43 protein-coding genes, 2 pseudogenes and 1 riboswitch (2 of these 46 running past the window's edge) are annotated in these 57,671 nt (G+C 60.7%); of the genes and pseudogenes, 27 read left to right on the forward strand and 18 right to left on the reverse strand.

Translation table 11 applies throughout. The features are described 5' to 3' along the window. Positions 1-248: the beginning of a thiamine pyrophosphate-binding protein gene (locus ACZIRK_RS22755; protein WP_463328135.1), read on the reverse strand. It extends 1,435 nt beyond the left edge of the window; the window shows 248 of its 1,683 coding nt (coding positions 1-248); the start codon lies at positions 246-248; its stop codon lies off the left edge, out of view. 186 nt (positions 249-434) lie between these two features. Between ACZIRK_RS22755 and ACZIRK_RS22760 the strand changes: the two genes are divergently transcribed. The 6 genes from ACZIRK_RS22760 to ACZIRK_RS22785 all read left to right on the forward strand — a co-directional run bounded on the left by ACZIRK_RS22760 (position 435) and on the right by ACZIRK_RS22785 (position 7,106). Continuing rightward, the gene (locus ACZIRK_RS22760) at positions 435-1,913 is read left to right on the forward strand and encodes a xylulokinase (protein WP_130223218.1); all 1,479 of its coding nucleotides are present in this window, start codon (positions 435-437) and stop codon (positions 1,911-1,913) included. 1 nt (position 1,914) lies between these two features. After that, complete coding sequence (locus ACZIRK_RS22765; RefSeq protein ID WP_165435047.1) at positions 1,915-3,108, forward strand: CaiB/BaiF CoA transferase family protein; 1,194 nt, start codon at positions 1,915-1,917, stop codon at positions 3,106-3,108. 243 nt (positions 3,109-3,351) lie between these two features. Then, positions 3,352-4,320, forward strand: a complete 969-nt coding sequence (locus tag ACZIRK_RS22770; protein WP_130223222.1) for a sugar ABC transporter substrate-binding protein — start codon at positions 3,352-3,354, stop codon at positions 4,318-4,320. A 52-nt stretch (positions 4,321-4,372) separates the two neighbouring features. After that, positions 4,373-5,386 carry an ABC transporter permease gene (locus tag ACZIRK_RS22775; protein ID WP_130223224.1) on the forward strand — a complete coding sequence of 338 codons (1,014 nt, stop codon included), beginning with the start codon at positions 4,373-4,375 and terminating at the stop codon, positions 5,384-5,386. Continuing rightward, a complete protein-coding gene (locus ACZIRK_RS22780) occupies positions 5,383-6,291 on the forward strand; it encodes a CoA transferase subunit A (RefSeq protein ID WP_463328136.1) in 909 nt (302 codons plus the stop codon). Before ACZIRK_RS22775 ends, ACZIRK_RS22780 begins: the two co-directional genes overlap by 4 nt. After that, positions 6,288-7,106 carry a hypothetical protein gene (locus ACZIRK_RS22785; protein WP_130223228.1) on the forward strand — a complete coding sequence of 273 codons (819 nt, stop codon included), beginning with the start codon at positions 6,288-6,290 and terminating at the stop codon, positions 7,104-7,106. Before ACZIRK_RS22780 ends, ACZIRK_RS22785 begins: the two co-directional genes overlap by 4 nt. A gap of 174 nt (positions 7,107-7,280) precedes the next feature. Here ACZIRK_RS22785 and ACZIRK_RS22790 read toward each other — a convergent pair whose 3' ends face one another. The 3 genes and pseudogenes from ACZIRK_RS22790 to ACZIRK_RS22800 all read right to left on the reverse strand — a co-directional run bounded on the left by ACZIRK_RS22790 (position 7,281) and on the right by ACZIRK_RS22800 (position 11,397). Continuing rightward, positions 7,281-8,831: an AMP-binding protein gene (locus ACZIRK_RS22790; protein ID WP_463328137.1), complete on the reverse strand. Its 1,551-nt coding sequence runs from the start codon at positions 8,829-8,831 to the stop codon at positions 7,281-7,283. 32 nt (positions 8,832-8,863) lie between these two features. After that, entirely contained in the window at positions 8,864-10,180 is a 1,317-nt protein-coding gene (locus tag ACZIRK_RS22795; protein WP_349645049.1) for a thiolase family protein, read from the reverse strand. A 4-nt stretch (positions 10,181-10,184) separates the two neighbouring features. Continuing rightward, positions 10,185-11,397, reverse strand: a pseudogene (locus ACZIRK_RS22800) (ABC transporter substrate-binding protein). Between the two features lie 240 nt (positions 11,398-11,637). Here ACZIRK_RS22800 and ACZIRK_RS22805 point away from each other — a divergent pair. The 4 genes from ACZIRK_RS22805 (at position 11,638) to ACZIRK_RS22820 (ending at position 16,925) form a co-directional block, all read left to right on the forward strand. Beyond that, entirely contained in the window at positions 11,638-12,180 is a 543-nt protein-coding gene (locus tag ACZIRK_RS22805; protein WP_130223236.1) for a MarR family winged helix-turn-helix transcriptional regulator, read from the forward strand. Between the two features lie 91 nt (positions 12,181-12,271). Then, positions 12,272-12,471, forward strand: a riboswitch (cobalamin riboswitch). A gap of 124 nt (positions 12,472-12,595) precedes the next feature. Beyond that, entirely contained in the window at positions 12,596-14,869 is a 2,274-nt protein-coding gene (locus tag ACZIRK_RS22810) for a TonB-dependent receptor (protein ID WP_463328148.1), read from the forward strand. A 2-nt stretch (positions 14,870-14,871) separates the two neighbouring features. Further along, positions 14,872-16,320, forward strand: a complete 1,449-nt coding sequence (locus ACZIRK_RS22815) for a PepSY domain-containing protein (protein ID WP_130223238.1) — start codon at positions 14,872-14,874, stop codon at positions 16,318-16,320. Positions 16,321-16,454: 134 nt separating this feature from the next. Further along, positions 16,455-16,925, forward strand: a complete 471-nt coding sequence (locus ACZIRK_RS22820; RefSeq protein WP_130223240.1) for a MarR family winged helix-turn-helix transcriptional regulator — start codon at positions 16,455-16,457, stop codon at positions 16,923-16,925. Positions 16,926-17,042: 117 nt separating this feature from the next. On the opposite strand, the gene ACZIRK_RS22825 is transcribed toward ACZIRK_RS22820, so the two are convergent. Then, complete coding sequence (locus ACZIRK_RS22825; protein WP_130223242.1) at positions 17,043-18,647, reverse strand: porin; 1,605 nt, start codon at positions 18,645-18,647, stop codon at positions 17,043-17,045. Between the two features lie 607 nt (positions 18,648-19,254). Here ACZIRK_RS22825 and ACZIRK_RS22830 point away from each other — a divergent pair. From ACZIRK_RS22830 to ACZIRK_RS22875, 10 genes are all read left to right on the forward strand, one after another. Beyond that, the gene (locus tag ACZIRK_RS22830) at positions 19,255-19,401 is read left to right on the forward strand and encodes a hypothetical protein (RefSeq protein WP_165435048.1); all 147 of its coding nucleotides are present in this window, start codon (positions 19,255-19,257) and stop codon (positions 19,399-19,401) included. Positions 19,402-20,246: 845 nt separating this feature from the next. Next, positions 20,247-21,254, forward strand: a complete 1,008-nt coding sequence (locus ACZIRK_RS22835) for an AraC family transcriptional regulator (RefSeq protein WP_130223244.1) — start codon at positions 20,247-20,249, stop codon at positions 21,252-21,254. Positions 21,255-21,416: 162 nt separating this feature from the next. Further along, a complete protein-coding gene (locus ACZIRK_RS22840; protein WP_165435049.1) occupies positions 21,417-22,283 on the forward strand; it encodes an AraC family transcriptional regulator in 867 nt (288 codons plus the stop codon). A gap of 166 nt (positions 22,284-22,449) precedes the next feature. After that, positions 22,450-23,193, forward strand: a complete 744-nt coding sequence (locus ACZIRK_RS22845; RefSeq protein ID WP_130223248.1) for a S1 family peptidase — start codon at positions 22,450-22,452, stop codon at positions 23,191-23,193. A 283-nt stretch (positions 23,194-23,476) separates the two neighbouring features. After that, positions 23,477-24,421: a helix-turn-helix transcriptional regulator gene (locus ACZIRK_RS22850; protein WP_130223250.1), complete on the forward strand. Its 945-nt coding sequence runs from the start codon at positions 23,477-23,479 to the stop codon at positions 24,419-24,421. Positions 24,422-24,760: 339 nt separating this feature from the next. After that, the gene (locus tag ACZIRK_RS22855; protein ID WP_130223252.1) at positions 24,761-24,994 is read left to right on the forward strand and encodes a hypothetical protein; all 234 of its coding nucleotides are present in this window, start codon (positions 24,761-24,763) and stop codon (positions 24,992-24,994) included. 227 nt (positions 24,995-25,221) lie between these two features. Beyond that, positions 25,222-26,280 carry an HAD family hydrolase gene (locus ACZIRK_RS22860; protein ID WP_130223254.1) on the forward strand — a complete coding sequence of 353 codons (1,059 nt, stop codon included), beginning with the start codon at positions 25,222-25,224 and terminating at the stop codon, positions 26,278-26,280. 206 nt (positions 26,281-26,486) lie between these two features. Continuing rightward, entirely contained in the window at positions 26,487-28,808 is a 2,322-nt protein-coding gene (locus ACZIRK_RS22865) for a tetratricopeptide repeat protein (RefSeq protein ID WP_463328138.1), read from the forward strand. Between the two features lie 407 nt (positions 28,809-29,215). Then, complete coding sequence (locus tag ACZIRK_RS22870; RefSeq protein WP_474418528.1) at positions 29,216-30,292, forward strand: efflux RND transporter periplasmic adaptor subunit; 1,077 nt, start codon at positions 29,216-29,218, stop codon at positions 30,290-30,292. Beyond that, entirely contained in the window at positions 30,289-33,372 is a 3,084-nt protein-coding gene (locus ACZIRK_RS22875; RefSeq protein ID WP_463328139.1) for an efflux RND transporter permease subunit, read from the forward strand. Before ACZIRK_RS22870 ends, ACZIRK_RS22875 begins: the two co-directional genes overlap by 4 nt. A gap of 271 nt (positions 33,373-33,643) precedes the next feature. Here the strand turns inward: ACZIRK_RS22875 and ACZIRK_RS22880 are convergent, their stop codons facing one another. The 9 genes and pseudogenes from ACZIRK_RS22880 to ACZIRK_RS22920 form a co-directional block, all read right to left on the reverse strand. Beyond that, the gene (locus ACZIRK_RS22880) at positions 33,644-34,423 is read right to left on the reverse strand and encodes an enoyl-CoA hydratase-related protein (protein ID WP_130223260.1); all 780 of its coding nucleotides are present in this window, start codon (positions 34,421-34,423) and stop codon (positions 33,644-33,646) included. Positions 34,424-34,525: 102 nt separating this feature from the next. Then, positions 34,526-35,449, reverse strand: coding sequence for a GntR family transcriptional regulator (locus ACZIRK_RS22885; protein WP_130223262.1), 924 nt, complete (start codon positions 35,447-35,449; stop codon positions 34,526-34,528). A gap of 45 nt (positions 35,450-35,494) precedes the next feature. Continuing rightward, the gene (locus ACZIRK_RS22890) at positions 35,495-36,301 is read right to left on the reverse strand and encodes an MFS transporter (protein WP_245474520.1); all 807 of its coding nucleotides are present in this window, start codon (positions 36,299-36,301) and stop codon (positions 35,495-35,497) included. A 100-nt stretch (positions 36,302-36,401) separates the two neighbouring features. Continuing rightward, positions 36,402-36,824: pseudogene (locus tag ACZIRK_RS22895) on the reverse strand (MFS transporter); the annotation flags it as partial. A gap of 20 nt (positions 36,825-36,844) precedes the next feature. Next, positions 36,845-38,386, reverse strand: coding sequence for a tripartite tricarboxylate transporter permease (locus tag ACZIRK_RS22900; protein ID WP_130223264.1), 1,542 nt, complete (start codon positions 38,384-38,386; stop codon positions 36,845-36,847). Beyond that, positions 38,374-38,811, reverse strand: coding sequence for a tripartite tricarboxylate transporter TctB family protein (locus ACZIRK_RS22905; RefSeq protein ID WP_165435050.1), 438 nt, complete (start codon positions 38,809-38,811; stop codon positions 38,374-38,376). The genes ACZIRK_RS22900 and ACZIRK_RS22905 overlap by 13 nt, the downstream gene beginning before the upstream one ends. Positions 38,812-38,884: 73 nt before the next feature. Continuing rightward, entirely contained in the window at positions 38,885-39,835 is a 951-nt protein-coding gene (locus ACZIRK_RS22910) for a Bug family tripartite tricarboxylate transporter substrate binding protein (RefSeq protein ID WP_130223268.1), read from the reverse strand. Between the two features lie 43 nt (positions 39,836-39,878). Continuing rightward, positions 39,879-41,423 (reverse strand): hydantoinase B/oxoprolinase family protein, encoded by a 1,545-nt coding sequence (locus tag ACZIRK_RS22915; RefSeq protein ID WP_130223270.1) that lies wholly within the window; start codon positions 41,421-41,423, stop codon positions 39,879-39,881. After that, a complete protein-coding gene (locus ACZIRK_RS22920) occupies positions 41,420-43,519 on the reverse strand; it encodes a hydantoinase/oxoprolinase family protein (protein ID WP_463328140.1) in 2,100 nt (699 codons plus the stop codon). The genes ACZIRK_RS22915 and ACZIRK_RS22920 overlap by 4 nt, the downstream gene beginning before the upstream one ends. 308 nt (positions 43,520-43,827) lie before the next feature. Between ACZIRK_RS22920 and ACZIRK_RS22925 the strand changes: the two genes are divergently transcribed. The 3 genes from ACZIRK_RS22925 (at position 43,828) to ACZIRK_RS22935 (ending at position 46,522) form a co-directional block, all read left to right on the forward strand. Further along, positions 43,828-44,832, forward strand: coding sequence for an aminopeptidase (locus tag ACZIRK_RS22925; RefSeq protein WP_130223274.1), 1,005 nt, complete (start codon positions 43,828-43,830; stop codon positions 44,830-44,832). 182 nt (positions 44,833-45,014) lie between these two features. Beyond that, positions 45,015-46,145: an aminotransferase class I/II-fold pyridoxal phosphate-dependent enzyme gene (locus ACZIRK_RS22930; RefSeq protein WP_474418529.1), complete on the forward strand. Its 1,131-nt coding sequence runs from the start codon at positions 45,015-45,017 to the stop codon at positions 46,143-46,145. Further along, the gene (locus ACZIRK_RS22935; RefSeq protein ID WP_130223278.1) at positions 46,142-46,522 is read left to right on the forward strand and encodes a RidA family protein; all 381 of its coding nucleotides are present in this window, start codon (positions 46,142-46,144) and stop codon (positions 46,520-46,522) included. The genes ACZIRK_RS22930 and ACZIRK_RS22935 overlap by 4 nt, the downstream gene beginning before the upstream one ends. Positions 46,523-46,739: 217 nt before the next feature. Here ACZIRK_RS22935 and ACZIRK_RS22940 read toward each other — a convergent pair whose 3' ends face one another. After that, a complete protein-coding gene (locus ACZIRK_RS22940) occupies positions 46,740-47,687 on the reverse strand; it encodes an AraC family transcriptional regulator (RefSeq protein WP_130223280.1) in 948 nt (315 codons plus the stop codon). A gap of 373 nt (positions 47,688-48,060) precedes the next feature. On the opposite strand from ACZIRK_RS22940, the gene ACZIRK_RS22945 reads away from it, so the two are divergent. Continuing rightward, on the forward strand, positions 48,061-50,622 hold the full coding sequence (locus ACZIRK_RS22945; RefSeq protein ID WP_463328142.1) for an ATP-binding protein: 2,562 nt from the start codon (positions 48,061-48,063) through the stop codon (positions 50,620-50,622). 43 nt (positions 50,623-50,665) lie between these two features. Here the strand turns inward: ACZIRK_RS22945 and ACZIRK_RS22950 are convergent, their stop codons facing one another. After that, entirely contained in the window at positions 50,666-51,415 is a 750-nt protein-coding gene (locus ACZIRK_RS22950; protein ID WP_463328143.1) for a GntR family transcriptional regulator, read from the reverse strand. A 141-nt stretch (positions 51,416-51,556) separates the two neighbouring features. Here ACZIRK_RS22950 and ACZIRK_RS22955 point away from each other — a divergent pair, with 141 nt between their 5' ends. The 3 genes from ACZIRK_RS22955 (at position 51,557) to ACZIRK_RS22965 (ending at position 55,784) form a co-directional block, all read left to right on the forward strand. Beyond that, entirely contained in the window at positions 51,557-52,924 is a 1,368-nt protein-coding gene (locus ACZIRK_RS22955) for a class-II fumarase/aspartase family protein (RefSeq protein ID WP_130223286.1), read from the forward strand. A 90-nt stretch (positions 52,925-53,014) separates the two neighbouring features. Beyond that, positions 53,015-54,328, forward strand: a complete 1,314-nt coding sequence (locus ACZIRK_RS22960; protein WP_130223322.1) for a cation:dicarboxylate symporter family transporter — start codon at positions 53,015-53,017, stop codon at positions 54,326-54,328. A gap of 97 nt (positions 54,329-54,425) precedes the next feature. Further along, complete coding sequence (locus tag ACZIRK_RS22965) at positions 54,426-55,784, forward strand: class II fumarate hydratase (RefSeq protein ID WP_349645050.1); 1,359 nt, start codon at positions 54,426-54,428, stop codon at positions 55,782-55,784. Positions 55,785-56,019: 235 nt separating this feature from the next. Here the strand turns inward: ACZIRK_RS22965 and ACZIRK_RS22970 are convergent, their stop codons facing one another. Continuing rightward, complete coding sequence (locus tag ACZIRK_RS22970; RefSeq protein ID WP_130223290.1) at positions 56,020-57,222, reverse strand: aspartate kinase; 1,203 nt, start codon at positions 57,220-57,222, stop codon at positions 56,020-56,022. After that, a protein-coding gene (nagA, locus tag ACZIRK_RS22975; protein ID WP_130223292.1) for an N-acetylglucosamine-6-phosphate deacetylase crosses the window boundary here: on the reverse strand, positions 57,223-57,671 show its 3' portion. The gene runs 736 nt beyond the window's last position; 449 of the gene's 1,185 nt are visible here — the last part of the coding sequence; its start codon lies off the right edge, out of view — the gene reads right to left on this strand; it ends in the stop codon at positions 57,223-57,225.

Here is a 57,671-nt window from a genome sequence, read left to right on the forward strand (position 1 = left end):
CCGGTGGTCGCGAGGCAGACGCCGGGCTTGCCGGTGAGACGGCCGTAGGCGTCGGCCATATGTGCGGCAGCGCGCTCATCGCGCGTCGTGATGAAACGGATGCCGGGCTCGTCATAGAGCGCGTCCATGATCGAGAGCGTTTGGCCGCCAGGTACGCCGAAGATGAACTCCACACCTTCGAGCTTGAGGCATTGGACGACCGCACGTGCGGCTCCGATCTTGGCTCGCGCGGGCTGTGAAGTCGTCATCTGCTGCACTCCTGACTGTCTTTGAGATCCGCGGCCGTCTTGGCCATGGCAGCGACGCGTAGCAGAAAAAAACGTTTTCGGAAATCGTTTTTTATGTCTTTATGCCAGCACGCCAAAACCGACGTACGGGACCCATGAATCTGCCCGCCTCTCCCGCCGCCATCTCCTTCACAGGATCGAGTCATAATGCGAGGTGACCTGATCCTCGCCATCGACGCCGGCACCAGCAGCACGCGGGCCACGCTGTTCGACGCGACCGGCGTGCGGCTCGCACATGCCAGCCGCCCCTTCAGCGTTGCGCTTCAGGCCTCGTTCGCCGAGGCCGATCCTGCATCGCTGTGGGCAGCGGTCGTCGAAACGGTCCGTGATCTCGGCGTCGATCGGGAGCGCATCGCCGCGATCGGCGTCACCGCCGCGATTGGCATGGTGCTCACGGACGCGCACGGGCTGCCGCTTGCTCCCATCTGCACCTGGCAGGACCGGCGCGCGACGCGTGAAGCTGTCCTCATCGAACGTCGACTTGGCGCCGCAACGGTCTATGGCATCTCCGGTCGCCGGATCGCCCCCGAGCTGACCGGGCCGCTGCTGCTCTGGTTCCGCGATCATCAGGCCGACGTCTTCGCCAAAGCGCGCCTCATGCTGACCATGAAGGACTGGCTGCTCATGCGGCTTTGCGGCGAACCCGTCTGCGATCCCGCGGGCGCTTCCTATTCGCTGCTGTTCGATGTCGGGCGGTGCGCCTGGAGCGAGGACTTGATCGCAGCGCTGGAACTGCCGCGCCACCTTTTCCCCGAGATACGCGACGGCACCGCGATCGCCGGCCGGCTGACCCGGGGCGCGGCGAATGCGCTGGGGCTGCTGGATGGAACACCGGTGGTGGTCGGCGGCCCTGACGGCACCGTCGGCGGAATGGGAGGCGGCATGGTCGAGCCCGGCATTGCCGTCAACGTCATGGGCACCACGGACGTCATCTTTGCCTGCGCCGATCAGCCATGCTTCGATCCGGATCGCCGCCTGGTCCTCAATCGCTTTCCTGTCGGAGAGGCCTGGTGCATCGGCGGTCCTATGGCCGCTACCGGCGGCGCGGTCGCGTGGCTTGCTGGCGTGCTCGGCGCCGACTTGCCGACGTTGACGGCCGAAGCCGCCGCGATCGCCGCCGGCAGCGACGGCCTGATCTTCTCACCGATGCTGGCGGGCTCGCGGACGCCGCGATGGGATGTCACCGAACGTGGCGGCTTGATGCGACTAAGTTTCGAGCACGGACGCGGGCATCTGTTCCGCGCCGCGCTCGAAGGCGTAGCGATTGAGGTCGCAGAGGTCTTCGATGCGCTCGCGACCGCGGGCATGCCGGTGCGCGAGATCCGCGCCGTCGGCGGTGGGGCCGAGTCGTCGCTGTGGCTCGAAATTCGCGCCGCCCTGCTCGGCAAGCCGCTCATCGTACCTGAAATCGCCGAGGCTTCGGCGCTCGGGGCCGCCATGCTGGCAGCCGTCGGCGTCGGACTTCATGCCGACCTTCGGGCGGCTAGCGCCGCGATGGTCCGAATCCGCGAGAAGATCGAACCGGCGCCCGATGCGATCGCCGCCTACGCTCATCTCAAGAAGCAGTATCTCGCCTACCGCCAACACCTCGACAGACTTCCGGTTCAGGAAGCAGGAGATCTTTGACATGTTCAGTGCGCTACAGGGATTGAAGGTCCTCGACGTGTCGCGCTTCATCGCCGGCCCGTTCTGCGCGATGCAGCTTGCCGATCACGGTGCTGATGTCGTCAAGGTGGAGCGCATCGACTCGGGCGAGGACACCCGCGAGAACGAGCCGAAGCTTGGCGGCGAGAGCGTCTATTTCATGACCTATAACCGCAACAAGCGCAGCTTCGCGCTCGATTTCCGCAAACCTGAGGCCCAGCAGGTGCTGCGCGAGCTCGCCGGCAAGGCCGACATCCTGATCGAAAACTTCCGTCCGGGAACGATGGAGCAGATGGGCTGCGGCTGGGAGGCGCTGCATGCGCTGAACCCGCGGCTCATCATGGTGCGCATCTCGGGCTTCGGACAGACCGGGCCTCTCTCGCAGCGCCCCTGCTTCGACGTGATCGCGCAGGCGACGAGCGGATTGATGGAGCTCACCGGCGACCCGAACGGCCCGCCGACCATGGCCGGCACTTTCGTGGTGGATTACACGACCGCGCTCTACGCCACCATCGGGGCGCTCACCGCGCTTGCCGCCCGCGAGCAGACCGGCAAGGGCCAGCTCGTCGAAGCCACGTTGCTCGAAAGCGCAGCCAGCCTGTTGATGACGGCGATCCCCGAGCAGGCCGTCTTCGGCCGCAGCATGAGCCGCCAGGGCAACCGGGACCGCTACACGTCGCCGGTCAACACCTTCAAGGGATCGGACGGCGCCTGGGTGCATATCGCCTCGGGCACCGATCCGCTGTTCCAGCGTCTGGTCAACGCAATGGGACGCGAGGACCTGCTGCAGGATCCGCGCTTCGCCACCGTCAAGGCGCGCGTGGCGAACGCATCCGCGATCGAGACCGAAGTCCAGGCCTGGGTTTTCAGACACACTGCCGACGCCGTGGTCGAGGCCATGGACCGCGCCGGGGTGCCCTGCGCCAAGGTCTCCACGATGACTGACGTGGTCGAGAACCCTCAGCTCAAGGCCCGCAACCAGATCCTGACGGTCGATCATCCGCGCGCCGGCGCATATCCGACCCACGGCATCACGGTCACGCTGCGCGAGACACCGGGCGCCGTGCGCCGACCTTCTCCGCTGGTCGGCGAACACACAAGCGAGGTGGCCGCCGAGTGGCTCGGCTGGTCCCGCGAACGCTGCGATGAATTGATCGGAAAGCGCGTGATCGGATGAGGGACTCGCGACGCCGACCTTGGACCTCGGATGCCGATCAGACGTTCGCCCCGCGACGCCCCGCCGCGCTGGCCGACCCTGCAGCCGGAACAGCGGTCTTAGCGGTTGACGTTTGCGAGAGGGCCTGATCAAGTAGGATACAGAAACGTTTTTCGGAAATCGTTTTCGGAGTAGCAGCCCTACGGCGGAAACGTTAAGGGCCGATGCCCCCGCCAAGGGCCGGCCCTTATCGGGAGGGAATCCATGTTCACCATGCGTTGGCTCAAGGCCGCCATGCTCGCGCTCGTTACGGCCGTCGGGCTTGCGGGAGCGATGCCTGCACAGGCTCAGGACAAGATTACGATCGGCGCCATCATCTACGCGCGCGACTCGCAGTACTGGCAGCAGATCGAGCGCGGCATGCGCGACGCGGCTGCGAAATACGGCGCGACGATCACGTTCGGCCTCAACCAGCGCAAGCTGCCGACCGAGGGCCAGGTGATCGAGGACTTCGTCACCCGCGGGGTCGACGTGCTGATCATGCCGCCGCTCGACAAGCAGGGTTCGGTCGCATCCGCCCGCCGGGCCAAGGACCGCAACATCATGGTCGTCGAATACGACACCCGGCTCGAGGATTCCTCGATCGCCAGCCACTCGATCGGCGTCGACAGCCACGAACTGGCCGCCGCGGTCGGCAAGGAGCTGCGCAAATATCTGGAGAGCAAGGGCGGCCAGCCCTCGATCGGCATCATCACACTGCCGCCGATCAACGCCAACATGCAGCCCCGGCGCCAGGGCTTCCTGTCCGCTCTCGAAGGCTTGAAGTACGAGACTGTCGCCGAGGTCAGCGGCGCCACCCCCGAGGAGGGCGCCAACGGCCTGGAGAACATCCTGCGTCGCAAGCCCGACACCACGGCCATCTGGGCCTCCAACGCCGGCACGCTCGCCGGAGCGGCAGCCGCAGCGCGCCGGGCCAACACGCAGACCAAGCTGTACGGTATCGACATGAGCCAGGATCTCGCCCAGATGCTGCTCGATCCGTCGAGCGCGGTGGAGGCGATCGCCGACCAGCAGCCTTACCGCATCGGCTATCTGACCGTCGAAACCGCGGTGAAGGCCAAGCGCGGCGAAAATCAGCCGCGCTACGTCAACGTGCCGGTGAAGCTCTACACCAAGAGCGATCAGCAACCCGTGAAAGAATATCTGGACCTCGTGCGCTCCTTGTCCAACTGAGGCGAGGCACGGAGCTCCTTAGAAGCCCCTCACAATCTTCCTGCGAGAACCCATGTCCATGAACAGCACGCTCGCCCAACCTCGCGAAGGCATCAGTCCGGCGCGACTAAAGGCGGCCCTGGCCTCCTGGCGCGCCGAGATCGGCGTCGGCATCGCGTTGGCGGCACTCATCATCTACTTCTCGGCGACGGCTTCGAATTTCCTGACCGTCGCCAACTTCGCAACGCTCCTCACGCAGACTTCGGTCGTCGCGATGATCGCGGTCGGGATGACGATGGTGATCATCGCAGGTGAGATCGACCTGTCAGTGGGAGCAACCGTTGGCCTTGCCGGAACCGTGATGTCGCTCCTGGTCGTGAAGCTCGGCTGGTCGCTCGTCACCGCAAGCGCGCTCGCAGTCGGCATCGCGGTCCTCATCGGCGCCTTCATCGGCGCGCTGCGCGTGATCTGGGCGATCCCGTCCTTCATCACGACGCTGGGGCTGCTGTCGGCGCTGCGCGGCGTCGCGTTCTACATTAGCGACGGCCTCACCATCGGGCCGATGCCGAAGGCGCTCGATGGTCTATGGTATGGCTCCGTTCTCGGCCTGCCTACACCGGTCGTTCTCATGGCCGGCACGATCGGACTTGGCTGGCTGCTGCTCTCGCAACTGCGCTTCGGGCGGCACCTCTATGCCGTCGGCGGCAACCCGATCACGGCCTCGCGCTACGGCGTGCCCGTGCGCGCCATCCGCATTGCCGTGTTCATCATCGTCCAGGTGCTCGCGGCGATCGGCGGCATCATGCTCGTGTCGCGGCTGAACTCGGGCAGCGCCACCGTCGGCGAGCACATCGAACTCGACGTGATCGCCGCGGTCATCGTCGGCGGAACCAGCCTGAACGGCGGATATGGTCGCCTCGTCGGCACCGTGCTCGGCGTCATGTTCGTCGCCGTGCTGCGCAATGGCATGGTCCTCGCCGGTATCGACCCCATCGTGTTCCTGATCGCCCAGGGCCTCGTCATCATCCTCGCCGTCTGGTGGAGCATGCTCCGCCGGCAGCGCACACGTGCGGACGGATTTGCATGAGCAAAGCTCCCCTTGCCTCGAAGTTGATCACCCTGCCGGAAGCCGCCGGACGCGTTGGCGACGGTTGCCGGCTCGCTCTCGGCGGCTTCGCCGTCTATCAGAAACCAATGGCCTTCGTGCGCGAGCTGGTCCGCCAGGGCCGGCGCGACCTGACGATCATCGGATCTGCCCACTCCTTCGATGTCGACATGCTGGCAGGCGCCGGCTGCTTGAAGAGGGTCGAAACATCCTATGTGGGGCTGGAGAAGCACGGCCTGGCACGCAATTATCGGCGCGCCGTGGAAGGCGGACGCCTCAAGGTCGTCGACTATCCCGAGATGGCGTGTTGGGACCGCTTCCGCGCCAACCAGGATGGCTTCGACTTCTGGCCGGCCAAGTTTCTGGGCGGCAACGATGTCGTCACCTACAACGACGAGATCAAGGAATTCCCCTGCCCCATCACCGGCCGCAGGCTGCACGCTTTCCCGGCGGCAAATCCCGATGTGGTGGTGATCCACGCTATCGCGGCCGACGAGCAGGGCAACATCGTAACGCCGGCGCGGCGGCTGCTGCCGCAGAGCGGCGACGTGCTGATGGCCCGCTCGTGCGAGCATGTCATCGTCACCGCAGAAAAGATCGTCGCAAAATCCTTCATCAAGCGGCACGCCCGTTTCGTCGAGCTGCCCTCCTATCGGATCAGCGCCGTGGTCGAGGTGCCGTGGGGATCGCATCCGACGCCGACGCTGGGGCGATATCTGGCCGATGATACCCATCTCGATGCCTATGTGGCGGCCTCTGCAAACGACGGCACCTTCGCCGCCTACCTTGATGATTGGGTCCGCCGGCCGGTGGACCACTTCGCTTATCTGGACAAGCTCGGCGCCGCCCAGCTTTCTCGCCTCGCCGACCTCGGGAGCCTTGCATGACCGCGCCCGCCACCCTCAACGAAACGCTCGCCGTCGCACTGGCCCGCAGCTTTGCCGATGCCGAGGTCGGCTTCACCGGTCTCCTCACGGGGGCCGCGGCGGCCCTGTTCGGGACCGGCATCCCGCTTGCGGCCATGGAGCTCGCCAAGCGCATGCACGCACCGAACCTGACCATCCTGCTCGCTGGCTGCTATCATAACCCGGACTTCAGCGAGATCGACCGGCTGCCCGACTCCGAGCACAGCGCGATGCTGCGCGACCTGCCCTGCGAGTCCCAGATGGTCGACTATCCCGGCCAGTTCGTGCTCAAACGCGGCGACGTGAGCTTCGGATTCAGCAGTGCGGTACAGGTGGACCGCGTCGGCAACATCAACAGTGTTTGCGTCGGTCCGCACGACCGGCCCAAGGTTCGCCTCGTCGGCCCGATCCTGCAGCCCGAGCATATGACGCTGTTCCGGCGGGAATATGTGATGATGCCGCACCATGACCGGCGCAACTTCGTCGAGAAGGTCGATTACGTCTCCGGCGTCGGCTATCCGGGAGGGATCGAAGGACGCAGGAAGCTCGGCCTCGACTGGGGCGGCCCCTGCATGGTCGTCACCCCCAAATGTCTGTTCGACTTCGACCGCGAGGCCGGGCGCATGAAGGTCCGCTCAATCCACCGCGGCGTCAGCCGGCAGGAGCTGCAGGACGCCACCGGATTCGACCTCGGCGACCTTTCATCGGTGCCCGAAACCGAGGCGCCGACGGCCGAAGAGCTGCACAACCTCCGCCGCGACGTGGATCCGCGCGGTGTCCTGATGCCCACCCTCTGAGGGATACAGCCGAACGCGATCAGACACCGCATCGACGGAATCGATCGGGAAGGATGTAATCGATTCAGAGCGTTTTCGAGCGAAGTGGACACCGGTTCGCGTGAAGAAAACGCGTCAAAACAAGAATTTAGAGCTTCGGTTCTGATCCAATCAGAACCGAAATGCTCTAGGTCGTCAGGGCGCCGGCGTTGGCTGTAGACTTTCCCGCAGCGCCTTCTTGTCCGGCTTGCCGAGTGACGTCAGCGGAATGTCCTGACGAAAGTGAATCGCCTTCGGCGCACAGACCGGTCCTTTCGCCTGCCGAACCCAGGCGATCAGGTCGGCCTCCGATGCGGTCATATTTTCGCGCAAGACCACGACGGCGGTAACGGCTTCACCCCACACGGGGTCGGGTAGCCCAATGATGGCTGCAGCGGAAACGGCCTCGTGTGCAGTAAGGACGTCCTCGACCTCCGAAGGATAAACGTTGAAGCCACCGGTGATGATCATGTCCTTCGATCGACCGACGATGTAGAAGAAGCCGTCGTCGTCGCAGCGCGCCAAATCGCCGGTATGCAGCCAGCCGTCGCGAAAGGCATGGGCAGTCTCCTCCGGCCGATTCCAATAGCCCTCCATCACTAACGGTCCGCGGACACAGATCTCACCCAACTCTCCTGCACCGACCTGCCCTCCCTCCTCGTTTAAAAGCGCGACCTGGCTATTGCCGATTGGGACCCCGCATGAGGTCAGCCGTCGATTGTCGATGGAAAGATGATCATCTCTTCGCAAGACTGTCACGGAATTGGGGGCCTCGGATTGCCCATAGAGTTGCATGAAGATCGGGCCAAAACGCTCAATCGCTTCGCGCAGGCGGACGGGTGTCATCGGTGCGGCCCCGTAGATCACAAGTTCGAGGCCGATGTCCCGGACGTCATGAGACGCCGCGTGGTCCAGCAGTTTGTAAATCATGGTCGGCACGAGGAAGGTGGCGGAAACGCCATACGACCGTACGACCTCGAAGAATCCTTCCGGCGAGAAACCGTTGGCCATCACGACGGTGCCGCTCAAGACCAGGACGGGCAACAGGCAGCCACCCGCGCCATGACTGATGGGCGTCGTCGCGAGGAAGACCGGCGCTCGCGGCCACTCCCACTCCGCCAATTCCGCCATCGTCATGGCGACGTGCGTGCGATGACTGTGCATCACTCCTTTCGGCCGCCCCGTCGTACCGCCGGTATAGATCAGCCAGCAGAGATCGCTCGGCCTCGCATTCGAGACCAAGTCGCGCGCGGGAAACGATCCGGCTTCGGCAAGCACGTCGACCGCGGTTTCGCTGGGCCCCAGTGCCATCGCCTCGACGCAGCGAACCCGCGAGACGATCGCACGTGCACGGTCGGCGAATGTCGCGGGGTCGAAGAAGAAGGCCTTTGCGCCGCTGTCCTCGAGCATGAAAATCTGATCTTCCGCGGAAGCAAGCGGATGGAGGTTAGTCAGACGTGCTCCCGAGAGATAACACGCCGCACCGATCAGAAATGCTTCCATGCTATTGCGAGACAGACAGGCGACACCGTCGCCGCGGCGGACTCCGTGCCGTTCGAAGACCTGCAACATGCGCGAGAGCAGCGCTCCGAAGTCACGATAGGTCGTTCGCTTGCCATCGGAGATGAACGCCGTTCGATCGCCGCCGCGCCTGATCGCCCTGATGAGAATGTAACCCATCGTGGACGATGCGTGAAGTTGATCCATCGATTACCTTTCCGCCATCTGCCGGGCCATGACTAGGATGCTCGCTCGTAGACGATGACGGCGGCGAGCGCCTCTTCGAGTCCGATCACGCCGCCACCGTTCTCCTGGAGGGCAATACGTGCATTCGGGACTTGTCGGGCCCCCGCCTCGCCACGCAACTGGGCCACCAATTCGAAGCACATGGACAGGCCGGTGGCGCCTATTGGATGACCTTTGGAGACCAACCCGCCGGATGTGTTAATGGGTAGCGCGCCGCCGATCTTCGTCGCGCCGCTGGCTACGAATTGTCCTCCCTCGCCGACGTCGCAAAAGCGCAACATCTCGCTCTGATAGATCTCGCAGAAGGAGGTGGCATCATGTACCTCGGCAACATCGACGTCGCTGGGTTTGATGCCCGCCATCGCGTAGGCGCGATCGGCCGCCGCTCGCGAAAGGCTTGGTTCGTCCGGGAGGCGATACTTGCCGCCAGTCACGGCCAGCCCTCGGATCAGAACGGCACGGCGCTGCACCTCCGCGGGCTGGGCGCGAAGGAACGTTTCCGAGCAAAGCAAAGCCGCAGCGGCACCGTCTCCGATCGGCGCACACATCGATCGTGTCAGCGGGTCCGAGACCATCCTGTCGCCAAGGACCTGTTGTGGAGTCATTTCGAAGCGATATTGCGCATTTGGATTGAGCGCGCCGTTGCAGTGGTTCTTTGCTGCACCGATTGCGATCTGCTCGGCGGTGGTTCCGTAGAGCTGCATATGCAGCCTGGCCTGCATCGCGTAGGTGTCCATCGCTACCGTGCGGTCAGGAGATCGCTGGAATGGCTTTCCCACTTCGCGACCGATCTGCGCGTAATGTTCCTCCCACTCCTGCGGATCGAAACTGTCCAATCCGCGCTCGAACTCCGCGAGCATGGCGGCCTGATTATCTGGATCGTAGAGTTTCTCAACCCCAAGGGCGAGGGTGAGATCGGCATCGCCGGCGCGAATCTCCTTAAAAGCTGCGGCTAACGCCAGGCTGGCGGTGGCACAGCCGCCTTCCACGTTCACGATCGGCGCCCGTTCCGGAAACCAGCCCTCGCGGACGAGCGGAATGAAGCACACGTTGCCGCGCGCAGAGGCTTGTCCCCAGTAATGCATGAGACAATTGCCGAACCAGGCGGCTTCGATGGGCGGGCATTCCTCAAGCTTCGCGTCCGACAGCGCCCCGAAATAGGCGTCTCGCGTGAGCTGTTTGAAGGACTTGTCCGGCCATCGCCCAAACGGGGTCGCATAAGCCCCGAGAACATACACATTGTTGGTCAAACGATCGCTCCTCATGATGAAGGTTGTTCGCGTGCCACTGCGTGCTGGCGCGCTGCGCATTCGACTAGCCGCGTTTCGCGACCAGGGGGCAGGTGCTTTGGTCCAGGGGACGGAATGCCTTGTCGCCGGGAGTAGCCGAGAGTATCTTGAAGAGATCCCACTCTCCCTTCGATTCTTGCGGCTTCTTGACCTGGAGCAGCAGAATGTCATGCAACATGATGCCATCGGCACGAACGCGCCCATCGGGCACCATCGGATCCCTGACCGGAAGTTCGCGAATCTTGTTTTGCGATCGCCTCGCGATCGTCACTGCCTGCCGCTGCGACGCTCTTGAGATAATGCAGCGCGGCCGAATAGACACCCATTTGGACCGAGGTCGGCATGCGGCCTTGACGCTTTTGGAAACGTTCCGCCCAGGCGCGGGTTTCCGGCGTGCGATCCCAATAGTAGCCGTCGGAAACGATCAGCCCTTGCGCCTCTTTCAGACCCACGGCGTGAGCGTCGGTGAGGTAGAACAGTCCGGTCGCCAATCTCTGGCTTTGCGTGATTCCGAACTCGTTTGCCTGTTTGACAGAGTTGATGGTGTCGGAACCGGCGTTCAACAGGGCGACCACATCGGCCTTCGAAGCTTGCGCCTGCAATAGAAAGGACGAGAAGTCCGCCGTGTTCAGCGGCGTCTTGACGGATCCCACCACGGTGCCGCCGCTGGCTTTGATCGCCGCCGTCAGGTCTGCTGAAAGCGCCTCGCCCCAGGCATAATCCACCGGAAGGAAGAACCAGGACTTCCCCCCGCTTTCGGTAACTGCGCGGCCCATGGCGTTGGCGAGTGCGTAGCTGTCGTAGACCCACATAAATCCGTACGGCGAGCACGCCTCGGCGGTGAACTTTGAAGTGCCGCCCCCGGCGGCGATCAGAATTCCGGACTTGTTTCTGACGATGTCCTGAATAGCGAGCAGGATTCCGGAGTTCGGAACGTCGAGGATAAGGTCGACTTGCTCGACGTCGAGCCATTTGCGGGCAATGGATGTCGCTACGTCGACCTTTTGCAGGTGATCGGCCGAGATCAATTTCACCGGTTTGCCGAGCACGCTTCCGCCGAAATCTTCGATCGCCATCTGCGCTGCTACGACCGAACCTTTTCCCGAGCCGTCGGCGTAGGGTCCGCTCTGATCGTTGAGCACCCCTATGGTGATGCCGTTTGGCCCTGCATTTGCGGGCGGCGCCGCCAGCACTGCAACAAGAACCGCAATCGAAGCCGTCCAAAATTTCCAGTTCACAATTTCCTCCCATCCTAACAGCTCTGTTGTTTTTGCTCGAAGCTGTCGTGCGTTCCTGCCCCAAGTGGCGACAGAACGACTGTCTCCAGCCTAAGGCCGGTCACGGCACTGAAACCTGCGACCGGATGGCGACAGATACCCCAATAATTTATATAGTACAAGTTTATTGTGATATTTGGCGTTGCGGGACGTCTGGCTGGGACCTAGATTGTCGGTTAAGGAGGTGGCGGATTCACAGGGATGGTCGGTTTGGTGAAGCAGCAGAATTCCTCTCACGCCTCTAAGGCGCAGTCAGAAGTCCCAGCCGATCTTCGCAAAAAGACTCTGAAGGCGTTTTTGCTGCATTTCTTCGCCAACGTGATTCTTGCCGCAGACGCCGAAGCCGCACTGGAGCCCTACGGTCTCACCCGCCTGCACAATCGTGTGTTGGTTCTGACCGCGATGAATCCGGGAGCGACGGTCAGTGATCTCTTGCGTGCGATGCGTGTGTCGCACCAGAATTTGAATCCGACCATGCGGCAACTCGTCAAGGACGGCCTGCTGATCGCGAAGATTGGCGAAGAGGACCGAAGGCAGAAACGACTCTACCCTACGGCCAAAGGCCGCAAACTTGTTCAGACAGTGCTCCGCCGGCAATTCGCGCGCCTGGAGGCCGCTTTGGCCGATTGCGGCCCTGATGCGACGAATGCGTTCCTCGCCGTGCACGAGAAGCTTGTAGACAAGGACGATCTGAGATGGGCAGAGCGGCTTGCGGAAGATCCCTCTGGACTCGCAGATGTTTGATACCAAGGACGGCTTGGCCGGCCGGCCCGACGTGGCTTCTCCGCTCCGTCCAGAGCCTGCAATGAGAGGATTGACTTCGGCTCAGACAACCTCCTAGATCACGACTGACGGTTCCCCTTACGGGGATCAAAAGGGAACGCGGTGCGGGGACTTCTCCTCTATGCCGCGGCTGCCCCCGCAACTGTGAGCGGCGAATCTTTCGTCATGCGCCACTGGGAGCCTCGGTCCTGGGAAGGCGACGAAGGGTTGGGACCCGCAAGCCAGGAGACCTGCCGTCAGCCGTGGTCACACGCAAAAATGTCGGTCGGGGAGTACAGACATTGTTTTCGTCCGGCGTGCCATAGGCACGTTCGAGCGAGACCTCGTTTGCGGTGACGTGCCACTGACGTCATACCGAGGTCTGCTCGTGCTCTCTATCGTTCCTATCGTAAGGCAGCGTGATGCTGCGCGGCTCGCTTTCAGATACTTCCTGCCGGTTCTCCTGCTCGAATCTTCTTCGGCAAAGGCCCAGCAGCCTGAGACGTCCCATGTCTTGCCTCCGGTGAGCGTTATCCAGCCGCAAAAGCCTGCGGCAAAGCGTCTCAATCATCAGCGTTCAACTTCCGCAGCGCGACCTGCGCAATCTCAGTCGAGCCGGAGCCCGGCGGCGCGAAGCACCACGCCCTCCGCAACATCCGACAGGCCATCTCCGACGCTAAACCTGAACAAGCTGAACGCGAGTGGCAGCCGCCTCAACCTCACTCCGCTGCAGACGCCCGCCAGCGTCGAAACGATTACGTCGCAGACCATCGCAGAACGCGGCCAGCATAATGTCACGGACGCGGTCACCCAGAACGCAGTGGGCTTTACCGCGAGCCCGGCGCCCGGCAATGGCGGCCTCTCGTTCAGCACGCGCGGCTTCACCGGAAGCAATTCGGTGATGACGCTGTACGATGGCACTCGCCTCTATGTTGGCGCAGGAACCGTGACCTTTCCATTCGATACGTGGTCGGCGGATCGCATCGAGGTCATGCGCGGGCCAGCCTCCGTTCTGTACGGGGAAGGCGCAATTGGTGGGATCATCAATGTGATCCCCAAGAAACCGGTCACGACGCCCTACAACGATGCCGAGATATCGCTCGACACCAATACGACGCGACGCATTGCGGTGGATAGCGGCGGCCCGATCAATCCGAACGTATCCTATCGCGTCAATGCCATCGGCAACATCTCGAACGGCTGGGTTGATCGCGACGAGACGTCGAATGTTGCGGTCTCCGCCGCGGTGCGGGTCCAGGCCGCCGAAAACCTCGCTTTCACACTCTCGAACGACTACAGCAATCGAAGCCCCTCGCGCTATTTCGGCACACCGCTGATCAACGGCGGGATCGACGACACGTTGCGGTTCAAGAACTACAACGTGCTCGACAGCGCGATCCGCTATCAGGATAACTGGAGCCAGTTCAAGACCGAGTGGGACGTGACGGAAGGAGTCAAGGTCCAGAACACACTCTACTATCTGACCAGCCGTCGGCATTGGCGTGATGTCGAGAACTATAGTTGGAATCCTGCAACACGGTTGATCGACCGAACCAGCTACATCGAGATATTCCACGACCAGGCTCAGGTCGGTAACCGGATGGACGCAACGTTTCGTGGTCATCTGCTGGGCTTCGCCAACGAGTTCGTTGCGGGCTTCGACGTCAACCGGATCGATTTTACCCACACCAACAATTCGCCCTATGGCGGCGCATCTTCGGTTGATCCCTATGCCGGCGACATGGGGTCTTTTGCGACCTCCACGACGCGAACCACGCCCGGCTACAATGCGATCGTCAATCAATATGCGTTGTTTGCCGAGGACCGGCTGTCGCTGACCGATCAGTTGTCCGTTGTAAGCGGTATCAGGTTCGACCGGCCGGATGTCGACCGCACCGATTACAGGACACCAACGAATAATTTCGATATCTCGCTGTCGGGCACGAGCTGGCGAACCGGCGTGGTCTACACGCCCGTCTCGAACCTCGCCTTTTACGGACAGTATGCGACAGCCGTCGATCCCGTCACCAATCTCATCTCGCTGTCGGCCACGCAGAAAACCTTCCAGCTTGCCACGGGCAAGCAAACCGAGGTTGGGGTCAAGCAATCATTCTGGGGCGGCCGTGGTGAATGGACGCTGGCAGGTTACGAAATCGTCAAGAACAACCTGCTGGTCCCGGATCCCAACAATCCCGCCGGCCTGGCGCTGCAAGTCGGCCAGCAATCGTCGCGCGGGATCGAAGCATCGATCGGCCTGGCACTGAATGATGGTTGGCGCGTCGATGCCAATCTCGCGGTGCTGCGGGCCCGGTACGACAACTTCAGCCAGGTGGTGGGCGGCAAACTCGTCAGCTACGCCGGCAACGTTCCGACGAATGTGCCGCAGCAGGTATCGAACGTGTGGCTGACCTGGGACTTCGCGCCGAACTGGTCCGTCTACGGCGGCGTGCAGATCGTAGGGCAAACATTCTCCGATAACGCCAATACCCAGCTTCGCCCCGCCTACACCGTGGTCAACGGCGGACTGCGCTGGAAGCCTGACGGGCAAACCACGGTGGCGCTTCGCCTCTACAATCTCTTCGACACTGTCTACGCCACGTCCGCCCCTTCCGGGCAATGGCTGCTCGGCATGCCGCGCACGGCAGAAGTGTCCGTCAACGTGAAGTTCTGATCATGCGCCGCGCGTTGATCCGGAAAGGACGGCGGTGGCTTTACATCACCCATCGCTGGATCGGCATCGCGACCTGCCTGCTGTTTGCGATGTGGTTCGTCTCGGGCATCGTCATGATGTACGTGGCGTTCCCGCAGTTGACCGATCGCGAGCGCTGGGCGGCGCTGCCACCGATCGCCTGGGACCGCGTGCTCGTGGCGCCCGATCGGGCCATGGCCATCGCCGGTGTTGCGAACTATCCGCGCGATCTTCGCCTCGTCATGCTGAACGATATCCCCGTCTATCGGCTGCTGGACTGGAATGGCGCACGCAAGACCATATCGGCAACGGACGGTCATTCGATCGAGGACATCACGACCGAGCAGGCGCTGGCGATCGCCCGCCATCATCCGAATGCCGTGCATCCAAGGCTGATTGGCACAATCGAACGCGATCAATGGAGTGTCACGGCGCGCTATGATCCCTTGCGGCCGCTCCTCCTGGTGTCGCTCGGAGATGAAGCCGGAACCGAGCTCTATGTCTCGGCGAAGACCGGTGAACTGGCGCTCGACACCACGCGACGTGAGCGGATCTGGAATTGGCTAGGCTCGATCCCACACTGGATCTATCCCACGGTCCTCCGCCAGGATGGCGCAACTTGGCGGCAAGCGGTGCTCTGGATATCAGGCATCTGCCTCGTGGTGGCGGTTACCGGTTTCTGGATCGGCATTCTACGGCTGCGATTGCGCCAGCGTTATGCCCGGGGCAGCATCACGCCTTATCGGGGATGGATGGCCTGGCATCACATCGCCGGATTGATCGGCGGCATCTTCGTCCTGACATGGACATTCAGCGGTTGGCTGTCGCTTAATCCGAGCGAGTATTTTGCAGGCCGAGGCCCGAGCCGGGAGATGGCGGTCCGATATGCTGGGCATGATGCGCCGCGGATTGTCGCAGCCTTCCAATCGATGCCTCCGCTCGGAGCGGTCGAAGCTCGCTTTGTCTGGCTCGGCGGCCATCCGCTGATGGTGCTCACCGACCGCGACGGCGATCAGACTGTTGCCGATCCGGCAAGCGGCGCCACGAAGGTGCTTTCCGACGACGAGATTTTCTCAGCGGCGAATAGCTTGTTGCCAAACGCCGCGATGACCGCGCGCCTCCGCCTCCAGCAGTTCGATGATTATTGGTATTCGCATCACAATGAGCGGCTTCTGCCGGTGTTGCGCGTGGGCTTCGACGACGCGGCTGAGAGCTGGTTCTACATTGATCCGCGCAATGGCGATATTCTCGGCCGCGTCGACAACAGCCGCCGGGCGTATCGCTGGCTGTTCAATGCGCTGCACAGTCTCGATTTTCCGCCGCTGCTGCGCCATCGCCCAGCATGGGACATCGCTGTGTTGCTGCTGTCGCTCATTGGAATGATCATATCGACGAGTGGCATCGTCATAGGCTGGCGGCGACTGCGATCCTAGGGACAATGTCCGGCGCGCGGTGACAGCCAAGAGATCAGGACAAAGGCCGCAGCAGCCAAGCCGAATCTCCTTTACAAAACCTGAGCGCGAGATCAGTATCTCTACACGCGGAGATTTCACGTCGGCAGGTTTCCATGAGAAACTACGAAGCGAGCCGCAGGTTCATTTCGGAAGTCACCGCAATGGTCAGTCGTCTGGAGGCCATTCGCCACTACTGGGCGCGGCATCTCGGCATAACCGATGCTCAGTGGATCATTATTGTTGCCTTGGCCGAGTTAGACGGACGCGAGGGTGTATCCGTCGAGGCCATAGCGAAGACGCTGCAGGTGAATACATCTTTTGTCGTGAGGCAATTGAAACTGTTGGAGAGAGCGGGTCTGCTTCAACGTGAGTCCCCCTCCTCGAACACTCAGCTAGCAACTCTCTCTTTGACAGAAGCTGCCTACGCGCATCTGGCGATGCTGTCGTCTGAACAAGATGCGCTGCATGAGTTCATTCTGGCTGAGTTTGGACGCCCTGAACTCGACAGGGTGATCGACAGGCTCGCCAGTTTGAACCATCAGCTTGAAAAGGCCGCGGACGAAAAGGCCCCGCTATCTTCGTAGCGCAGTCTATCCGAGGCCGCGTCCTCACTGCACCGCATAGCAAAACTTGTCGCGCAAACAGAAACCCCCGGCAATCGCTTGCCGGGGGCCTTGATTAAGATTCCTTTGACGAGTGGATCAGAAGTTGCGCTGAACGCGGACGTTCAAGCTGTACGTATCCTGGTCCCTGAAGTCGTACCGAGCGGTCGGCATCGGCGCCGATGGGGTAAGGATAGCGGAGCCAGTGAACTTCTGGTCGAGATGGAACCACATGAATTCGGCCGAGAACGTCAGGTTCTTGACCGGGGTCCAGCGGGTGATCGTACCGAGCTGCGAGACATTGAAGTCGGGGTTACAGCTGAAGTCGGCACTGACCGCCGAGAGGCGGGCAGCAGTGAAGGTGGAGCAGACGAAGAATTTTGCCGTGTTATCGTAGCTGACCGCCGAGTAGCTGCCGAACAAGCTGCTCGACCAGTAAGGATCCCAGTTGTGGTTATACGCACCACGGACGCCCCATGCTGTCGTCAGATGGATTTTCCCATCAGCACCAAACAACGGGCCCGCAAGGCCGGCCGGTGCCCACACTCCGTCAGTCACCGCCCCGAAGCCGATGCTTCCGAAGGAGCCGAAATTATTGGCGCCACCGAAGATCGTGAAGGGGTTAGGCGATGTCGCCGACGTCGAGATCACCTGCTTGGTGTTACCTTTGGCAAAGGTGGCATCGATCTTGAAGTCGTCGCCGGGGCCGGTCGGGATGTTCTTGATCTGCAACGCAGCCATCACCGCACCACCCCACTTGGTGTCGGGGTGACCGGAGAGTTCAGACAGGTTGGTCGGCGCCGCACCCGGCAGACCGGTTGCACCAGCGGGAGCACCGACCGTATTCAGGACGTTGTAGGAGCCGTTGACTTCATGTGCCGAAGCCGAAATCTGGAACAGACCCCAAGCCTGATCGATGCGGATGTTACCGACGACGTCCGGCGCATGCACACCGGCATAGGCGTTGGCGACAGCGCCCTGTGACGTGAGCGGCACGGTCAGGTTGGCCACGACGGTGCGGTCGAAGACGGTCGGATCATCAAGGCCGATGGTGCCCGAGATGCCGTTGCCGAACTGCGCAGTGTACTGGATGTTGTTCACGCCGGTGACGGTGTCATGACCGCCGAGCAGGAAGGACGAGTTGTTGCCCGGATAACCATGCCATGGCGTCGCGAAGGCCGAAGCCGACTTACCGAAGGTGAAGCCCGCGAACTGAATGAACACGAATTCGACCGCGACATAGCCGCCGCCGGGGGTATCAAGCAGGTTGGCGCTTGCGACCGGCAGGCTCTGGTTGATCGAGTTCGGGTTGTAGGTGTTGTTGCCGAGCGTCGAGAACTGGAAGTCGGCCTGACCGAAGGTGCGGACGACGCCATATTCCGTTGCTGTGCGGGTATCGACCGTCAGCGCCATGCGGGAGCGGGCGGAGAAGTAGTCTTGATAGCGGTTGGTTTGACCCGCATCACCGCTCCAGGCTGGCGCGTTGTAGATGCCGCCGTTGAACGTGGTGTCGACACGCAGGTAGCCACCGATCTTCATGCAGGTGTCGGTGCCAGGGATGTACCAGAAACCGGCGCCGTAAAGCGAACAGATCCTCACGTACTCGACCGCTTTGGCCTTGACGGGAAGATCGGCCGCCTGTGCCCCGCCCATGGCGAGCAGACCCGCCGCTGAGCCGAGGATAAGGCTCTTAACCATCTTCATGTTAAACCTCCAAGTTGCTCTATAAGGAAGAGCTGCGGATCCGCCGGGTAAACACCCTGAAGCTGATTCCCTAGTCCCCCCAAAACCCGTCAAGCCGCTTCGCGCTTTCGGACTCCCGCGAAAACGCGAGGGACTTAAGCGAACCACCAAGAACGGGACGACTTCGGGATGCCCCCCTCCGTCGCTGTTCCATAAGAAACGAAGGTCTCCTAAGGCGCAACAAGAGAGAGAGGACTCCGCAGGCGCCTTCGCTTCTTTTCGGACGCATGTTGCACAAATATCACGGCACCGTGAGTGCGCGTGATCGAATAACACACTGAAATACTTAGCTTATTTTGCCTCAGCGTCGGACTGAAATTTAGGCACTCATCAGAAGGGAACTCGATAGCGCGTGCGCGGAGAGGTTTACGACGGCATGAGATGTACCCCACGAGAGAATCATCGGGGAGAATCATTCTTCCTTGGTGTCGCCGATCGATTGCTGGACCCATGTGCCTCGCAACCCGCCAAGACCTTGCGGCGAAGGAGCCGACGAAGGCGCAGGCGATCGACCAGGCGATCAATGAGAGGTTGTCGCTGGCTCAAGATCAGGTGCTCACGCTGCAAGATGCCGCATGGCATCGATCTCGCCATCCTGCCGCACATGGCGACCATGGCAGTCCATGAGCTTGCCATCCGGCTGCACCGCCAGGAATGCGCCGAGCAGGTGCTCCAGCTAGCGTTGCAGGGCACATCGCCCGGTCCGCCCCATTGATCTACGTCAATATGTAGTTGTTACCGTTCTTCCCTTTATTGCGGGCGGCCTTGGCACCGTGGGCGGGCCGAGCACCTTTCGGATTGTCGTAACGCCCGCCCCGATCGGATCGAGACCCGCGCTACGCTGCTATCCAACGTCTTCAAGGAGGAAAATATGCTGAACATGCGAACACTGTTGGCAGTCGCCATACTTCCATTCCTTGCAATCTCATCATCGGCACAAACAGGACAACAGATGGATAGGACTAGGGCCATACGCGCTGAATGCTTCAGGCAGGCCAATGAGGCGGCAAGATCCCAAGTGGGCATGGCTTCTGCTAATCCCGCTGCCACTGCCGAAGGGAACGCTGTCGGCGCAGACGCCTATTACTCGTGCATCCGTAGAAACGGGCTCCGAAGGTAAACACACCCTCGCCGAGGATCGGTCTCACCTGCATCCACTTGCGCTTGGACTGCCGAAATATCCCGGAGCGCGAGATACTCACGCAGGTCCGGCAGATCCTCGACGAGTGCTGCCGCCAATGCACAAGCACTTGCCGTACAGGCTATTGCGACCGCCGTCGTCTGAACCAGCTGCGATGCCGCGCTGTCATCGACACGGCTATCATCGACGTGCGGAGCAATATGCATTTTGTGCCAAGTATTCGAGCAGTTGCCCACAGGTAATACTGGTCCTACAATACAACCGAGATCTCGGCCCGCCTCGGATCTCGAATCGACTTGATGGCGTTGCCCGCTCTTCTTTTGCGACCGAAATCGCTCTTCCCGATTCCCAGTGTTCTCCTTGCTGTAAGCTTAGTTGTCCCGAGTGATTAGTAGCTCTGTTTTCGGGAGAGAACAGAAATGGCGTGGAGTAGAGTTTTTAATTTATCTGATCCGTCACAGTGCAAGGCAGTTATTTGGTCCGCGGACATAGAACTTTTTCCGACGGCGAAAGGAAGCTTTCATGCCGAAATTGCGCAGATCGGCATAAACAGGCTTTTGGTGCAACGATATCAAGTGTCGCTTCCGCAGGTTAACACCCTCGCGATCAGTCCAGGCCGCAGATCAATTGGCTTTCTTACCGAACCCAATGAATCGGCCTTCCTGCACTGCGGCCTGGAGGTCTTGGCCAGCGATCTCGTCGTAAACAGGTCCGACGTCGTACATCAACGATCTGGCGCAAACCTCCACTATGGCACGATCTCTCTCGCGGCTGATGACTTTGATGCTGCTGCCGAGGCAGTACTCGGTCGCGAGTTTGTCGAAATGCCGCAGAATCGAATTGTCCGCCCGCATTCTGCGGCGATGCTCCGACTGCTGAAACTGCACAAGAGCATTGGGCTGCTCGCTCATGACATGCCGGATGTTCTCGAAATCCCGGAAGTGGGACGGGCACTCGAGAATGAGCTCACTTATGTCATGGTGAGGTGCGTTGCCCAAGGCGCCGCTGTAGAGTCGAGGACCGGTAGCCGTCGTCACGACGCCATCGTCGCACGATTTGAGGAATTCCTGGAGGCCAATCCCGACCGGCCGCTTTATCTTGCGGAAATCTGCGCAGCGATTGGCGTCGCGGAGCGCACGCTCCGCGCCTCCTGCGAAGAGCATTTAGGAATGGGGCCGATCCGTTATCTCGCCCTGCGCCGAATGCACCTCGTACACCGCGCGCTCCTGAGCTCGGACCATTCAAAGCGGACCGTCACCCAGATTGTCACCGACCACGGTTTTTGGGAACTCGGCCGCTTTTCGGTTGCCTACCACGCACTGTTTGGCGAGGCGCCATCGCATACCTTGCGGCGATCGGTCGAGCTGCCGGAAACGCGTCCCAATCGCCCAACATCGCTTGCAGCCACAAACTTGCGGGCAGCTTGAGCCAGACAGGGACTTAATACAATGTCGTGGGCAAGAGTTCTCAGATTTACCGATCCGTTTCCCTGTCAGGCGGCCGTTCAAGCGACTGATGTCGAGATACTCCCCACAACGAAGGGAGATTTTTGGGCCGAGATTACACAGATTGGCATGACCAGACTTTGGATGCAGCGTTTCACTGTATCTTTGCCGCAAATCAGCAACGTTGCGTGCAGACCCGACCGGCGATCGATCATCTTTCTCACCGAATCCAATTCGTCCCCACTACAGCACTGTGGCCAAGACGTCTTGCCTGGTGACATCATCATTAACAGAACTGACGTTGCACATCATCGATCCGGCCATGATTATCATTTAGGGGCGATGTCTCTCCCGATCGATGAATTCGACGCCGCGGTCGAAGCGATAGCTGGCGGTGGTTTCAGCAAGCGGCTGGATGAGCGTAGCGTTCACCCGAATCCTGCGTTGATGTCGCGGCTGCTGAAGCTGCACAAGGTGGTCGGACAACTCGCCCATGAAACCCCCGATGTACTCGCAATACCGGAAGTGCTTCGTGCCCTCGAGAGCGAACTGGTGCATGTCATGGTCCGGTGCCTCGTGGAATGCGTCGTGCTGGAAACGACCATGGGCGACCGTCGCCATGACGCGATCGTCGCGCGGTTCGAGGAATTTTTGGAGGCCAATCCCGACCGCCCACTTTATCTCACGGAAATCTGCGCGGCGATTGGTGTCGCCGAACGCACCCTTCGCGCCTCCTGTGAGGAACATTTTGGCATGGGACCGATCCGTTATCTCACCTTGCGCCGAATGCACCTTGTGCGGCGGGCGCTCTTGAGGTCGGACCCATCAACGGCAACTGTCACGCAAATCGTGGCCGACCACGGCTTTTGGGAACTGGGGCGCTTTTCAGTTGCCTACCGAATGTTCTTCGGAGAAACGCCGTCGTGCACCTTGCGGCGCCCGCCGGCGGACCCGAGGGTTCGGCTCGACCGCCCATCAACCCTTGCTTTTGCCGGGCCCGGCCTCGCCTGAACCGGGTGCGCGTGATCGCAAACGCGCGGTCGCCTGCGACAAAATCATGCCACTACGCGCGGAAAATCGCTAAATTCGGAAAAACCTCCGGATAAGGCGGTGAGTTCGATTGCTCTCTTGCTGGCTTCGCTCTCCCCTGCAAGAGGGGAGAAGGAGGCCCTTTGGAATGCGCAAACGCATTTTTTACGGGGCACTCGTTGTTTTCGTTCTGCTCGCAAATACGCAGCGGATTTCTGCGGCTTGCGTCGATCCCACACAGGTTGCGCACTCAGCGGTCAGCATCTTCAGGCATTTCGATGACGCGGAGCGCGAGTCGCATCGGGGCCTCGTCGGCGTGCGAGGCACCGGTTGGTTCCTGTCACCAACAACGATCGTCACCGCTGAACATGTCACCGCCGGCATGGAGCTATCGACGCAGGACTGGAAGTCGCTTGAAATCGTGGACGGGAACGACAGTCAATTCATCGCCGCCCGAATCCTGCGCCTGGCTGGAGGGCAGATGGAAAAGCTGGCCGTAATCGAACTCGGACGCGCCGTTCTCAACGCCCAGAGTGCGGCGATCCGCCACGAGCCACTCGTTCCGGAAGAGCAGGTCGTGGCGCTTGCCTATGGGGCAGGCCGCCCGCAACTCGTCGGAGGACGGTTCGTTCGATTTGGAGACGGCGGGAAGTTGTCGGGCATGGCACTCCTTGAAATGTATGAGGGCGAGAATCGCCTTATCATCGATCACGGTGCGTCGGGAGCACCGGTTCTTGATTGCGGAGGTCGCGTTACGGCGGTCCTGAGCCACGTGTTTACCCAGAACGTTGGGTGGGCCCACCGGCAGATCAGGACTTCGACAGCATGGGGAATGCCCAACGTCGCGTCCGTGCCGGTCCAGGCGTTGGAAGAATTTGCCGAGACGAGATGAGAGCCGGGTCGTCGCATCGTCAGTGTCGCCACAAAATGGGCATCCGGCCACAATTGCTCCGCCAACTACGAAAGACCGCCCGCGGGCGGTCTTTCCACTGAGGGGGCACCTATGGTCGCAGCACCTGGTCGAGATTATCGACCGGCTTGCCGGATTTGCATATTCTTCACATTCCACCCCCGCCATCGACCTTCCGAACCCGCATAGCCGACGACGGCCGACTGCTTGATGCTGCCTTCCTCGATGAGACCGGACCGTGCACCGGTCCGACGGGACGGCGCAGATGGCAGAAGGCGCGACACTCACGTTTGGCGACGCTGACGGCTATGCCGCAGGATTCGGCGATGTCCGTATCAATCTAACGATAACGGGTGCCGGCGATTTCGAGGCACGGCTAACACGGTTGAGATTGAACCACCTGGAATTGTGTCGGTGCCGGGAAATCCTTCCGCGCATCGCATATATTTCGCTGCCCCCCGAACGGATATTCCTTTCTTTTCCGCTGGGTACCGCGTCCCTCGTGTCCGATGGGCTTGTCTTGCGGAACGGCGACATGGTTTTGCACGGTCGCGGCGAAAGCACCCATCAGCGCTCCCACGGCGCGTCCCAATGGGGCTTGATAGCCCTATCGCCGGACCAATTCGGGACTTGCAGCAAAGCCTTGACTGGACGGGAAATCGCGCCGCCGCCCGTGAGCAGAGTGCTCCACCCTACCCGCGCGGATATATCAAGATTTCGTCTTCTCTTCAGAGAAGCTTGCTACCTTGCAGAGGCTGGACGGAAATTGATCGAGCGCCCCGAGGTAGCAAGAGCGCTGGAGCAGGAATTGCTCCACGCGATCATCGATTGTCTGACCGCCGACGACATCGACAACAATAACTCCAAGGCAAGACACCATCACACTGCCGTCATGCATCGATTCGAAGATGGCCTAAGCAAACGCATCGATCAAAGACTCAAAATGCCTGCGCTTTGTGCCGAGATCGGCGTGCCGGAGCGTAGCCTGCGGATGTGTTGCGCGGAGTTCCTCGGCGTAAGCCCCGCACGATATCTCTTGTTGCGGCGATTGAACCAGGCTCGTTCGGCACTGCGACGCGCCGATCCTTCGATAGCCACCGTCGCGGAGGTCGCGCGAAATCATCAATTCCTGGAGCTTGGACGCTTTGCGGTGACGTATCGCACCACCTTCGGAGAGTCGCCTTCCGTCACGCTGCAACGCGATCCGTGATCTGATCCGCCGAAAGCGCACAGCCAGCCCTGCGAAGCCAACATTAGCCTCAGCCTCGTAGGCGAGGCTTTCAATCCTTTGTGCCGATTGACGACTGCGGGCCTAGTCGCTGCGGAACGGCGGCAACGCGCTTTGGTATACCGCTTTCCATCACGCCCTCAATCTGCCGAATGTGCATAGCGCATTCAGGGCCTTTCGCCCAATTTGCCGTCGCAAAGCGTCGGACCGATTGCCGGTTGCGATCTCGCATGAACCGGCAAAGGCAAGTTGGTCGGCGGGTGGAGGTGGGCGAAGGCTGCGGCCCGGGGCTTTCGGCAGCCGCCAACTAAGGAAGCAACCATGAGCTTGTTCCGACCAATTTCGGGCGCTCTTGTCTTGGCGTGTGCTGCGCTCGGCGCCCCGGCGACTGCCTTCCAGTACGACTGGAACCTGTTGCCGATCGGTCAGCAGCTATGGCTGCAGCACCTCCTGACATACGAGAAATTCCCGCCGCTGCAGGCGCCGGAGAGCTACAACCTCAGCGGGATCCTGGACGAGGTCAAGAAGGCCCATTCCCGCGCAGCGAGCGACTAAGCTGCATGAAGCGTGCGCGATGTGAACAGGCAGACGCCCTACGGGGCGTCTGCACACGACCGTTGGAGCGAAAGATGGCTTCTACGCCTGCCCAGAATATTCAACCTTCGCTCCGATCCGTTCGAGCGGGCTCAGCACGAGTCCGGCGACTACGTGCGCTGGGTCATCGAACACGCCTTCCTGCTCGTGCCGCGCAAGCGATCGTGGCGCAGAATTAGGAGACGATCATGCAAGCTCTCTTGCACTATCGCACGAACCGCCGCGTTCTGATTTCGATCTTGACGCTGTTGCCTGCCTTGTCCAGTCCGCTCCTGACGATCCCGGCATTGGCGCAAACAACGTCGCAGGCTCCATTGCCTTCATGGAACGATGGGGCCGCGAAACAGGCGATCCTCGACTTCGTGCGCGTCACGACCGACACCGCGAGCCCGAACCACGTGCCACCGGAGAATCGAATTGCCGTCTTTGACCAGGACGGCACGCTCTGGGTCGAGCATCCGATGTACACGCAAGTGCTCTACTGCCTGGAGCGCGTCCCGGCGGTGGTCGAGAAAAAGCCGGAGCTCAAGAACGTCGCGCCGTTCAAGACCGTGCTCTCGGGCGATCGGGAGGCGATCGCCAGGCTTTCCTTGAGGGACCTGGAGGAGATCCTGGCTGCGACGCTGACGGGGATGTCGGTGGAGGAGTTCAAGGCCGAAGCGAAGCAGTGGATCGCGACCGCGCGGGATCCACGCTGGAAGCGCCCCTACACCGAGCTCGTTTATCAGCCGATGCTCGAAGTCCTGCAATTCCTGCGTGATAACGGTTTCAAGACCTTTATCGTGACAGGTGGAGGGCAGGACTTCGTGCGTGTATACGCCGAACAGGTCTATGGCATCCCGCCTGAGCAGGTCGTCGGTACCGCGGGGGGAACGAAATACAGCTACGGCAAGGACGGCAAGCCGTTTTTGACCAAGGAGCCTAAGCTTATCCTGAACGACGACAACGCCGGCAAACCGGAAGGGATTCACCTCATGATCGGACGTCGGCCGTATGCGGCGTTCGGCAACTCGACGGGCGATCGCGAGATGCTGGAGTGGACCGGTGCGGGTGCTGGTGCGCGTCTGAAGATGCTGGTGCTGCATGACGATGCCGCCCGCGAATACGCCTACGGCCCGGCACAAGGTCTGCCGGACACCAAGGTCGGCACTTTCACGCCCGCGCTCTATGACGAGGCCAGGAAGGACGGCTGGACGGTGATCAGCATGAAAGACGATTGGAAGCGACTGTTTCCGTTCGAGCAGTAGCACCGATTCTGAAGGGGACCCGGCAGGCGATGGACCGGCTCAGCCGGCAATGTCGCGCGGACATTTTGCCGAATCTGCATAGCGCGGGACAGCACCAGAGGATTTGCTGGAATTCGTCCTTAGCCTGCAGCGGGTAGCAATTCGTGGCGCGCAGCGACAACAGAGCAGATAGGAACCAGAGGCCACCGACGCGCGCCGCCACGTGGATGGCGATGGCAGTTCTCGCGTTGGGTGGTTGTGCACTCCTGTTTGCCACCAATGGCGGTATCGTCCGCCCGGCGGCTTTTCGTTCAAGCAAGGCCGCCTCTGCTGCCGTCTTTGTCGGCAGTGAAGCCTGCGCCAGGTGCCATCAGGCCGAAACCGCGTTGTGGAAGGAGTCCCAGCACAAGCATGCCATGCAGCACGCCACCGCCGCTTCCGTGCTTGGGAATTTCAATGACACCGGTTTCGACTATTTCGGCGTCCATTCGCGGTTCTTCAAGAAGGAGAACAAATTCTTCGTCGAGACGGATGGTCCTGACGGCAAGCTTGCGAACTTCGAGATCAAGTACACCTTCGGCATCGATCCGCTCCAGCAATATCTGATCGAGTTCCCCGATGGTCGTATTCAGGCGCTTTCAATCGCCTGGGATAGCCGGCCGAAGGACAAGGGCGGGCAACGCTGGTTTCATCTCTATCCCAATGAGGAGATCAAGCACGACGACGTGCTGCACTGGACCAAGCTCAATCAGAACTGGAATTTCATGTGTGCGGAGTGCCACTCCACGGGCATCCGGAAGAACTACGACGCGGCCGAGGACCGCTTTCGCACGACCTGGACGGAGATCAGCGTCGGCTGCGAGGCATGCCACGGCAAAGGCTCGCGGCACGTCGCTTGGGCGCAGAGCCAGCGGAACTGGTTTGGAAAAGACGATGACACGCGCAAGGGGCTAGCCGTCTTGCTGAACGAGCGGGATGGCATTAGTTGGCACCCCGATCCGAAGACCGGCAACCCGCAACGCAGCATCGCTCCTGCGGTGACACGCAGGGAGGTCGAGACTTGCGGATTGTGCCACGCCCGACGCGGTGAATTTTCGGAAGACTGGGTACCAGGACAACCATTGTCCGACACGCATGCCGTTTCCCTCCTTGCTCCTGGCCTGTATCACGCGGACGGGCAGATGCTCGATGAGGTCTATAACTACGGCCCGTTCAAGCAAAGCAAGATGTTCGCGGCTGGCGTGACCTGCAGCGACTGCCATGACCCTCATGCGGCCAAGCTCCGCGCTTCAGGCGACGGCGTTTGCCTGCAATGCCACGCCTCCGACAAATATGAAGTTGCCTCACATCATCGCCACGAAGGCGTTGTGCCGGCCGTGGCTTGCGCGTCGTGCCACATGCCGGTCAGCACCTACATGGTGATCGACAAGCGGCATGACCACAGCCTTCGAATTCCGAGGCCGGATCTCTCCGTAAAGCTTGGCACCCCGAATGCCTGCAACAATTGTCATGCCGACAGATCCGCACAATGGGCGGCCGACGCGATCGAGCGCTGGCACGGACCGGTCCGGAAAGGCTTTCAGAATTACGCCGAGGCTTTCCAGGCTTCCTGGACCGGCCGCGCCGACGCTGCCACACTGCTGGCCCTGGTGGCGGCCAATCCCACCGCGCCGACCATCGCACGTGCGAGCGCGCTTGGCGAACTTCATTCGCGGGTCTCGGGCGCGAATATCGAGCTTGCGCGCAAGGGATTGGCAGATGCCGACCCGATGGTGCGGGTCGCAGCGCTTGACATGCTCGACGGCCTTCCGGGCGAGCGGATCTGGCCGTTGGTCGCGCCGCTTCTTGCCGATCCAAGCGGCGGCGTTCGTATCAGGGCGGTGTCGATCTTGGCCGCCGTTCCGAGCGCGGCCCAGCCCTCGGCGGACCGCGCAGCCTTCGAAGGGGCCGCTGCCGAGTTCATTGCGGCGCAACGTCTCAACGCCGACCGACCCGAGGCACGATCGACCCTCGGAAACTTCTTTGCGCGGCGCGGATTGGCAGCCGATGCAGAGAGCGAATACAAGGCGGCCCTGCGGCTCAGCCCGCAATATGCGCCTGCGGCGATCAATCTGGCGGACCTTTATCGGCAGCTTGGCCGGGACCGCGACGGCGAAAGTGTTCTGAGAACTGCGATCACGTCTTCACGCCAGGACGCCGGCTTGCACCACGCCCTCGGGCTCAGCCTGACGCGGCAGAAGCGGCCGGATGACGCGCTTGGCGAATTCCGCACGGCGAGCGAGCTCGAACCTGACCGGTCGCGCTACGCCTATGTCTACGCCGTGGCACTACATTCGTCGGGCCGCATCGGGGAATCGATTGAAGTCTTGAAGGCGAACCTGACCCGCCATCCGGACGATCGCGAGTCCCTGTCTGCCCTCGTCTCGTTCAGCCGCGATTCCGGCAATATTGCTGCCGCCCTTGAATACGCCGAGCGACTGTCTCGCCTCCTGCCGAATGACCGTGAACTGACCCGCCTCGCCGACGATCTTCGCGCACGTTTGAAGTGAGTTGACAGCGCTTTCCTGCCGCTGCGGACGAACTGCGCATCGCAGGAGAGTATCGGCGGCACACCGAGTTATGTCAGTCTGCTGACCCTTCAAATGTCGAACTGGAGGTGATCCTGCCTCGCAGAACAGGACCATATTTTCGTGATCGTGATAGCGTGCGTAGCTCGCCGATCTTCCTTGCCGATCGACGCTGCCTTAACACGTCAGCACAGCTTACCTAGCGCCGCCGACACTGTGCTGATTCGGCGCATCTATGTCTTTATCTTTGCTGGGCGAGATGAGACCTTGTCATCGGACGCGATGATAACAACGATCGGAATGGCAGGAAGACCCAGGTGGGCCGAACGAACAAGGAAGTGGCCATGTCCACGTCTGCGTGTGCCGACCGTTTGAACAGAATGCGTCGCATGCGGCAGACCGGACTGCTGATCTTGGTAGCTCCCGTGCTGCTAGCGGCTTGTCAACGTGAGCCAGAAACATCGGCTCCAGCAATCCGTCCGGTTCGAACCGTAACCGTTGAAAAGAGCAAGGCCGGAACACCGCTCACATTTACCGGCAGGATTGAAGCCGAGGACGAGGTCTCGCTTTCATTCCGTATTGGCGGTCGGCTTCTCGAGAACAACGGCAAGCTCGGAGATCGGGTGAAGCGCGGTCAGGTCGTCGCGCGCCTTGAACCTCAGAACGAGATGAACGGCCTGCGGCAGGCGCAGGCTGCTCTCGCAGCCGCCCAGGGCCAATTGGTCCAGGCCCGCAATCAGTTCGAGCGCCAGCAAACTCTCTTCGCGCAAGGCTGGACCACGAACGTCAACTTCGACCAGGCAAAACAGGGCCAACAGACCGCTCAATCGCAGGTCGATGCGGCCGAGGCCCAGCTCAAGATCGCACATGATCTGGTTGGTTTCACCGAGCTCAAGGCCGACGCTCCGGGTATTCTGACGACAATTGGTCCCGCCGCAGGTGAAGTCGTCCAGCCCGGACAAAGCATCGTCAGGCTTGCCCGCAAGGATGGCCGCGATGCCGTTTTCGACATCCCGGCCCAGGTCATCCGAACGGCGCCGAGCGATCCTGAAATCAGTGTGAGTCTGACCGACGACCCCGCGGTGACCGCGCGAGGCCGCATCCGCGAGGTCGCCCCACAAGCCAATCCGGCGACACGCACCTTCGAGGTCAAGGTTGGCCTGACCGATCCTCCGCCGGCCATGCGCCTCGGCGCAACCGTCACCGGACGCCTGGAGACGGAGGCTGTTCCGATCATTGAAATCCCGGCCACGGCGCTAACGAGAGTAAATCAACAGCCCGCCGTGTGGGTCGTCGATCCCTCGAAGAATACCGTATCATTGCGAAACGTCGACGTGCTGCACTTCAACCAGGCGCTGGTAGCGGTTTCCCAAGGAATCGACACCGGCGAAATCGTGGTCACGGCAGGCGTGCAAGCCCTGCACCCCGGCCAGAAGATTCGCATACTCGGCTCGGGGCGGTCATGAGATTCAATCTTTCCGAATGGGCGCTGAATCACCGCTCGTTCGTAGCTTTTCTCATGATCATCGCTGTCGTTGCCGGCGTTGTATCCTATTTCCGTCTTGGGCGCAGCGAGGATCCCACCTTCATCATCAAGACGATGGTTGTTCAGGCGGCGTGGCCTGGAGCAACCATCGAGGATACCCTCAAGCAAGTGACGGAACGACTTGAGCGCAGGCTGCAGGAAACGCCGCATCTCGACTTCCTGCGCAGCTATACCAAGGCCGGCATCACGACGATTTTCGTCAACTTGAAGGGCAACGCAAACGCCAAGGAGGTGGCCGACACCTGGTATCAGGTTCGCAAGAACATCGGTGATATCAGGCATACACTGCCAGCCGGGATCGTTGGGCCCGGCTTCAACGACGATTTCGGCGCTACATTCGGGATCATCTACGGTTTTACGAGCGATGGGTTCACCCATCGCGAACTTCGCGATTACGTTGAAGACATCCGCTCGAAGCTGCTTCTTGTTCGCGACGTCTCGGAAATCGAACTGCTGGGCGCCCAGGACGAACGGATCTTTGTCGAGTTCTCGACCCAAGAACTCGCCGGGCTCGGCATCGACCGCACGGCGCTCATTGCCGCGCTCCAGGCCCAAAACGTCGTGCGTCCGGCCGGCACGATCCAGACCGGCGATGAGAGTCTTTCGCTGCAGGTTTCAGGTGCATTTCGGACGGAGCAGGACGTCGCCAACGTCAACTTCATTGCGGGCGGACGGACGCTCCGCCTGAGTGACATAGCGCAGGTTCGGCGCGGCTATTCCGATCCCCCGCAGCCCATGTTCCGCGTCAACGGCGAGCCAGCGATCGGGCTTGCCATCGCCATGCGGGAGGGGGGCGATATTCTCGCCCTCGGCAGGAACATCAAGCAGGCGATGGACCAGATCACCGCGGATCTGCCGATGGGGATCCAGCCAATCCTGGTCGCCGATCAGGCCGTTACGGTCGATGGCGCGATCTCCGAGTTCATGACGTCGTTGTTGCAGGCGATTGCCATCATTCTCGTGATCAGCTTCATCAGTCTGGGCCTCCGCCCGGGGTTGATCATCGCACTTTCGATTCCTTTGACGCTCGCCATCGTGTTTCCGATCATGCAGATGGCGGGCATCGACATGCAGCGGATATCGCTCGGCGCCCTCATCATCGCGCTGGCCCTGCTCGTCGATGACGCGATGACCACCACCGACGCCACGCTCAACCGGCTCGTTGCGGGCGATGACAAGATTGAAGCTGCGACTTTCGCATTCCGGACCTATGCGTTCGCCATGCTCGCAGGAACGCTGGTAACTATCGCCGGATTTGTTCCCGTCGGCTTTGCAGCCAGCTCCGCGGGAGAATACACCTTCTCGCTATTTGCCGTCGTCAGCATCGCACTGCTCGTATCCTGGTTCGTGGCGGTCGTCTTCGCGCCACTGCTCGGTGTCGTCATTCTGAGACCACCCCAGACCTTGCAAACCGCGACCCCCGGCAGAATTCTCTCTTGGTATCGAGGCTTCCTGACCGCCGCTATGCGGGCAAAATGGGTGACTATTCTTCTCACCGTGGCGCTCTTCGTTCTGTCCTATCTCGCCCTTCCGCTCATTCCCCGCCAGTTCTTTCCGTCCTCCGATCGTCCGGAGCTTCTGGTCGATATCAGCCTGCCGCAGAATGCGTCGATCTATGCCAGCGAAGCCGCCGCGAAGCGCTTCGACGCGGCGCTGAAGGGCGATGCGGACGTGGCGCGCTGGAGCACCTATGTCGGACGCGGCGCCATTCGCTTCTATCTGCCGCTCAATGTCCAGTTGGCGAACGACTTTTTCACGCAAGCGGTGATCGTTGCAAAAGATGTCGCCGCACGCGAACGAATTCGCGTCAGGCTTCAAGAACTCCTGGCCAATGAATTCCCGAATGCGATTTCCCGGATCTCTCCGCTCGAACTCGGCCCGCCGGTCGGCTGGCCTGTGCAATATCGTGTGAGCGGCCCCGACATTGACCAGGTGCGGGACATTTCGCTGACGCTTGCCCAGATCATCGCGACCAACCCGCAAGCCGCGCAGGTCAATTTCGACTGGATCGGGCCGGCGCGTCAGCTCCGCATCCGTGTCGACCAGGACGAGGCGCGATCGCTGGGTCTGAGCTCGCAAGCCGTGGCTAACGTCCTGAACACTGTGATTTCAGGCACGCCTGTCACCCAGGTTCGCGACGACATCTATCTTGTCGATATCCTCGTGCGCGCGACCGACGAACAGCGCGTCTCGCTGGCGAACCTGAGCACCTTGCAAGTGCCGCTGCTTAACGGGCGAACAGTTCCGCTCAACCAGTTCGCTACATTCGAATACAAGCAGGAATATCCGTTGGTCTGGCGGCGCGATCGCATACCTACGCTCACGGTGCAGGCCGATGTGGCGCCCGGGGCGCTTCCGGAAACCGTGATCAATGCGCTTGCGCCGGCGGTCGATAAGCTGGCAGCAACCCTTCCCCGCAGCTATCGCATCGTCGTGGGCGGAACCGTCGAAGAAAGCCAATATTCGCAAGCTTCCGTCATCGCCGTTGTTCCGGTCATGCTGTTGCTGATGTTCACGGTCCTCATGGCCCAGTTGCAGAGTTTTCAGCGGCTGTTCCTGGTCCTCAGCGTCGCGCCTCTCGGCTTGATCGGCGTTGTCGCGGCGCTTCTCGTGTCCCGCAGGCCGCTCGGCTTCGTCGCCATCCTTGGCATTCTGGCTTTGATCGGCATGATTACCAAAAACGCCGTGATCCTGATTGGCCAAATCGAAGCCGAACGCGCACGGGGAGAGAACGTCTGGTCAGCCGCAATCAATGCCAGCAGCTCCCGCTTCCGCCCAATCATGCTGACCGCCGTATCGACCGTTCTCGGCATGATCCCGATCGCTCCAACGGTGTTCTGGGGACCGATGGCCTTCGCGATCATGGGAGGATTGCTGGTCGCGACGATACTTACACTTATCTTCCTTCCTACCCTGTATGTAGCTTGGTTCAAGGGAACCGAAAAATCAGCCGATCCGCAGATGCCGGCGGAGATCGGTATTCCGAGGATCAACGCATAACACTGGGTTGCTGACAGTCTGGGTTGCTGACAATGGCGCCAAATCAGCCCGCCAGCGAAACGACCGAGCGGTTTCCTATGGCTATCGGTGCTTCTCACATTTATCTGGTTCGCGGCGAACTCGCCCTTCGCCGTCAGCGCGCGCGACCGCGCGTTGATTTCCGTCGCTCTGGCCTACATGTTCACGCGCAAACCGAGCGCGTGGCGAGACGTCCGTCAGCGGCATCACGCAGAGGATTTGCCACGCCAGATATTGGCTCGATCGCAGCGGGCTAGTTTCCACGAAAGACTGGCCTGCGCTTCTCTCGCTGAGCCGCCCGACCCTCCGCATAATCTTGACTGGCATAACATCGATCCGCCGCCCGCTGCGCACGTTCGAGATCCGGCGGTCCGTCGCGCCGAGCAAGTTCATGGAATGCGATCCGCGCTGCGGCCAGACTAAGCGGTGCACCAGACAACAAATCGCCTACCGCCGTGTCCACGATAGTTGCCATCGCTCCGACGCTGTCGGCCAACCAGTTTACCAAACCAAGACGAAGCGCATCCTCGCCTCCGTAGCGTCGCCCTAACAATACCATCTCGCGTGCCTGAGCCAGCCCGACCACATTGAGGATGGTCGCTATATCTTCGAGCCGATAGGGCAGACCGAGCCTTACCGCAGGTACTCCAAACTGCGCGTTCTTCGTGCAGACCCTCATATCGCACATCAGAGCCAGCTCAAAGCCAGCTCCAAGGCAATAGCCGTTGATCGCAGCAATGCTCGGCTTTATCAGCGCGCGAAACTGAGTAGCCACATCGCGTTGCAGGGCGTTGTAAGCCGCTGCAGCGACAGGATCGGCCCGAACCTTGTCGAACTCGCTGATATCGTTGCCCGAGCAGAAGCTGCGGTCGCCCGCGCCCTGAAGCACCAGGACACGGACGGCGGCATCATCCTGCACCTTCGCCAGAAGCTCTGGGAAGGCGCGCCACATGTCCTGGTTGATGGCGTTCAGCCTGGATGGATTGTCGAATGTGAGCCGAGCAACACCTCCGTCAATCGTCAGACGTAACATTCTCCCAACTCCGTCCGTTTCGGCATTCTCAGGGAGATCATCGGCCGACCCATCTCCCCGTGAAAGGCTCGAGCTCCTACGTCGACGCGATCACTACGTCCTCTAGGGGGTGCGCTCGCTGGCGGCTTTGGCAAAAGGCGGCGCCAGACGGCTGGCAATCTCCAGATGCCGGCGTAGGAGCGTCGCGGCCCAAATCTGGTCGCCTGCCAGGAGGGCATCCATGATCTCGCAGTGTTCGCGCACCAACGTCTGGATACGATCCTCGTCGTCGTAAACGTAGTATTCGCTGAGTTGACGAAGCCTATTCTGCTGTTCGACCGCTTGTGCAACGAACCGGTTTCCCGACATGACGGCGAGCATTTCGTGGAACTTCGCATTGGTATCGAATATTTCTCTGCCGCTCAGTTTCCCGCTCTTCGCGCGGACAAGCATCTGCTCATGCGCCGCGCGGCACCGCTCCGTCGCCGGCCTGTCCAGCACAAAGGTCGCCTCCATCAGCCCTGCCGGCTCTACGATGATGCGAAAGCGATAGCTGGCGGCATAAGCCTTCGCTGAATTAAGGCTCGGCATAAATATCCAGCCATGACCGGTGCTTCGTCTGACCAGGCCATCCTGGGACATCTTCGTGAGAGTGCGGACGAGCTGAGCACGCGATACGTCGTAGCGCCTCATGAAGCTTGCTTCGGTGAATTGCTCTGGAACTCTGTCGCGCATGCGGTCCATGGCAATTCGGTCATACAACGACACATCCGGTGGCGGCGAGATAGGCAGATCGATCGCGTCCAAGGTGCCACCATCGCGAGCGAGATAGTGCCCTTTGTTCGCGGCTGAGATCACGATACCCTTCTCGGCCAGCAATTGGAGCGCAGCCCGGATTGGAGAGCGTGAGACACCGACCTCCTCAGCCAGCTGACTTTCCGTCAGTCGAGAATCAACGGGTAACTTTTCACGTCTGATATAGTCGATGATCTTGGCGACAACGTCGCTTTGGACCCTGGTGAGTGTGGTATCGCGTATATTGCTCATGGCCCTGACGCCTATAGTTCGCTCTCGATTCCACAACGCTCCACTTTAGTCGCCCATGGACCCGATTCTGGCGAGATCATCTCTTGAAATCATCTGCAGGACCAGGCCCGCGCCCGCAAGCACAATCATGGCGGTCGATCCGAGGCCCACGTAAAGGCTTCCTGTTGATTCGCGGAGCCATCCAATCAATGACGGAGAAACGGCGCTACCGACAGCCCCTACCATACTGACGAAGCCGATCGCACCGGCGGCTCCTCTGCCATGCAGATATGAAGTTGGAATGGTCCAATAGATCGCCAGTAACGAAACGCCTCCGATGGCTGCAGCGGCCATCAGCAGAACGGTCCCCAGCATGCTCGCAGAAGCCAGAGGTAGCAGCAGATAGGCCCCGGCCGTCATCAACGCGCAACCAACGAAATGCCAGCGCCGCTCCATGAAAGCGTCGGAACTACGCGCGATCAGAAGCATTCCTGCAGCCGCCGCGATAGAAATGCCGCCGGTGACCCACCCGATTCCATCAAAACTGGCGAACCCAGCATTTTTCAGTACGCTGGGGGTCCAGAAGGTTGCTGTATTGGAGGCTGTGTTGGCCGCGAAGTTCAAGAGCGCCATCACATAGATGCGCGGATCCCGCATTGCTTCAGCAAAACTGCCTGTATTTCGCCTGTTGCCGACGGCTTCATCCGACTTCAGCTCGTCGGCGAGACGCTGCTTTTCGTGCTCGCTCAGCCATCTGGCGCTCTTTGGGTCGTCGTCGAGATAGAAATATGCGATGATGCCAAGGAAAATGGCCGGAATGGCGAAAAGCAGAAACAACCATTGCCACCCGCGAAGGCCGAACACGTCGTTCATGCTCTGCATGATCATGCCCGACAGCGGCGCACCGATGATGGATGATGCCGGACAAGGGAACACCAAGGAAGAACAAACCGGTGATGCGGGCCCGATAGCGAACCGGGAACCAGAAAGTAAGATACAGCATGATCCCCGGGATGAAACCGGCTTCCGCGGCGCCGAACAGCAGGCGCAGGACGTAGAGATCGGATGCATTGCGGATGAACATCTGAGCTCCGCTGACAACTCCCCACAAGATCATGATGCGGAATAGCGTCCTGCGCACGCCCACCCGCGCAAGCATCAGGCTGCTGGGAATATCGAACAGACTGTAGGTGACATAGAACAGTCCGGCTGCCAGTCCATAGTGCGCGTCAGTCAGATGGAGGTCGCCGAGAAACTGTAACTTCGCAAAGCCGATGTTTACGCGGTCAATGTAGCAAACGAAGTACAGCAGCAGGATGAAAGGGATCAATCGGTATGACACCTTCCGGAAAATCTCATCCGATGCTTCGAGCGGCGGTGAGCTGGCGATCTGCATGTCCCGACCTCTCTCCTTCGCTATGCCGCTGGAAGGTTGGAAGCAGACGACGAAGCCCCTTCCTCACCCTGAAGCGCTTCGTCCCGAGAGCGGCGCAGTGAGGGAAGCGCGATCAACACCACGAGCACGGCCGTAAAGATCATTAACCCGAGTGCAATCGGATGCCGGATGAACGTCGTCCAATCTCCATCGGAGAGCAGCAGCGCGCGGCGCAGTTGTTCGTCAAGCTGCTTGCCCAGCACCAGCCCCAGCAACAGCGGCGCCACAGGAAAATCCAGCTTCTTGAGCGCGTATCCAAGGACTGCAAACCCGGTCAGCACATAGATGTCGAAGACTTGATTGCTCTCCGCGAACGCACCGATCGCCGCGAGCACGAGGATGCCGGGAAACAGAAATACATACTTGATGCGAAGCAGGGAAACCCAGATTCCGATCAAAGGAAGATTCAGGATCACCAGGATCAGGTTTCCGATCCACATGCTGGCGATCAGTCCCCAGAAAAGGTCCGGCTGACGTATCATGACCTGCGGCCCCGGCGCGATGCCGTGCGTGATCATCGCCCCCATCATGAGTGCCATCAGCGCATTTGGCGGGATGCCAAGGCTTAGCATGGGAATGAAATTGGCCTGAGACGCAGCATTGTTGGCTGATTCCGGACCGGCCACACCTTCCACCGCGCCGCGCCCGAACATTCCTGGTCGTCGCGAGACTTTGCGCTCCAGGCTATAGGCGCCAAACGCCGCGATGGTCCCGCCGCCGCCTGGCAAGATCCCGAGCAGCGTTCCGAGAGCAGTGCCGCGCAGGACAGGCGCCCACGACCGCTTGAAGTCATCGCGGGTCGGCCAGAGGCTTGTAATCTTTGCAATGTTGCGCCCCTTGCCGTTGGTGTCCTCCAGACTAGAGGCAATCTCGGCGATTCCGAACAGGCCGATCGAGACTGCCGTGAAACCCAGCCCATCCGAGAGTTCGAACATTCCAAAGGTGAAACGTTCGACGCCCGAATTGACGTCCATCCCTACCAGACTAAGCAATATCCCTGTCAGCACCATGGCGATGGCTTTCGCAATGGAGCCTCCGGACAACAGCACTCCTGAGACGAGGCCAAGTGCCAGCAACGCGACGTATTCCTCGGGCCCGAACAGCAGCGCCAGCTTGACCAGCGTCGGCCCCGCGATGGCGATGAACACCGTAACGACGCAGCCGGCAAAGAACGAGCCGAGCGCGGCTGTGGCCAGCGCGGCACCCGCGCGCCCTTGCAGCGCCATCTGGTGACCATCAAGACAGGTGACGACAGTCGATGCCTCGCCGGGAATGTTGACGAGGATCGACGTGATCGAGCCGCCGTACTGAGCGCCGTAGTAGACGCCGGCGAGCATGATGATCGCGCCGACGGGCGGAAGATAGAACGAGATCGGGAGCAGGATCGCGAAAGTCGCCAGTGGCCCGATGCCGGGAAGAACACCGATCAGTGTCCCCAAGAGTGCGCCAAGGAAACAGAAGCCGAGATTCTGCAGACTGACCGCGACGCTCATCCCGTAGATGAGATTGTTCAGGAGATCCATGTCGGCCACACGCTGATATTGAGTCCGAGGAGATATTTGAAGATCAAGACGGCCAAAGTGCAGATGATGATGATGGTGGCGCAGCGTTGCTTCCAGCCGGGAAATGGAGCGGCGAGCGATCCGATGAAAGCGCAACAGCCGCCGGCGAGGACAAGTCCGGCATGTTCGATCAGAAGGCCGAAGGTCAGCACGCCGAGTATCAGCGCGCTGAGAGGACGCCACGACCAGGCCGCCATTTTCACCGGCGCTCTCAAACCCTGCGCGCCAATGAAGGCGCCTGTCGCGAGTACTCCATAAGCAATAAGCCTGGGCAAATAAGCGGCGCCGGCCGTCCCCCCTGCATCAGCAGGCAATCGTGCGACAAGCAGCAGCGTCACTATGCCGATTGCGAGCACCAGCAATCCTGCAATCACGTCCCGGTTCATCTCGATCCTTTCGAAGGATGTCAGCGCTGACCGGCGGCGCGAGCCAAGCACGCACCGCATTCGGACGAACGGCTCACTGTTTGAGAGCCGCCTTGATGCGCGTGAGTTGCTCCTGTTGAGCTGATGCAAACTCCGCTGCATTCCGATAGTTGGAGGGCTCGCCGACCCGCTCGGCAAATTTTCGCCAGGTATCGCGATCCATCGCCTGATGGAACCTATCGTGGAGATATTTGACGACGTCAGGCGGCAGACCGGCCGGACCAACAAGACCCTTCATGTTGGTGCACACCACGTCGTATCCCTTTTCCTTCAAGGTCGGCACGTCGGGATAATGGCTGGAGCGCTCCGCGCCAGTGCTGGCAAGGATACGGATCGTGTTCGCCTGCACCTGGCCTTCGATTTCCTCGGTCGCTCCCAGCGCAATGTCAATCTGGCCAGCGATCAACGCCTGAATCGCCGGCGAACCGCCCTGATACGGAACGTGTTTAAGTTTCACACCCGCGGCACGCTCGAGCAGCACTCCGGCAGAATGCGTCAGACCGCCGAGGCCGGTATTGGCCTGCGAAATCTCACCGGGCTTGGCTTTGGCCGCGGCGATAACGTCCTCGATCGTCTTGAACGGTGAATTGGCGGCGACGATAAAGAAGAAGGGATTGTTGGTCAGGCGGATGATCGATGTGAAATCTTTGTCCGGATCGTACGGCACTTCGCGATGGGCCGGAACGGACGTCGTCTCCGAGCCGCCGGCTACGAGCAACGTGTATCCGTCGGGCTTGGACCGCGCGACCTGCTGCGCGGCGAGAACGCCCGCGGCACCGGGCTTATTGGTCACGACCAAGGGGACCGGAAAGCTTTCCTGCGCAGCCGCAGCAATTATTCGGGCGGCTTGATCGCTACCTCCACCTGGGGCGAATCCTACGACAATTTCAATCGGTTTCTTCGGCGTCCATTCTTCCGCGTGGATCGCTCCCACCCACAAAGAGAAGAGCGCCGCACCGATTGCAGTCCACGTGCCTGTCTTCATTTCGTCCTGCCTTGGGATTCCAACCTGTTGTTGTAATAATTTCCTAAATGGGTGCCGCGCCGAAGCCGCCGCCTCCTGGCGTCTCGAGCGTCAGCCGGGCGCCGGGCTGGACGATCAAGATCTCACGGGGATCCACCGGCGCGCCGTCGAGAAGAACCCGCCCTGTTGCTCCGGGCCCGCCTCCCTGCAATCCGGGGGCGGGCGTCCTGAGACGATCCGCCATGAAGGACACGGTGACCGGACTATCGGCGAGCAACAGGAGTTCGAACACCTGTCCGTCTCCGCCGCAATGCAGCCCACGGCCGCCGGTGCCTCGTCTCAGGGCGCGACGCTGGATGCGCACTGGTGCTTGCGATTCGATGACCTCGATCGGCGTATTGGAAAGATTGCTTGGAAAACTTAGAGTCGGCAGACCAGCACCGTTCGCACCGGCGCCCTGCCCTCCGTTGAGGAAGAAGGTGGACGTGAAGCGCTGGCCTTGGTGCTGTCCTGATAAATGAACGCACCACAAAGGCGAGCCAGACGCCGCCCGCACCTTGTTGGGTATGACAGGCGCGAGCGCGCCCATGACGGCTGGCGGAATGAGGTGCCCTGTCATAGCCCGTGCGCTGACCGCCGCGGGAAAACGTGGATTGAGGATTGAGCCCAGCGGAGCCGTGGCGGCAATGGGCCGGAACGAGCCATCGTTGTTGGGTACGTTCGGCGCCAGCACGCATTTGAGAGAGTAGGCCGTATACGCAAACGTGTAGATCGGAACGACGTTGATGGCCTTCGGCAGTTGGAGCGATGAACCGGCATAGTCAACGCTCACGGCCTCGTCACCGACATCGATGCGACAGCGAATGACCACCGGCTCGACGAAGCCGTCGACGCTGATTTCATTTTCATAGGTGCCGTTCGGCAGGGCACGAATTGCGTCACGCATCGCGCCTTCAGCGCGGAGCTGCATTTCGTTTCCGACGGATGTCAGCTCGCAACCGGTATCTTCGAGCGTGTCGAGCAGCCGTCTTGCCAGCATCTTGTTCGCTGCGACCTGCGCCCACAGGTCGCCCATGACCTGATCAGGCACACGCACATTGTTGCGGATGATTTCGATCAGCGTCTCGTTGGTGACGCCACCATCGACCAGCTTTGTCGGCGGAATGCGCAGCCCCTCTTCGAAAAGCTCCGCGGTGCTCGGCGAACGCAGCCGTCCGCCGATGTCGGGTGCATGGGCCGCTGTGCCGGAAAAGCCCACCAGCTCCTCGCCGCGGAAGATCGGAACCGCAACGTTGATGTCGGGAAGATGCCCGGTGCCGAGCCAAGGATCGTTTGTGATCATGACGTCGCCGGGACGCAGCTTCTCCCGCGGAAAAACCTTCAGGAAATGGCGAACCGTCGCCGGCAGCGTGCAGATGAAAGACGGAATGCTCTGGCTCGACTGAGCAAGCAATTGGCAATCGCGATCCAGCAGCACGACGGCGTAGTCGTTGGACTCTCGTACGATTGTCGAGAATGACGTGCGCACCAGGGTTGCCGCAGCTTCATCGACGAGGCTGACCAAGCGGGTCCACAGAATTTCCAGCGAAATCGGATCGATGCCGTTCATGGCCGAACCTCCAAATGAACGAGGACACTGAGATTCTTGAGAATCTCCACCCGAGCTGCCATTGGAACGACGATGGTTGATTCCTCTTCCTCCAGGATCAGTGGTCCTTCCAGGCAGCAGCCCGCCGGCACGGCGTATCTTTCGTACACCGGCACCTCCTCGAAGGTGTCTGTCTCGGTCCTGAAGATGACTCTGCGAGCCTTGGGGCGGGCCGCGCCCCCGCGATCCTGCTTGGTCGGCCAGACGAAATGCCTGACGTCCTGACGGGTCGCGCCCACGACGCGCCACGTGACAGTTTCGGGCGTACCCGACGGCAACAACCCGCCATAGTTCTCTTGATATTTGCGCTGAAACGCATCCACGAGATCGGCCCTGAACGCTGCGTCCGGATTCCGGAAAGGGAATGCGACCGTGAGATTTGCGCCCTGGCCCGCATAGCGCATCTCGACCAGCAGTTGCCAATCAACCTCGGCGTCACGCGGCGCCGCTGCGCTCAACTCGGCCTCGGCATCGACCTTCAGGCCGGCAAGCACTCTCGCCAGCTCGGCCCAATCAATGGCATCGATTCGCGTCGACCGTGACCAGGACCGATCGACTCGCACCGGCGCAGCCAGAAAGCCAAGGCATGACCCCGTGCCGACGGCGATGGGAAAGAGCACCCTCGGGACGCGCAGCTTGCGTGCAATTTCCACCGCGTGAACAGGACCCGCACCTCCGGTTGCCACCAAGGTGAATTTGCGCGGATCTTGCGCTTTCTCCGCAATATGAACCCTGGCAGCCCCCGCCATCGCCTCGTTGACAACATTGAAGATCCCCTTGGCGACCGCCTCGGCCGAAAGCGTCAGACGCTCACCCAGAGTGCGAAGCGCTCGCATCGCCGCATCAAGATCGAGACGCATGCGCCCACCCAGAAAATAATCTGGATTGAGATATCCGAGCGCCAGATCAGCGTCTGTTACCGTGGGCTGTTGGCCGCCTTGGCCATAGCAGGCTGGACCCGGCTCCGCGCCGGCGCTTTGCGGGCCGACGGTGAGCAACCCCAGCTCACTCGTCCTCGCGATGCTTCCGCCGCCCGCACCGATTTCAATGAGATCGATGCTGGCCACCAGAAGCGGAAAGCCACTGCCCTTCTTGAAGCGCCGCACGCGGGCAGCCTCGAAGACGTGCACAACAGAGGGAGCGCCAGAGAGGATCGTGCAAATCTTGGCGGTTGTGCCGCCCATATCAAAAGCCAGAATGTCATCGAAACCCGCGGCGCGGCCGGCGTTGGTCGCACTCAGCACACCGCCGGCGGGACCGGACTCGATCGTGGAGATCGGCACTTCCGCAGCCGCGGCCACCGAACTGGTACCGCCGCTCGATACCATGATGCGCAAGCTCGCATCGATTCCCGCCTGCCGCAGCCGGCTCTCCAGCTCACCGAGATATCGCCTGACGATTGGCTGCACATAAGCATTGGCGATGGTGGTCGTCGTCCGCTCATATTCGCGGATTTCGGCAGCGACCCGCGACGAGAGGCTCACGCACATTCCGGGAAAGGCATCACGGAGCGCCGCTCCAACTTCATTTTCGTTGGCCGCATTGACGCAGGAATGAAGAAGCGAGACGGCGATGGACTGCACATTGGCCGTCCGCAGCTTCGCGACGAGATCGCCAAGCGCATCTTGGGGGCGCTTCAGAACTACGCCGTCCGCCGTGGTGCGCTCAACGATCTCGAAGCGACGCTCGGCAGGAACCAGCGGCTCAGGCATCTCGATATCGAGATCATAGAGGTCATAGCGAACCTCGCGCCGGATATCGATCACGTCGGCTGTCCCCGCCGTGGCGACGAGCGCAGTGGGAACGCCTTTTCGCTCGATGAGTGAATTCGTGACGAGCGTGCTGCCGTGAATCACCTCCGCTACGTCGGCGGAGACATTTCGCTTCGCACGTGCCGCAACCGCCGCAAGCAGGTCATTGACGACATTGGAGAGTGCCTCGCCAGGGTCACTTGGGGTCGTCAAACGCTTGGCCAGGTAAACTCGACCGTCGGAGATTTTCTCGATCACGCCGTCGGTAAAGGTCCCGCCGATATCCACGGCAATACGATAGCCCATAAACTCGATCCTCCCGGCAACGCCTTCTGTGGAATATTATCTACATAAAAAACAATATCGTGCAACCTCCGAGATGCGCTGAATTCCATCAATGCTTCAAAATCTCCGCACCATTCGCGAGCAGTATGCCTCACTTTTCGTCATCCCGCCTTCTTCCCGCCTCATGAGCCATCTCTTGCAAAATGTTTTTTAACAACATAAAAGACCATTGGTCGAATTGAGATGAACCAACCCGGGCGGACACCCGGTCGCGTGCATCGGCGGCTTCAGTCGTCGAATGCGACAAAAATCATGAAGGAGACGGTGACTTGGACAATCTGCTGATGCTGCGGGGCGCCCGCAAACTGGTGACGACGTGCGCGAATGTGCAGCCGGGGGAGGAAGTCGTAATCGTAACTGATTTCGCCGGGCATCGTGTCGCCGAAGCGGTCGCTGCGGCGGCACTCGAGCGTACCGACGCGGTCAACATCATTGTCATGCCGCCAAGGTCGATCGACGGAGAAGAGCCGACCAAGACAGTTGCTGCGGCCATGTCCGCGGCCAACGTCCTGTTCACGCCGGTCAAACAGTCAATCACTCATACCTATGCAACCCGCACCGCGATCGGAAATGGCGCGCGCGGCATCATGCTGTCGCAGTTCAATCCAAACATGCTGGTGACCGGTGGCATCAACGCCGATTTTGAAGCGATCCGGCCACTCTGCTTTAAAGTCGGCGAACTTCTCGCCAACTGCGACAAGGTGCATCTCACCACACCCGCAGGAACGGATTTGCGTCTCGGCCTGAAGGGCCGTCCCTCGAACCCGCATTGCGGCTTGGTTCGCAAGCCGGGCGACTTCACGACCGTGCCCAACATCGAATGCAGCTCCTCTCCCATTGAGGGGACCTCGGAGGGCGTAATTATCGTGGACGCGAGCATCCCCTATTACGGGGTCGGCCTCGTGAAGGAGCCGATAAGGTTCGATGTCGCCAGTGGTCGCGTGACACGGATCTCCGGCGGCTATCAGGCGGACTTCCTCGATCAACTGTTGGCTCGTCAGGGAGACCCGGCCGTCTACAACATCGCCCAGATATCGTTCGGCCTCAATCCACATTGCCCCATGGAAGGCGTGATGCTGCACGACGAAGGCGTTTACGGGACGGCCCATATCGGCATCGGGACCAGTGTCCTGCTCGGCGGTGAGGTGAAGACCCTCACTCATTTCGATTCACTGATGTGGAAGCCGACCCTCTCGCTCGACGGCAAGGTCGTCCTGAAGGACGGCAAGTGGTTGTTGCCGGAAGCCGAAGTTATTCATAGCGGGCGCGCTTAGCCCGGATCCGTCGCGGTCAAGATCGCGGCGGATGCTCTCCTTGATATTATTCCCATCATCTCTGGAGAACCCAGATGCACGATCCTGCTCGACAAAGCGCGTCACAAGACCGTCTAGCTCGCTTGAGAATTTCTGGCCGCGCCGGCTTGGGAGGCAAATCAGTACGACAAGCGGATCTCGATTTGCTGGCCAAGGCCCCAGCCGGTTTTCTTGACACAACCCATTTCGACACCGTGAGGTTTCCGCCACCTCCCTGGGCCGACGAGACATTCGGCCGCGCCGCGCGCGATGGAGCCCTCGCCTACACGGGTTACCGCGGCCATCCCGACGTCCTCAAGAACGTGGCGGATAGCACGGGCAAGTTTATTGGGATCACGCTGCGCCCCGGCGAAAACGTGATCCTGACGCCCGGCACGCAAGGCGGATTGTTCGCGTCCCTGAGCGCGCTGGTGCAGGAAGGCGATCGTGTCGCTCTGATGGATCCGGACTATCTCTTCAGCGAACGGATTGTGCGTTTCCTTGGCGCAGAGCCGGGCCACGTTCCGCTGCATCTCGATGCCGGCGACCCACATCCGGACTTCGACGTCCTGGAAGCCGAATTTGCGAACCGCGGCGCTCGGCTGTTCGTATTCTCTCATCCGAACAATCCGTCTGGCGCAGTATTTTCGGAGGCAGTGATCGGCCGTATTGCGGAGCTGGCAAAGCGCTACGATGTCACTGTCCTGGTGGATGAACTCTATTCCAGGCTGATACACGAAGGATCTTTCACTCACCTGGCCGCGCAGCGCGGAATGTTTGAGCGTACAGTGACATTGCTGGGGCCGAGCAAGACCGAATCCTTGAGCGGCTATCGCCTTGGCGTGGTGGTTGCACCGGAGAAGATAGCTACGCGCATTGAGGACGTGCTGTCCGTCACTGCGCTGCGTGCGCCTGCTTATGCGCAGCACCTCCTCACTTGCTGGCTGCGCGACGACCATGCCTGGCTGGCGGAGCGAATGACCGCCTTCACCGCGCTAAGGACACTCACCGAGCAGAAGCTGCGTCAGCTTCCCTGGCTCAAGTGGCAGCCGCAACGTGGCACCGCCTATGCATGGGTCGACGTCAGCGCCCTTGAACTGCCCGGGCCGGCCGTGGCCGAGGCTCTTCTCACGGAGGCTGGAGCGTTGGTCAGTCCCGGATACCAATTTGGCCCTGCAAGTGGCGGCCACTTTCGGGTTTGCTACGCGCGCGATGAGACCGAGTGGAGCTCAGCGCTGGATCGCATGGTTCGCACGCTGGACACTCTGAAGAAAAGGCGCGGGGCGGTTGCATGACGACCCGCCAGGCGATCTCGACCGTCGCGGCGCCCCCACCGGCGGGTCCCTATTCGCAGGCCATCAGCGCAGAAGGACGATTCGTCTTTCTTGCCGGCCAAACACCTCGGACAAGGGACGGGCGGCGCATCAGCGATGCGCCGTTCGTTGAGCAAGCTCGTCTTGCGCTCGACAACCTCGAAGCCGTGGCGCGTGCAGCGGGTCTTTCGCTTCGGCACGCCGTGAAGATAAATGTCTATCTTCGGTCTCTCGAGGACATCCCCGCGTTCAATCAGGTGTTTGCGGAATATATTGGTGATCCACCACCGGCCCGCACGTTGACTCAGAGCAGCTTCATCGATTTCGCCGTCGAGATCGATGCCATCTTGCTAACGTGACAAAAGAGCGGTTCGAACAAAGAGGTGACATCATGATCCCAATCCGATCATGATCTCATCGACCAATCGTTTCGGGCGCAGGCGTCAGGCCAAACCGCTGCCGGAAGATACGCGAAAAATGCGTGGGCAAGCGGACCGCAGAGTTGGTGCGGTGCACATTGCTGACACAGCATGCATTCGCAGGGGAGCGCAACCGGTCTCAAGACAGACCTTTAGATCAGCGCTTCAAGTTGCGGAGGTCACGCGGCGAAATATCATAGCTCGCCTTGAACGCATGACTGAAACTCGCACCGTCTGAAAAGCCGTTCCTGAGCGCAATTTCGGTAATGCTCACGTCAGGGGCATCCAAGATTTCCGCTCGCGCGCGCTCCAGACGGAGCTGTTTGATAAAATGCGCTGGCGTTAGTCCAATCCGACCGAATGCATTGTACAGAGATCGCCTCGAAAGACCGAGATCGTGCGCCAGTCGATCCGGACCATAGCTCTCGTCAGCGATGTTTTGCGTAACCATCACACGCGCGCGAAGAATGATTGCTGGCAGCGGCCGGTCGAACGAGGATCCGGCTCCAGGGCCAAGTGAAAGAAGCGCGATATCGATCAGAGATTCAACGGTCAGCGCATCTGCAGGTGAACGATGCCCATGCCATAGCAGCGCCTTCGATCCTCCCGCGGCCGCCGCAAGCGGCCCGCTAGAAGCGTGGGGCGCCCCCATCTTCTCATGCACCGTCTCTTGCCACGAACGCTTCGACATTGGGTCGAAGATGAGCACGAGTCCCTCGTAACCTTCATCCATCTCAAGATGATAGGTCCAGGCCATCGAGGCAATCAGCATCTCACCCGGCTGCAATGCGAACGATCGGTGGGCATCCTCGTACCGCATTGTCCCCTTGAGCTGCCAAATAAGCTTAACGTACGTACCAAAACCAGCCAGCGCTGCTTTCTTACCCGAGGCGTCGACCATCGTCTGGGGAGTCAAAAGATGCGCAATCGAATGACCTTCGATTCGTCGGGACAAGACCGAGCGACGGACGCTGTCGTTTCGGAGCGCAACCGACAGATTTGGGAAAACTCGGTTGGCCTGCGCGATCGCTTCCGCGCTCGAGTAACGGCACGAGGGCGTGCCTGCAGAGTTGGCGGAAATCATTGGATACGCAATCGACGCCATTAATGCCTATCCCCCAGCTAGGCCGATATCTTTCTATTTCAAGCATCCGGCTCGTCCCGACGGCGCTCCGTTGCAACTGTAACAAACAACGCGAGGTGGGTCGTTGGCGCGACAAATTATGTCACCACGGTGACAAAACTCGAAACACCGAAATCGCGCCGTAACAAAGCCGATGTACTGCCCTCCCCCAATTGGAGCAGCAGAGAAGTAAGAGATGACACGAAGGCGACACGCACGACGTCCGCTGGTCGGTCGGACCGATTACCGTGATCGCGAAGCCAAGGTGTGCTGCGGGCATGACGCCCTGCGCCGTCCTCGCCCGCCAAAGCTCTACAGCCTGCAACGTCAGATTTCTCGTCCTGGAAATTAGGCAGTGGCTTTATTGTTGCGGCTGTTTGCCCTGGTGGCGTTTGCCCTTCTGCCTGGAATCGCAATCCAGTTGTACAATGAGTTCGACCTCCGTTTCTCGCACCAAATGGAAGTGCAAGAGCTGGCGCTTGGTCTCGCCAAGCTCGCCGCCGCCGAGCAGCAGCAGATCATCCAAGGAATTCGCCAGGCATTGATTGCACTCTCGGAGCTTCCCGCGGTCAAGGCAAAGGACGCCCGCGGATGCGAGGCTTACCTCTCCAGAATCAAGGAGCGCTATCCGGAGTTCATTGATTTTATTGTGGTCGACATGAATGGCGATTCGTTCTGCGACTCGACCAGCGATTACAAGCCCTCGACCGCCGCCGGGCGCGCCTACTTTGCCAACGTCCTGAAAACCAGCAAGTTTACCGTCGGAGAGTTCGCGCACGGCCGAGCGACCGGCCGCAACGTTCTCCACTTTGCCCTGCCATTCTACGACGACGATGGCCACATGGGCGGCGTCGTAATAGCCGCCCTCAGCCTCGATTGGCTGGCTCATTATCTCGCCCAGAAGGGCCCGCCCCCCGGCGTCGCCCTCGCCATTAGAGACCGCAACGGCACGTACCTCGCACGCTATCCTCGCAACGACCAGTTCGTCGGCCGGAGGATACCCGATGACCGTTACTTGCACTCGGATCCCTCGGGCACAACAACCGCGCGCGACATTGACGGTGTGGAACGGATCGTAGGCTACACGGCGCTGCAAGCAGACGCCGGAGAGATTTTTGTTACCTTCGGCGTCGACAAGACGCTGGCCTTCAGTCAGATCCAACGTCGTACGCGGCTAGGCATCCTTCTGATTGTCCTGGGCACGTCGGTGGTGCTGGCCTTGACCTGGTTTGGTGCCCGTCGGTTCATCCAGCATCCGCTGGGACAAATGGTTGATGCGGCCAACCAATGGCGGCTTGGCGACTACGCGCGTCGAGTGCATATCCGGGACAAAGGATCAGAGATTACTCGGGTCGCCGACGCATTCAACACCATGGCCGATGCGCTCGCGAACCGCGAACACGAGCTGCACGATGCCAAGGAGAAAGCCGAGCAGGCAGCGGCTCGGATCACGACAATATTCGAGAGCACGACCGACTGCGTCCTTATCGTCGATACAGGATGGTACATCACTTATCTGAACGAGAGGGCGAAGGCGCAGCTCGCTGTAGGATATGACCTCATCGGCATGAATCTGTGCGAGATCTTTCCGGATTGGACCGACAAAGACCTCTCGGGCCGAGCACATACGGCTATGTCGGAACAGAGCTCCGCGTCCGTCGAAACGTTCTTCCGAGATGTCTGGTACGCGGTCAATGCATTCCCATCCGGCGAAGGCATCGTCATCCTGTTTCGAGACATCACCGAACAGAAGCATGCCGTGGAGGCGCGGCGCTTGATGGAAGAACAACTTCATCAGAGCCAAAAAATGGAGGCCGTCGGTCAGCTCACGGGCGGCGTTGCCCACGACTTCAACAATTTGCTGATGGTGATTTCCGGCAATCTCGAACTTATCGAGAGCCGTACGGCAGACGACAAATGCGTCCAGAGACTCGCAGTAGCGGCGCGGAAGGCCGCCGACCGGGGTGCGAGCCTGACCGCGCAGCTACTCGCTTTTTCCCGACGGCAGAAGCTGAACCCGAAGACCATTCACATTGATGCTCTCATTCGGGATTTTCAGGGACTGATCCTTCGCGCACTCGGGGACAGGTGCAAGATCAACCTTGTCGCGGATGATCAACTGTGGCCATGCCATCTTGACCCTGCGCAGCTGGAGACAGCACTCCTCAACCTGGCCCTGAACGCGCGCGACGCCATGCCGGACGGCGGCAGGCTGGATATCGAGGCACGAAATATAACCCTTGACGAGGGCGCCATTGCCGGCGTCGCGTCCGGATCGTACGTCAAGCTCTCCGTCACCGACACTGGCTGCGGCATGCCGCAAGACACGCTGGATCGGGTGTTCGAACCGTTTTTCACCACGAAGGAGGTCGGCAAAGGAACCGGGCTCGGCCTCAGCATGGTTTATGGGTTCGTCCGGCAATCCGGCGGCCATGTCGCCATCGAAAGCACAGTCGGAATGGGAACCACGGTCAGTCTCTATCTGCCCAGATCCGGCCAAGCGTCCGATGTGGGGAGGGATATCACCCAACTCCAGGACATAGCAGCAGGGTCAGGCAGGGTTCTCATGGTCGAAGATGATCACGACGTCATGGACGTCACGTCAGCAATACTGAGAGAGCTCGGCTATGAAGTCCTCTGCGCCCAAGATGGCGCCGACGCCATCCGGATTCTGAGGGATAACAAGAAACTGGATCTGCTATTCAGCGATATCATGATGCCAGGAGGCATCAGCGGTGTTGAACTGGCTCGCGAAGCGAAGCACCTCTGCAGCGGCATCAAGATTTTGCTCACTTCAGGCAACGCGGCAGACACTTTGTCGCGCCACGGGGCAGAGGGCGAGTTTCCCGTTATCGGCAAACCCTTCCGTCGCGCCGAGCTGGCGCAATATCTGCGGGCGGTTATGGGCGCAGCCTGAAATCATTGCCGGCTGGGAACGTTTCAACGCAATGCACGGGGCCTCACTCCCGCTCCGAATCCTTCCGCATCAACCTAGTCGTGTAACTATATCGATCGGCCGGGTGAATGCTGAGCGATACTTCGGCCATCTCGTTCGAGCTGAAGAGATATTGACGCCGGATCGCAAGCGCGTGCGCGCCCGGCGTGGCCTTCAAAGGCACTGCCATGTCATGGGACACGCCGACCGCACGGATATCCTGACGAATTTCGCTGAATCGCCGGCCGGATATCTTTTCCACCAGCGTGCCGAAGATGTCGCGATGGTCCTCCATCCTGGATCGAACCTCGCGCGCAAAAGCGTCGTCAATGTAGACATCAGTCCAGCAGATCGGAGTCTTCGTTGCATCGCCGGGGATCATGCGGAGGCTCGATATGCGCAGCCAGCGACGCCCGGGCTGGCATCCGAGATCCCGTGCCAGCGCATCATCGGCGACGACCTCGGCAACCCGCTGGACGTGGCGTTCGGTTTCGACGCCGAACCGCTGCACGGCCTCTATGGATTCGAGCGCCTGGGTAAATCCGCCACCGCTGCGCTGCGGCGTCAGCGCTTCGACGCGGGTGCCTGCATTCCGCTTGCGGCTGACGAGGCCTGACGCCTGAAGTTCGCGCATCGCGGCACGCACCGTCGAGCGGCTCACGGCAAACTGTTCGGCCAGCTCGAACTCGTTGGGCAGAACCGAACCTATGGGATGTCGACCGCCCGCGATTGCCTCCGTGAGCAGGCGAGCAACGTAAGCGTAACGCGTTTCCACACCTGCCTCCGTTCTATCCGGTCAATGGAAGCCCAATGGGAGTGGGATTCGTCAAGAAAGGATGTTGACTCGTCCTTTATGTACGTACATATTAATATGTAGGTACATAACATAACACAATGATCCAAAGGGGGTCGACGGATGGGCAGCACAGTTTTCGATTCGGCTTTGTTTCGCGACATGTTCGGGACTGCCGAAATGCGGGCGGTCTTTGCCGACGAAGCGCTCATCGCGCGCTATATCGAAGCCGAAGTCGCCCTTGCCCGTGCCCAGGCCCGATTGGGCGTGGTGCCGAAAGCCGCCGCCGACGCCATCGAGGCGGCTGCGCGCTCCATCAAGATCGACGTCGAAAAGCTGCGTCACGAAACCGAGATCGTCGGTTATCCCATCCTTCCGCTTGTGCATCAGCTTTCGGAAGCTGCGGGTGAAGCTGGTCGTTACGTTCATTGGGGGGCGACGACCCAGGACATCATGGACACGGCCAACGTTCTGCAGATCCGGGCAGCGCTTCAAATCGTTGCGCGTGACCTGCGCGAGGTCCGTGACATCCTGGCGACGATGGCACGGAAATACCGCGACACGCCGATGGCCGGGCGAACCCATCTCCAGCAGGCGCTTCCAGTGACGTTCGGCTACAAGGCCGCGGTCTGGCTGTCCTCCATTGACCGGCATATCGAGCGTGTCGATCAGGCGCTGCCGCGTATCCTGCTTGGCGAATTCTCCGGAGCCGCCGGCACGCTTGCCTCTGTCGGCGCCGCCGGCCTCGAAATGCAGAAACTGTTCTGCGACGAGCTGGGACTGCATCAGCCGTCAATCACATGGCACGTCGCCCGGGATGGCATCGCTGAGTCCGTGACTTTGCTGGGCCTCATCACCGGCACATTGGGGAAGATCGCGACCGACGTGATGCTGATGTCGGCGTCGGAATTCGGCGAGGTCTCCGAGCCGTTCGTGCCTGGGCGTGGTGCCTCGTCGACGATGCCGCAGAAGCGCAATCCCATTTCCAGCGAGCTGATGCTCGCGGCGGCGAAGGCCGTGCGGCAGTACGTCGCCGCGATGCTTGACGGCATGATCCACGATTTCGAGCGGGCGACCGGCCCCTGGCATCTCGAATGGGTGTCGCTGCCGGAGAGCTTCCTGCTGACGGCCTCGTCGCTGGCTAACGCCAAGTTCATGCTCGCCGGCCTTGTCGTCCATGAGCGGCGAATGCTGGACAATCTCGATCTCACCCAAGGCCTCATCGTTGCGGAGGCCGTGATGATGGCCGCCGCGCCAAAGCTCGGGCGGCAAAAAGCGCACGACGTCGTCTATGACGCCTGCCGCAAGGCCATCGAAGGCGGCGGACAACTCGCCGACATTCTCGCTGACGTGCCGGAGATCGCCGAAGCTCTCGGTGGCAAGGATGCGATCAGGCGTCACTGCGATCCCGCGAACTATTTGGGCCTGTGCGGCCCGATGGTCGATCGCGTTTTGGACATTTCAGGCGCGAACGCCGCTCGCGACGACTGATATCGCCCGCGCAGAGCACCCGATCTCATTAATGCGCCGCAGAGCGCCGCTTCAGCCCAACAGATGACCCAGGAGGACACCATGGCCGCCATGGCGACAACGCAGCGCGACGACATCGCTCTCGAACAGACCGTCAAGCCAACGAAGAAGGCCCTGTGGAAGAACCTCGGTCTCCAGGTTGCCGTCAGCATGGTGCTCGGAATCATCGTTGGTCTTGTGTGGCCCGAATTCGGCGCTTCCCTGAAGATCCTCGGTGATATCTTCCTGCGGCTGATCAAGACGGCGGTCGCGCCGCTGGTTTTTCTCACAGTCGCCGTCGGTGTCGTCGCGGCCGGAGACATCAAACGGGTCGGCAAAGTCGGGCTGATCGCCATGATCTATTTCGAGATCGTCTCGACGATTGCACTGGCACTTGGCCTGCTGTTCGGAAATCTCGTCGGGGTCGGCAAGAACCTCGATCATATCACTGCACCGGCAACAGCGACCAAAGGCGCCGAAGCCGCGACGAAGGCTGCGGCAACCTCGCACACAACATTCGACCAGTTCCTGCTCAACGTCTTCCCGGACAATTTCGTCGGGGCCTTCGCGCGCGGCGAGTTGCTTCAGGTTCTCGTCATCGCCTTGATCTTCGGCTTCGGGCTGATGGCGCTCTCGCCGGAGAAGCGCGCACCCATCGAGAGCGGACTGAACACGATCTCGACCGCGTTCTTCGAGTTCATCCACATCATCATGGCCCTGGCGCCGATTGGAACGTTCGGCGCCGTCGCCTATGCCGTCGGCTCCAATGGAACAGCCGTACTCATTTCGCTCGCATACTTCGTGCTGACGTTCTACGCCTTGGTTATCCTCTTCATTGTGGTGGTCCTCGGCGCAGTCTGCGCCATGTTCAGTATCAATATCTTCCGGCTGCTGCGTTACATCCGCGACGAAATCATCATCATGCTGGGCACCGCCTCCTCGGAAAGCGTGTTGCCGCGCCTGCTGGAGAAGCTGCCGGCGTATGGAGCCTCGAAGCAGACGGTCGGGCTCGTCCTGCCGACCGGATACGCCTTCAATCTCGACGGCACCTCCCTGTTCATGTCGATGGGCGTGATCTTTCTGGCCAATGCCTATGGCGTGCCGCTCAGCTGGGATCAGGAAATCGGAATTCTCGCGATCATGCTTTTGACATCGAAGGGCGCGGCCACGGTCTCGGGTGGTTCCTTCGTCGTCTTCGCCGCGACCGTCACGGCATCCGGAATTCTGCCGGTCGACGGCCTCGCGCTGATCTTCGGCGTCTATCGCTTTCTCTCAATCGCGCTTGCGACGTGCAACGTCATCGGCAACACGGTGGCAACGGTGGTCGTCGCGAAACTGGCCGGAGAGTTCGACGAGACCGCCTGGAAGCGCGTCGAAACTGCCTAGCGCAAACTGAACTTAATCTCCGGTTTCGAGTCTCCACGGGAGGACAGCCAACGTGGTCCAGTCACGCATCGAACATGACGCATTTGGCGCCATCGAAGTGCCAGCCGATCGCTATTGGGGCGCGCAGACGCAACGCGCGCTTGGGGTATTTGAAGTCGGTGACGAGCGTTTTCCTGTCTGTCTGTTTCGCGCTTTTGCTGTGCAGAAGATCGCGGCGGCCCGTGCCAACGTTCGGCTCGGCGCGCTTGATCGGGCGATTGGCGAGCCGATCGAGCTGGCTGCCGTGGAACTGCGGGAGGGCCGCTTCGACGATCATTTTCCATTGACGATCTGGCAGACTGGTTCTGGCACGCAGACCAACATGAACGTCAACGAGATCATTGCCAACCGCGCCAACGAAATGCTGGGTCAGCCACTCGGCACGAAGGCACCGATCCATCCCAACGATCACGTCAATTGCTCGCAGTCGTCCAACGACAGCTTTCCAACGGTGATGCACATTGCCGCCTCGCTGGAGATACGCGACCGCCTGCTGCCGGCTTTGAAGACGCTGCGCGACGAACTCGCGGCGAAGGCCGTATCTTTTTCGGACGTCGTGAAGATCGGACGCACGCATTTGATGGATGCGGTTCCCATGACGATGGGACAAGCTTTTCAGGCCTTCTACACCCAGATCGATAATTGCATGGCCCGGATCGACGATGCGTTGCCTCGCCTCCATGTCGTCGTGCAGGGCGGGACCGCGGTCGGATCCGGCCTCAACGCGGCCGCCGGCTTCGACGTGGCGTTCTGCGATGAACTGAGCGCATTGAGCGGCTTGGCCTTCACGTCCAATCGGAGCAAGTTTGAGGGGATGGGCGCACACGACACCCTGGTTGAAGTTTCCGGCACGCTCAACACGCTTGCAGTGTGCCTTCTCAAAGTCGCGAACGACATCCGGTTTCTGGGTTCAGGCCCGCGCTGCGGCCTGGGTGAGCTCGTCATCCCGCATGACGGACTGACCTCGTCCATCATGCCGGGCAAGCGGAACCCGACCATCGCAGAAGTGGTGACGCAGGCTGCCTTTCAGGTGATCGGCAATCACGCGACCGTCACGGCAGCGGGCGCGTCGGGTAACTTCGAGCTCAACGTCGCCAAACCCGTGCTGATCTACAACATCCTGCAGTCGATCCGGATTCTGGCGGACAGCAGCCGGACGTTTGCGGTGCGTCTCATTCATGATCTGGATATCGACCGGCAGCAGCTTGATCGAAACGTGTCGAACGCCCTTCTGCTCGCGACCGCTCTGAATCCGATCCTTGGTTACGACAAGGTTGCGAAGATCACCGCCAAGGCGTTGAGCGATTCCACGACACCGCGCGAATCTGCGGTGGCGCTCGGTTTTCTTAGTGCCGAGGACTATGATCGTCACGTCGATCCGCATATCATGGCAGGGATCGGAAACAGAAACCGATAGGTGGCGATTTTGATTCCAATGCGAACGATGAACGCGATTCCGTCTCGCGGGCGATCGCGCTCCAGCGAGTCCACGCCTCCCCCAGATTCATAAGCGCGTCGCGGGCACTAGCCAGCCAGTGTCACAATCCCATGTCGGACATGGTACACACGGGTCGCTGCAATGCTGGTATTATGATGTCGATGGTTTTGCGAGCGCCCGGCTGTTCGTGACCGAGCTTAGCTCGCGCTCGGCTTTATGCGTGCTGGACAAGCGAATGCAGCGCCTTGACCGCGGCCTCGCGGTTCTCCACCGGGACGAACAGACTGACCGAATGCGGCGACAACACGTAACTGTCGGGGACGATCCCGTGTTGTCCGAGAACCTGCAACGCCCTGAACGGCAATTCCGACGAAACGCCGCCGAAGCAGGTGAGACTGACCGAGCTTGAGGCTTCGCGCTGCGTGCGCAGATCCTTGGCGTGCTCCAGCGTGCGGAGCAGGGCGTCGAGCCACTCTGCATCGCAGGCCACGGTCATGCTGGTTTTTCCCAGGGTGAAGCTCGAGGCGAGGAGCTGCGGCCAGGACAGGCTGCTTTGCTTGAGATGTTGCGCGAATACTTCGAAGCCATGATTGAGATCGTTGGAATCGATTTCCACATGCTCGATGCGCGCCATCGAGTTGACGGCCAGAACCCTTCCGTTTTCCATGCCTGCAACCTCCTTCATCACTTGCGTGCTGTGTTCGACGCCGCCCCACCGCTTGATGACCAGCGGCACATCCTGACTTTGCGCCAGCTCTACGCTGCGAAAATGCAGGATCTTTGCACCCCAGAAGCACATTTCGGACAGGGATGCGAAGTCCACTCGCCGCAGGGGTCTTGCATCCGGCGCGATGCGCGGATCGGCCGAACAAATTCCGTCGACCTCTTTGATGATTTCACAGCGTTCGGCTTTCAGCGCCGCGGCCATCGCAACGGCCGTGGTGTCGCTGCCGCCCCGGCCGAGCGTGGTGATTTCCCTGGTCGCCGGGTTCACGCCCTGAAATCCTGCCAGCACCACGACGCGACCGCGATCAAGCTCCTCACGCACGCGAATGGGCCGTACATCCAGAATGCGTGCCGAGGAATGCGAGTCGTCGGTCATCACACCGGCCTGGCTGCCGGTGAAGCTGATCGCGGGTACACCGAGGTCGGCAAGCGCCATGCTCATCAGGGACATGCTGATGCGCTCGCCGGTCGTCAGCAGCATGTCGAGTTCACGGCGATTGGGAGCAGGACTTACCTGATAGGCCATCTGGATCAACTGGTCGGTGGTCTTGCCCATGGCGGAGACAATCGCCACGACACGATGACCGCGGCCTTGCAGGTCGGCAAGACTGCGCGCGACCGCGCGAATTTTCTCCGGTGTTTCGAGACAGACACCGCCATATTTTTGCACGATGATGGAATGGTTGCGCATCTAACCTCGGTGAGAAGCCTCGCCCGTCTCGTCCATTGAACCGACACCGCCTATCCATGTGCCGACGACTTCAAAGTTCGGATTGAAGGCGACAAGGTCCGCGCGGTATCCAGGCGCGATCCGTCCAAGCACGGACTCAAGGCCCAGGAATGAAGCGGGCGTCCGAGAGGCCATGATGAGGGCATCGAGAAGAGAGATTCCGGCGAGCTCAACAGCGTTGCGCACCGCCTCGATCATGGTGAGGTGAGCACCCGCGAGGCTGCCATCGGGGCCAGTCAGGCGATTTTCACGCAACGTGATTTGCCTTCCCTGCAGCGTGAATTGTCGGTCGTTCGTGCCCACGAGTGGCATGGCGTCAGTGACCAGCATCAATCGATCGCGTCCCTTGCAACGGAAGGCAACACGCAAACCGGCGCGGTCAACGTGGATGCCGTCGCAGATGATCCCTG

This window comes from Bradyrhizobium sp. Leo114 (assembly GCF_055229415.2).

Excerpts from the sequence above, each read along its gene's own strand:
- ACZIRK_RS22970 (WP_130223290.1), bottom strand. The coding sequence starts at position 57,222 with ATGCGCAACCATTCCATCATCGTGCAAAAATATGGCGGTGTCTGTCTC.
- ACZIRK_RS22935 (WP_130223278.1), top strand. The coding sequence starts at position 46,142 with ATGACGACCCGCCAGGCGATCTCGACCGTCGCGGCGCCCCCACCGGCG.
- ACZIRK_RS22865 (WP_463328138.1), top strand. The coding sequence starts at position 26,487 with ATGGCGATGGCAGTTCTCGCGTTGGGTGGTTGTGCACTCCTGTTTGCC.
- ACZIRK_RS22960 (WP_130223322.1), top strand. The coding sequence starts at position 53,015 with ATGGCGACAACGCAGCGCGACGACATCGCTCTCGAACAGACCGTCAAG.
- ACZIRK_RS22860 (WP_130223254.1), top strand. The coding sequence starts at position 25,222 with ATGCAAGCTCTCTTGCACTATCGCACGAACCGCCGCGTTCTGATTTCG.
- ACZIRK_RS22775 (WP_130223224.1), top strand. The coding sequence starts at position 4,373 with ATGTCCATGAACAGCACGCTCGCCCAACCTCGCGAAGGCATCAGTCCG.
- ACZIRK_RS22815 (WP_130223238.1), top strand. The coding sequence starts at position 14,872 with ATGCGCCGCGCGTTGATCCGGAAAGGACGGCGGTGGCTTTACATCACC.
- ACZIRK_RS22780 (WP_463328136.1), top strand. The coding sequence starts at position 5,383 with ATGAGCAAAGCTCCCCTTGCCTCGAAGTTGATCACCCTGCCGGAAGCC.
- ACZIRK_RS22795 (WP_349645049.1), bottom strand. The coding sequence starts at position 10,180 with ATGCGCAGCGCGCCAGCACGCAGTGGCACGCGAACAACCTTCATCATG.
- ACZIRK_RS22830 (WP_165435048.1), top strand. The coding sequence starts at position 19,255 with ATGCCGCATGGCATCGATCTCGCCATCCTGCCGCACATGGCGACCATG.
- ACZIRK_RS22770 (WP_130223222.1), top strand. The coding sequence starts at position 3,352 with ATGTTCACCATGCGTTGGCTCAAGGCCGCCATGCTCGCGCTCGTTACG.
- ACZIRK_RS22875 (WP_463328139.1), top strand. The coding sequence starts at position 30,289 with ATGAGATTCAATCTTTCCGAATGGGCGCTGAATCACCGCTCGTTCGTA.
- ACZIRK_RS22820 (WP_130223240.1), top strand. The coding sequence starts at position 16,455 with ATGAGAAACTACGAAGCGAGCCGCAGGTTCATTTCGGAAGTCACCGCA.
- ACZIRK_RS22880 (WP_130223260.1), bottom strand. The coding sequence starts at position 34,423 with ATGTTACGTCTGACGATTGACGGAGGTGTTGCTCGGCTCACATTCGAC.
- ACZIRK_RS22825 (WP_130223242.1), bottom strand. The coding sequence starts at position 18,647 with ATGAAGATGGTTAAGAGCCTTATCCTCGGCTCAGCGGCGGGTCTGCTC.
- ACZIRK_RS22900 (WP_130223264.1), bottom strand. The coding sequence starts at position 38,386 with ATGGATCTCCTGAACAATCTCATCTACGGGATGAGCGTCGCGGTCAGT.
- ACZIRK_RS22890 (WP_245474520.1), bottom strand. The coding sequence starts at position 36,301 with ATGAACGACGTGTTCGGCCTTCGCGGGTGGCAATGGTTGTTTCTGCTT.
- ACZIRK_RS22835 (WP_130223244.1), top strand. The coding sequence starts at position 20,247 with ATGGCGTGGAGTAGAGTTTTTAATTTATCTGATCCGTCACAGTGCAAG.
- ACZIRK_RS22915 (WP_130223270.1), bottom strand. The coding sequence starts at position 41,423 with ATGAACGGCATCGATCCGATTTCGCTGGAAATTCTGTGGACCCGCTTG.
- ACZIRK_RS22845 (WP_130223248.1), top strand. The coding sequence starts at position 22,450 with ATGCGCAAACGCATTTTTTACGGGGCACTCGTTGTTTTCGTTCTGCTC.
- ACZIRK_RS22910 (WP_130223268.1), bottom strand. The coding sequence starts at position 39,835 with ATGAAGACAGGCACGTGGACTGCAATCGGTGCGGCGCTCTTCTCTTTG.
- ACZIRK_RS22850 (WP_130223250.1), top strand. The coding sequence starts at position 23,477 with ATGGCAGAAGGCGCGACACTCACGTTTGGCGACGCTGACGGCTATGCC.
- ACZIRK_RS22760 (WP_130223218.1), top strand. The coding sequence starts at position 435 with ATGCGAGGTGACCTGATCCTCGCCATCGACGCCGGCACCAGCAGCACG.
- ACZIRK_RS22870 (WP_474418528.1), top strand. The coding sequence starts at position 29,216 with ATGCGGCAGACCGGACTGCTGATCTTGGTAGCTCCCGTGCTGCTAGCG.
- ACZIRK_RS22765 (WP_165435047.1), top strand. The coding sequence starts at position 1,915 with ATGTTCAGTGCGCTACAGGGATTGAAGGTCCTCGACGTGTCGCGCTTC.
- ACZIRK_RS22785 (WP_130223228.1), top strand. The coding sequence starts at position 6,288 with ATGACCGCGCCCGCCACCCTCAACGAAACGCTCGCCGTCGCACTGGCC.
- ACZIRK_RS22885 (WP_130223262.1), bottom strand. The coding sequence starts at position 35,449 with ATGAGCAATATACGCGATACCACACTCACCAGGGTCCAAAGCGACGTT.
- ACZIRK_RS22955 (WP_130223286.1), top strand. The coding sequence starts at position 51,557 with ATGGGCAGCACAGTTTTCGATTCGGCTTTGTTTCGCGACATGTTCGGG.
- ACZIRK_RS22940 (WP_130223280.1), bottom strand. The coding sequence starts at position 47,687 with ATGGCGTCGATTGCGTATCCAATGATTTCCGCCAACTCTGCAGGCACG.
- ACZIRK_RS22790 (WP_463328137.1), bottom strand. The coding sequence starts at position 8,831 with ATGGATCAACTTCACGCATCGTCCACGATGGGTTACATTCTCATCAGG.
- ACZIRK_RS22855 (WP_130223252.1), top strand. The coding sequence starts at position 24,761 with ATGAGCTTGTTCCGACCAATTTCGGGCGCTCTTGTCTTGGCGTGTGCT.
- ACZIRK_RS22840 (WP_165435049.1), top strand. The coding sequence starts at position 21,417 with ATGCAGCGTTTCACTGTATCTTTGCCGCAAATCAGCAACGTTGCGTGC.
- ACZIRK_RS22920 (WP_463328140.1), bottom strand. The coding sequence starts at position 43,519 with ATGGGCTATCGTATTGCCGTGGATATCGGCGGGACCTTTACCGACGGC.
- ACZIRK_RS22905 (WP_165435050.1), bottom strand. The coding sequence starts at position 38,811 with ATGAACCGGGACGTGATTGCAGGATTGCTGGTGCTCGCAATCGGCATA.
- ACZIRK_RS22805 (WP_130223236.1), top strand. The coding sequence starts at position 11,638 with ATGGTCGGTTTGGTGAAGCAGCAGAATTCCTCTCACGCCTCTAAGGCG.